Below are 57,671 nucleotides of genomic sequence, written 5' to 3'. Positions count from 1 at the left end.
GGTGGAGCTGTAGTAGCCGCACATCATCTGGTTGCCGTAGTAGCTGTTGTAGGCGCCGCGGTTGGCGTACGAGCCCGACCAGCTCGCCGCGTAGGTCTTGGTGTACGTCTTCTTCGGCGGAGTCGAGGTGCCGCCGCCGGTGTTGTACTGGCCGGTCTCCGGGATGTACGGGCCGACGTCTTCGACGTAGAAGAGCCCGTGGTAGGTGGTCCCGCCGAGGAGGTTCACCGTCTGGCCGCTCGGCCCGCCCTGGCACCGGAACGTCGTCAGAAGCCGGTGCAGTCCAGCGCCGAAGGCTGCTCCGGACCGGATCGTTTCCATGCGGACGCGCCGCAGGCCAGCGGTTGGCATGGGGTGGATGGCGGACTGGATCTGTGGCGAGCCGATCGTTGGGGCTGAAGCCCCACCGTCCTTGAGCGCAAGCACCAGTTCGCCGCCCGCGGCGGACGGGTCGGCATAGCAATCCAGGACGACGCGGTACATGCGGCTGGTGTCAGATTCGAAGGACAGCTCGACATAGCCGAAGTCAGTGGTGCTCGCCGAGACAGAAGTAGCCTGGTAGTCGATGGCGACGAGTCCACGGGCGGAGCTCGACATCAGGCCCTTGATGGGGTCGCCGCCCACGGTCAGGTCACCGGCCACGCTGAGGTCGCCGAATCCCGCGTTGCCGAACTGGTCCACGGTGGCGACGGCTTGCCCGTCGTTGGAGAACGTCAGATAGTTCGGCCTGCCCGTGACGAGAGCGACCGCCTCCTGGTCGTCGCCGTCGTAGAGCATGAGACCGAGCGGGGACAGCTCTGCGCGGCCGCCGGCGGAGCCGGAGCTGAGGACTGGACGCGCCTGGGCGTTGTCGTACGACACCGTTCCCGAGGTGGAGTCCACGGTGGATAGCGCGATGCGGACCCGCACAGTGCCGACCGGCGCCGCTTCGGGCGGCACACCCTGGATGCGCTGCCAGGATCCCCGCACCACGTTGCCGTCCCCGGTGGTGATGGTGCTGTACCCGAGCGTCGCGCCGGCGGCGTCCTCCCAGCGGGCGTAGATGCTCACCCGGACCCCGGCCCAGTCGCTGGAGGCGAAGTAGTCCATGGCCAGGAACATCTTCTGGCCGGGCACCGCGGGAGCCAGGGCGAGGGTGAGCGTACGGGTGGTGGCCGCCGCGGCGGTGGCGTTGACCTGCACAGCGCGCGGGGTGTTGTTGCCGGGGGTGACGGCCGACCACCACGTCTGTCCCACGAGCCGCTGGTCGCTGGCGGCCCCCTCGAACGAGGGGTCGGCTATGAGGTTGCCGTCCGTGCCGAGGGAGAGCTTGTCGGCGGTGATGGCACCGGCCTTGATGTGGTTGGCGTCGATCGCTCCGGCCTCGATCTTGGAGGCGGTGACGGAGTTGACGGCGAGCTTGTCCGCGGTGACGGACAGGGCGTTGAGCTTGTCCGTGGTGATGGCGAGGGAAGCGATTTTCTCGGCAGTCACCGCGAGCGCGACGAGCTTGTCGGTGGTGATGGCTCCGGCGAGGATCTTCGGCGCGGTGATCGCGCCGTCGGCGATCTGCACACCGGGGACGACCGGGCGGACAGCGGCGTTGTCGAACCAGGCATCACCAGCAGTGGTGTTGGCGTTCTGCAGGCGGATGCTCGCGCGTACAGTGCCAGCCGGGGCGGTGACGGTGCCCGTGAGGCGGGTCCAGGACTCGCGCACGGGTGTCGTGCCGGAGCCGACGACGCCGTAGCCGAGGATGGCGCCCGCCGAGTCCTCCCAGCGGGCCATGATGTTGACGGAGTTCCCAGCCCAGTCCGCCGACAGGTAGTAGTCGCACGCGAGGTAGAGCTGGTCCCCGGCGAGGGCGGGTATCAGCGTGAGGGGAACGTCGCGGTAGACGGCCGTGGCCGACCGGCCGTCCATCTTTATCGAGGATGCGGAGCCGTTGCCGCGGGTCTTGTCCTGCGTGGCGTACGACAGGTCCTTGACCAGCGTCGCGGTCAGGATGCCCTCGAAGGACGGGTCGGGCAGGATGTTGCTGCCGCCGGTGACCGTCAACTTGTCGGTGGTCACCGAGCCGGCCGCGAGCTCGATGGCGGTCACGGAGTTCGCCTGTATCTCGCGCGCGCCGATCGCGTCGGCCGCCACCTTCCCGGCAGTCACGGAGTCGGTAGCGAGCGCCGCGGTGGTCACCGAGCCGACCACCAGGTTCGTGCTGTCGACCAGGCCCGTCTTCAGCGCCTCGACGGTGACCGCGTCGACCTGCATGAGGTTCGGCGAGTTGGCGACCAACTCCGAGGCATAGTTCAGCCACAGGTACGGGACGATGAACCGCACGTTCTGGTGGACCAGGCCCGCTGTACGCGGATCGCCGTTCGGGCCGGCCGAGCCGTTCGCCCCGGCGGCCGCGCGGTCCTTGAGATAGCCGACGACGGTCACCCACCCGTCCCCGGTGGTGATCGAGCGGCCGGAGGCGGCGGCGTAGTAGTGGCTGTTCGTGGAATCGGCTCCGTTGCGGTTGACCAGGGTCGTCTCGTCCGCTCCGATGCCGAGCGCGCCCACGTAGAACGAGTCCGTGCCCGTGGGCAGGGGCGCGGTAAGGCGGATGCGGGCGCTGATCCGATACAGCGTTCCGGGCTCGTACGGGATGAGCGTCGTTCCGCGTACGCGGATGAAGCCGGACGCCTGCCCGACGGTGTGCCCGGTCGGAGCGTCGGCGATCCCCGATAGGTGCGCCCAGGCGGCCCCGGTGCCCTTGCCCACGATCTGCCAGGCGGCCGGTTCGGCCATGGCGTCGACGTAGCGCTGAGCGGCGCTGTCGGAGAGGGCGCCGCCCAGGGCGTTCATGGTGACCGCGCCCTGGGCGATCTTGTCGAGGGTGACCGCAGCCTTGGACAGCTTGTCTTCAAGGACCGCGCCGGAGGCGAGAGCTGTGGAGCCGACCGCGCCGAGCGCGATCTTCGCCGCGGTCACCGCGCTCTGGGCGAGCTTCGTCTCGGTGACGATCCCGTCGATCAAGTCCTGCGGCACGGCCTGCCGCGGGGTGCCCTCCGTCGCGAGCGACGCGGGCCCGGTGAGCGCCGCGGTGTTCGCCCCGACGAGGCGCACCCACACCGGGGCGTAGCCCTCGATGGCGATCGTGACGGTGCCGCCCAGCGGCGCAGTGATCGTGGCGACGAGGGTGGAGAGGTCGGGGGTGAAGTCGGCGGCCGGCCCGACGTGGACCTGGATGAGGGAGAAGTCGGAGGGGGTTGTGTAGGAGTCGTCCCACAGCCCGTCCCAGCCGACGAGCAGACCGGCGAGGACCGGTTCAACGGTGGGCGGGCTCGGCGTTGGCGGCGGAGCGGTGTTGACCGGGACCAGGGCCACGCCACCGTCGGGCTGGACGCCGACCGAGCCCTTCAGGGTGCCATCGGCGTCGTAGATGTCCATCGAGCCGCCCTCGATGGAGGTGTGGGCGGCCTGCGTGGTGCGCTCCAATGCCTGGAGCCTGCGGTCGTACTCCGCCAGCAGCTTCGCGAGCTGTGTGGCGTCCGACTGCGTGTCCAGGAAGTTGACCATGGCGCGGATGCTGCGAGGCCGCGGGGGCTTACGTCGCGCGCTGCCCGCGCCCGGGTCAGTAGTGGAAGCTGTCGGAGCGCTTCAAGGACAGGACGACCATGCCGTCGGCGCTGATCTCGTCGCTGACGATGCGGTGCCACACGTCCACATCACCGACCCACGGAACGTGCACCTGGACGCGGATGTCGTCGCCGAGCGCCCAAGAGCCGAGCGGGGCGTTGGGGTGGTCGATGATCTGGATGGCGGGGATCTGCAGGGCCTGCGTGCGGCCGGCCAGTTCCCGCTCGCCGCGCGTGCGCAGCGACTTGTCGGCCGAGAGAGTCTTGTCGGTGACGGTGGCGACCCTGCGCAGCCGCCCGTCGTAACGGTGGACCTGGGCTCTCTTCATCTTGCGGCCTTCGCCCTTGCCCAGGACGACGGCCTCGTTGGCGTAGTCGTCGCCCATGCCCTCGGGGCGCGCGATGGCCATGATGTTCTCGCCGTCGGCGAATCGCAGGTCGGCGCGTTTCCTGCCGAGCCGAGGCTTGCCCAGGGTCAGCCTGTGGTCGATGGCGTTGCCGCTGCCGGCCCACGCATGGGACTCGACCCAGTCGAACGGGGTCGTGCGGGTCAAGGTGTCCAGGGTTTGGCCGCAATCCGGGTTGTCCCACCAGGCCAGTTCCCACGGGTCGGAGCCGTCGGCGGCGCCCAGTTTCTCACCGAGGTCGTGGGTGTCGATCTTAAGACCGATGTTGCCGTACGGGCGGGACTGGACGTGCGCCCAGATGTTTCGGAAGGCGTCGTAGGTGTCGATGCGTGGGCCGCCGTAGGGCTTGGGCGGCGGCGGGACGCGCTGCTTGCCCTTCTTGCCGTCCACCCACCCGTCATGGTTCTTGTCCCGGCCCGCGTACGGATCTTTCGGGGTGATCAGTGCCCCGGAGATCATGTAGGACTCGTACGGGATGCCCTGCGGGTATGCCGTGAAGCCCTCGCAGTTCACGGTGGCCTTGGGACCGTCGTACGCGGTTTGGGTGACGACGCCTCCCCACCGGATGTGCCCCTCGATCTCCAGATAGAGCTTGGTGCCCCACTCCTGAAGGATCGGCTTGCCGTCGGGGCCGATCATGCGCGCGTACTCGGGCTCGATCGTCCCGTTCATCGATCCGGGCCCGGACAGATCCCTCTTGGGGTTCGAGGACAGGGCGAGAGGCACCTCCCAGTCCAAGATGGTCTCGGGGAGAGCGCGTTGGGCGATGAACCGCCAGCCGCCCGGCATCAGCCCTCTTCCGGGTCCGGGGCTTCGGAGAACTCGACGTCGGCGACGATCGACGTGGAGCCGTCCACGGACACGTCACCGGTCTCGCTCCTCGACATGTAAGTCTGCAGAGACAGGGTCTGCGTCGTACCGCGCATGGCTGCGGGAACACTGAGGCTGTCGGCGATCACGATGGTGCTGCGCCGGGTGTTGTTGCCCTGGTCGTCGTCGATGGCTGTGTTCTGGCCGAGGATGCCCCCGAAGACGTTCTGCATGGACGCGTACACATCGGCCCGGGTCATGCGGAAGCCGGCCAGAGTCGTCACGATCTTGACCTTGGTTGCCCACAGCGGCACGTCGACGTTCCAGCGGGCGGGTTCTCCAGGCCAGGCGTGCCATTTGTTGTCGGAGTAGTTGAGCGTGCTCAGCGCGCTGGGGAAGCCCGTGTAGAGACGCCGTTCTCGGCGAGGGCTGACCATGTCCCGCAGGTCCTTGATCATGGCTGGCGTGATGGTGGAGGTGTTCGCCGGGATGTCGATGCGCGCCAGGGTGATCGCGGAGTCGGCGGGCCGGACCTGCCGGATGTTCGTGGTCGTCTTGGGTACGCCGGAGATCACCCGGGTGTAGACGTAGGGGCCGACCTTCGGGTCTGAGGGGTTGGGCCACGTCTCGCCGTACGAGTAGGGGTTCTCGATCCGCGCGACGATCAGGTCGCTGCGCGCCGATACGCCGGTCGCAGCGATCGGCACCTGATCGCCGGTGGGGAGCCGCGCCGCGTACGCCTGATACGGAGCACCCGCGGCCTTGTTGATGATGGCGCACGCCCCGGTGCGGATCTGCACGGCGGCCGCCGGGGAGGACAGCGCCCTCACTGCGAGGTCGCCCACCCCGACCACACCCTCGGCGCCGCCGAACGCCGCGTACGCCAGCAGTCGGGCGACCTCCGACGAGTGCTCGGCGCCGCCCTCGGTGAACCAGGGCACGCTGTCCCACGGCATGGTGTCTACCTCCGCTGCTCGGTGTTGTGGCAGCGGACTGTCTCCTCGGTCGGGGCTTTACGTCGCGCGCTGGGCTACAGGTACGCGTAGGCGTCGCGCCAGGCGACGGTCATGTACGCCGTGCCGGTGACGTCGGTTCCGCGCAGGATGAAGTCCTGCCGCCCGACGGGCAGTCGCATGTCTTCAAGGCGGGGTGAGCCGCGGTACAAGAACCCGGCCACGGATGCGGTGCCGTTGCGCAGGACCGTGCGCGCCCATGGGCGGGGGTCAATGACGACGCGGTCGCCAACGCCGAGTGTGAGGTCGAGTGTGGACTTCCACCGGCCGACGACTTCGATCGCGGGATCGGTGATCGGTCCGTAGATGGTGACCACTGGCCACGTGCTCTTGGTGCCGCCCACTATCACCTCGCCGGGGACCTTTCCGGAGCCGGCGCCAGTCATCGTGAGCGGCGTGGTCAGCGGCCCGACGAGCCCCCGGTGCGGGGGCGGATTGATGTCGACGCGGGCGACTTGCTCACGGTCGTCGTACGAGGTGTCGTCCTGGCAGGCGAAGGTCGCCACCACCGGGGTATAGCCCTGCCGCGTGAGCTTCGACGCGGCCGGTGCCCACTTCCGGGGACGGCCGTAGAAGCGTCGGGCCCGGCCGCCCTGCACGGTCGATAGGACGGCCGGGGTGCCGAACCGCAGGCGCACCGCCTCGGCGTCCCACGCCTGCCCCATGGCCGACAGCCGGTCGAGGTTCGCGCCGTGGCGGCCCTGCTGCGTAAGCGCGTCATCGACGGCGTCGACACCGATCTCGAAGGTGATGGTGGCAGCGGCCTTGAAGTCCTGCCCGAACCGGATGCCGTCCGCCCTCGGCAACGGGATATCGCCGGTGTCGGTGTCACCGTACGCGATCTCGTACGGCTCCAGCAGGTAGTAGCCCGACCGTATGGTGCCGAACGTGAACGAGGCGGCGGGGTGCACGCCGTTCGCGCTGTACGACAGCTTCCACTCGCCCTCAGCCAGCGACATGGGCACCTCCCCGACGTATGCGGCGCAGCTCGAACATCGCGTCGTTCAGTGCCTCTCCTGGGCTCATGGGGCGGGCGGTCATGGTGAGGTTGAGGTCACCGCCAACGAGGGCCGGGCTGACGGCCTGCGGGGCAGAGGCGCGGGGGGCGGCCGCGCGTGTGCCGCGGTTGATGGCGACCGCGCCGTCGGCGTACTGGCGCAGCGCGCCGTTCGCCCAGGCGACGACGCCGCCGAACTCGCGCACGACCTGCTCGACGATGGCCTTTGACCTGGTGCGCTTGGCCGGACTGAGCGGCACGTACGCCTCGCCGCCGGTCTCCGGCTCCGCCCATAGGCGCCACTCGCCGGGCCGGGCGATCTGCGCGACGTGCCGTTCGGCACCGGCTGCGAACGCCTTGATCCGGTTGCCGGCGTGGCGGATGCCGCCGTTGGCGTACCGGACGATGCCGCCGTTCGCGTGCTCGGAGACGTACGGCTTGCCTTTGGTCGTGTACTCGACCGTGACGCGGACGGTCTTGCCTGTGAGGCTGTTGATCTTGCTCTGGATGGTCTGGACGTTGGAGGTCGCCGTCCCGGTGGGCGCGGTGATCTCGACCTTCTTGCCCTTGAGTTCTTTGACCTTGAAACCCAGGTCCTTGATCATCTGCTGCGCCGTCGCCGTCGGCGCTTCCATCTTCAGCTTCTTGCCTGGTGGCAGTGCAGCGACCTTGTCGCGGATCGCGGTCAGGTCGCCCGTCGCCTGCTTGATGATGGCGTTGACCGTGACGTTCTTCCGGTTCGGCGCATTCGCGATGTCCTGCGCGAGGGCGGCGATGTTGACGCGGGCGCCGCCCGTTGGCGCAGTGACCTTCACGTTCTTGCCGCCGGGCAGGGTCTGCACTGTGAAACCGAGGAGTTCGAGCTGCTTGCGTGCGTCGGCGGTCGGTGCCTTGACAGTGATCGACTTCCCCGCGCCGAGGCTGTCGAGCTTGCCGCGCAGCCCCAGGACCTGGGCGGTGGACTCCGGGATGCCCTTGGTCGTCATCAGCGTGGTGACGGTCTCCGGGATAAAGCCCATCTGGTCGGCGAGCGCCTTCGCCTGCGCCTTGGGGATGCCCATGTCCATCGCAAGCTGGATGGCCTTCGCGCGGGCCCTCTCCATCGCGCCCTGCCCCTTGTCCATCGCTTCGGACATGGGCATCAGGCCCTGCTCCGCGGCCTCCTGAGCGCGGGTGGCGACGCCGAGCATCGAGTCGCGCAGTTCGGTGAGTTGCCCGTTCAGGGTCTGGCCGTTACGGGAAGCGGTGTTGACCAGGCCGTCGCTGTCGACGAGGGCCTTCCCCCACCCTTCGGCACGGTCGATGTTGCCCTTCATCGTGTCGTCGATCTGCAACATCACGGAGTTGAGCTGCGCGGTCGCGTCATGGAAGGACTGGGAATTGCCGTTGAGTGCGTCGAGCGCGCGCCGCAGGTTGTCGACCCGCTCGTCGGCGCTCTTGGTCTTGTCGCTGAAGCCCTGCACGGCGCTCTGTAGGCGGTCGTAAGCGGACGTGCCGGTGCTGGCACTTCCGTTGACCGCCTCGTTGAGTTCCTTCGCCTTGGTCTTTGACTTGTCGAGTTCGCCGCTCATCCCCTTCAGGGCGTTGGCGGCGGCCTCGTATCTCTTGCCCTCGTCGGTCATCTCCAGCACGTCGACCTTGGGGCCCTTGGATACGTAGTGCTCGGTCTCCTTGGCGAGGGCACGCAGCTTCTTCTCCAGCCCGGATATCGAACCGCCCTGGTCGAGGTACGCGTTCGTGACATCCCGGAGACTGACGTCCGCCTCGCGAAGGACGTCGACGAGCTTCCCCTTGCCGTCGGAGAGCTTGACGTCCTGGAGGTACTGAGCCGCCTGGGCCCTCACGTTGGCGTCGATCTGTCCATTCGAGTCCGCGAGAGCCTGAGCCAGAGAGCTGATGCGCTCCTCATGCGCGGCGGCGGCACGAGCCGCAGCCTCTTGCTTCGCAGCCAGCAAGCCGAGCCCGATGGTGACACCGGCCATTGCGATGCCGAGCGGACCACCGAGCGCGGACGTCATACCGCCGATCGCCCGAGACGCGGTCCGGTTCGCGGCCCCGATCCCATGCAGCGTGCCGGACAGACGACCGCCCTCGGTGGACGCGGTCCGGTAAGCGCCGCCCATCCGCTGCCACAAGGTGGCCTGCGGGCCGATCACTCCGGGCCCCAGGGAGCCCCGCATCACGCTGCCCAGCGATGTCGCGGAGCGGGTGGCGGTGGCCATGGACGTGCCGAAGCCCCGCAGCGCGGTCGACACGGCGGAGACGACCTTGAGGGCGAGCATCGTGCCGAGGAGCGTCGCCAGCACGGTGTTCGCGCCGGGGATCACGCCCATCAGAGAGTTGAAGACGTGCAGCAGCCCGTTGAAGGCTGCCAGCAGTACACCGAGCCCGCTACCGGCGGCGGCGAGGTTCCCGATCGCGGTGGCCAGGTTGGAGACCAGGCTGATCAGGGCAGGGCCGATGGAATGGCCGATGCTGTTGAAAAAAGACCCGAGCGCCGGCATCAACTCGGTGCGGATCTGCCGGATGAGGTCTGTGACCCCGTTGTCCTTCGCGGCCCGGCCCATCCCACGGAAGAAGTCCGCGACCAGGCGGTTGAGCTCGTGGAACGTGGGCGCAGCGTCGCTGAAGAACTGCTTCATCGACGTCTGGCCCTTGGCCGAGTTCGCCCACCGCTTGAAGCGGCTCATCGTGCCCTCGAAACCGTCGAGCAGGGCGTTGCCGCTGTCCTGGGCGGCCTTGCCTACCCCACCGAGGCCCTTGACCAGGTCCCACGTGGAGTGGCCGAGCTGAGCGGCCTTGTCCCCGGCGTGGTCAAGGAACCGAGCCAAGGAGCCCGTCTCCCGCCCGGCCTGGACGGAAGCCCGCGCCCACTGAGTGAACCTTTCAGCGCCACGGCTGACCCGTTCTACGAAAGGGCCGGAGGCCACCAGGAAGTCGAGACTCGCGTGCCCTAGGTTCGCGAGGCCATCGGTCATGTGCCCGACGGCAGTGCTGTTCGTGGCAGCGATCTGCTTGAAGTCCCGGCGGAACGGGCCGGTCTGCATGAACTGGGCGCCCCGCTTGGCCAGGCTTCCCATCTGGCCCGCCGTGTCGCCGAGCGAGTCCTTCAGCAGTGGCAGCACGGACGACGAGAGGGGCTTGATCTCATCCGCGACCTGCGAAAAGAACCGTTCCTGCACGGACTGGCGCATCTTGCGCCATGCGCCGCTCAGGCTCGCGACCGTCGTGACGGACTTGCGTGCCGAGACGGACAGGCCAGCGAGAGACTGGGCAAGGGCCTGCTGCTGCGCCTTGGTCAACTTGGCGCCGTTGGCCGCCTGCTGCTGCGCCTTGAGGGTCTGCTTCAGCGCTTCCCCGAACCCGCTGAAAGCCAGCTTCGTGCCGATCGCCGCGGTGCCGGCCGCAACGATCAGGCCGGGTATCGCGCCCAGGACGCCGACCGCGGGCGCGGCCGCGGAGACGAGCGCGGTCAGCCCGGCCCCGTACTGGGTGAGCGCGGCCACGGCGGGCTGTGCGAGCGAGAGCAGGGAGCCGAGGCCGAGCATCCGCATCGACCTACGGCCGCGCGGCATCCGCATCTGCACCGGCACGTTGACCGGAGTGCGGTCGGCTTCGCCCTGCGCGCCGCGGATCAGGTCGCGGACGCCGGAGAGGAGGCCGCCGTTGCGGCTGTGGCTGTCCGAGTCGCCGTCCGGTCGAACGGGCACGCGGACGTCCGTCCCGGCGATGCGCCGCGCGATGCCGTCCAGCTCCGTGCGGAGCCGCTGGTCGTCGACCTTGATCTTGACCTTGGCGCTGACGCCCTTCGACGCCTCCTTGACGGCGGTTTCGAGCTTCTTGCGCAGGTTCTTGTCGTCGACCTTGACCTTGACCTTTACGGCCAGGTCCTCGGCGGCCGCCTCGACCTTCGTGCGCAGTTCGCGTGCGAACCCGGCGAGGTCGGCGACGACTGGCACGTCCAGGCGGCCAGCCTGAAGGCCCTCAGCCACTGCGGACCATTCCTCTCTGCATCGCGGCCGCGAGCATCTGCCGGTGCCCCGTGAGCTTGGGGGCGGGCTGCGGCTGCGACTGCGCGCCGGTCCGCTCGGGAGGGGCGTCGGCGGGGTTGAACGGGCGAGGGATGGACGTCGGCTCGTCACGTCGCCGGTCGGCGGCCAGGATGCTGACCTCTTCGATCAGCTGCGCCAAGAGCTCTGTCTCCTTGGTCCACCCGTTGATCTGGGCGGACTGGACGCGGGAGTCCTCGGGGAGGCCGTCGATCAGGACGATCAGACGCCTCAGTCCGAGGAAGCCGGGCTCTCCGGGCTGTCGCCAGATTCCTCGGGCGTCGAGTCCGTGGTATCGGCTGAGGTCGGACTCGACGTCTCCCCACCGTTCTCGGAGGAGTCGCCCAGTCCGAAGGACTTTCCCAGGTCAACGCCGTACACCTTGATCAGGCCAGTGGTGAGACGGACGTACGCGGGCAGGGAGGGGCGCAGGGTCTTGAACCGCTCGTACTCCTCGTTGCCCAGGAGGATCTTGTGGACCTCGTAGATCGCTTCGACGAACTGGCGCGGCAGATGCGGTCGCTTGAAGATCAGGTCGATGACGGCGGCGGCGGTGGGGTTCTCACTCGCGTTGATGACATCGCGGAGCAGGCCGACCAGATCGAGGTCGTCGGAGAGCAGCGGGTCCAGGGTCTCGGCGGGCAGCTCGGACGGGTATATGAACTGCTCGCCCCGATACTGCACCGGGATGCCGTGGGGATAGCGGACCTCGCGGCGTTCGGCGGCGTCGAGGTCGATGACGAAGGACATGCGGGCGGGCCTCTCGTGTGTGCGGGCTGAGTCGCGGAGTGCGGCAGCGCGCGGACACTGGCAAGCCGGTGAGGCTTGTGTCGCGCGCTGCCGTGGCGAGAGGTCAGCCGCCCGCCGGCGGCGTGGGCGGAGCGAAGCTCGGGTCGTTCGTGATCACGTACCAGGCGTCGGAGTCGTCGCCGCCCTGCACGGCCAGGCGCAGCGGAAGCACCGCTTCCTTCGTCTTGGCCAACTCGGTGTTGACGCCCTCCATCTGCATGGTGCGCGGCACCATGTAGCGGTAGTTCTTGCCGCCGTCGATCACCTCGATGCACGCGGCGATCTCCGAGCGCGAGCCGATCCGGGGCGGCGTGAACTTGTAGTGCTTCTTGGTGTCAGCGGCGGTGACTTCGGTGATATCGCCGCCGCCGTACACGGCTCGGAAGTTCTCGCCGGACCACTGCTGGAGGTCGACCTCGATGGTGGAGGCGTCCTGGGTCTGGAAGGTCCGGGTCGGATAGGAGGACTGGGCGGAGCGCACCTGTTCAAAGTTGGGCTCGTTGTTGAACTTCAGGCTGTCCTCGGTGGTGAGGCCGACGGCTCGCCACCCGGAGGGCATCGCGACGGTGGCGTCGGCGGGCGCGGTGGTGCCGACCTCGGCGAGCCACACGCGGGTGAGCGAGGGGATGACGATTTCGTTGTTGTTGGCGGTCTCGCCTGCCATGACGGGCTTCTCCCTGGGGGTCCGGTGATCGGGCCCCGGAACCTTGGGGAGAGCAGGGGGTTAACGTCGCGCGCTAGCCTGAGCGCTACGACGCTTCCCAGAGGGTCCGAGCGATCTGCTCGGTACCTCGTGACGTACGCGGGCGGCTCGCGCAGTGCCAGCCGCCGCGGGGCGGGCGCTTCGCGATGATCTGCCACCCGGCGCCGCGCAGGCTCGCGCCGGACTCGCCGTCCTGCGTGTACGTGATGAGACGGGAGTAGCCCAGGGCCTGGGCAGCACGCCAGCAGGCGCCATACAGCAGGCTGTTGGCGTTTCGGACGCCGTCTGTCGCCGTGCGGGTGACCTCCAACGTCTCGCCGTCGTCGAGGTGACGGGCGACGGGGCGCCCGACGATCGCGACGGCCCGCAGCACCCCCTGCTGGTCGGCGGCGCCGACGGTGAAGACGGCGCCGGGCGGCGGCTGGTGATGGCGATGCCACTGGGCGACGAACTCCTTCGCCTGCTTCTGCCGCAGGGGCACCAGGTGCAGACGCACCCCGTCGTCGACGTTCACGGCTGGTGCCCGCCTACGGGTGAAGAGCGACCAGCAGGCCGAAGAGCCAACGCGGCTGACCATCGACGAGCGGGGACCACAGGAGAGTGCCGGAGGGGCGGACGCCGCTGATGACGGGCTGGCCGGGTGCGTGCGCAGCGTCGGGCAGCTCCGTGGCCGCGGCCGCGCAGACGAGGATGATGCGCCGCAGCTCGGCTTGCCCCGGCCAGCCGCCAGGATCGCCGTACACCTCAAGCGTCACCTCGGGCTCCGTAGCCCACGTCAAGGTGCGCAGGTCCCCGCCGGTGCCGTGCGTAACGCGCAGGTGCGGCCACGGAGCCTCGGAGATCCCGGACACGCGGCCGGGGCCACCCAGGGCCTCGGCCACGCGGGGGTGCTTCTGGAGCCAGGAGAGGACCGCCGAAACCGGATCGGTGTCGGCGATGCTGTACGCCGCGCTCATCAGGTTCGGGCGACGTAGCCGGACAGGCGCAGACGACGCGCGTAGTCCGCCGGCACACGAATCGTGGCGCCCGGCAGGTGTTCGGTGCCGTTGATGCGAAGGTGGTTGGACAGTGTGATGGTCTCCAGCCCGGCGGCGGCACTGCTGGCGCGAGCGATCTTGGCTTCATCGGCTGGAGCGTCCGGGGCGGCGGTCTTGGTGAGGTTCTTCGTCGTCATGCCGCGCACTGTGAACTCTGGCCCCGGTTTACGTCGTGCCCTGCCCGGTGGTTTTGCCCGATAGCCCTGTGGCGACTACTCGGTGGCGAGGCACGCGGCACTGCGTTGAACTGCCCTGTCGTGGGCTCTGGGATCGCAGCAGTGCCGGCAGCGTCAGCGTCGGGCGGCTACGATCGCCGCGGCGCGGGCCATGAAGTGCGCCCCGTGGGCGATGAGGTTGCCGGGGTAGACGGTGCCGACTTCGGCTTCGACGACCATGGGGCCGCGGGCGGTGACGGTCACCGTGACCTTCTTGCCGGTGATGATCGGCTGGCCGGTGCTGATGTTCCGGGCGATGCCGTCGGGGTCGATCGCCGTGGTGCAACGGCAGTTCTTGAGGTTCGCGACGGCGCGGGAAGACTCGTCGCGCGGCTGGAGCATGTACGTGTTCGGGCCGACGCCGCGGTGCTTACGGTCCCAGTCCATGCTGTTGATCGTGAAGCGCAGGTTGCCCGGCACGACCTTGCCCTGGGCTTGGATGTGAGTGGGGCGGACCTTGTCGTCGGCCGTCGTGACCCACCGCTTCGTGGGCGGGGCGAGGCGCTTGGCTTCGACCTCGACCTGATGGGCGATGCGCTGGATGTGTGGGGCGATCATCCGCGCGAGCATCGTCTCCAGCGCGGGGTTCGGGGTGAACTTCGCCAACTCAGGGCACCTCCGGCGGGTTTCGGGTGGCGGTGACCTGGACGTAGTCGACGGCCGGGCAGCCGGGCACCTGGTGAAGACGAGCGGTGGTGACAGTCCAGGTCATGCCCGTCTCGTCACCGACGATGTCGCCCGGCTCCACGGGCCAGGCGGCGGGGTCCAGGCGCAGGGACCAAGTGTCGTCCGGCTGTTCCAGTGCGGAGCCGGGCCAGGTGCCGCCCGGCTTGGGGCGCTGGTTCGGGTCCGGCGGCACCGGGACGCCGTTCGCGTCTCGGGCCCACGGGTGCTCGAGTGCGTACAGCGTCAGTTGCCGGTTCGCCAGGACGACCGCCACGGTGCTCAGCCCTTCCCGGGGATGACGAGGGCCTGCCGGATGCCAGTGGTCACGGCGGTGATGTACATCGTGAAGGCGGGGTTGGTGTTCTTCCGGTTCGCGCGGCTCATGTCACCGCCCTCGAAGAACTGCGTGCGCTGCGCGTTGGTGAGTTCGAGCTGCACACCCATTTGGCGGGTGCCGCGGTTGGCGATGTTCGCTGGGTGGTTCCCGTTGAGGTCTTCGGCGGCGACGCTGACGGCGAAGCCCGCATTGGCCAGGGCCTCGCCGATCTGGTCGCGCAGGTTGTAGTCGAGGCCGCCGAGGTAGGTCATTGCTGTGGTGCCGGCCGCGCCGTGCCACGACACGATGTGGCTCGCGGCCTTTGCCATGGCCAGGCCCTGCGGCTCGTCGAAGCGGGTCGACGTGATGTGCAGCTCCGCGTTGGTGCCGGCCTCTTTGAACCCATCGAGGGTGTAGAAGTCGTGGACGTCGCCCGCGGCTGCGTCGGCGAGTTCGGTCGTGCCCTGCTCGATTCCGCCCCCGTGGATCGCGAGGTGGCACAGGGTCGAGAATGCGCTGGTACGCCACGTCCGCTGGTAGTGGATGCCTTCGATCTGGCCGCTCGCCAGCTCCGCGTACGACTGGTACAGGTCGCCCATGGGCCCCGTCCCTCCTTATGGTCAGCGCCAGCGCCGCGGGCGACTGGACGAGTACGGCCACGGGGCACGCGGCGGGCGGGACAGCGGCTGGAAGACGAGGCGGCGCAGCCGGTTGAGGCTGTTGATCGTGGGGAGGGCGCCTGCCTGACCGGTAGTGGGTGCGGAGTCGTACGAGATCGACTGTCCTTCCGCGCTCACTGAGGAGACCCGCCTGCCCGATCCGGCGCTCTGGTCCGGGCGTTGACGGGCGGACTCGGCGGCGTGCGCGACCACGTAACGTACGACGGTTTCCTCCTGGGCGCCGTTCAGGCCGACGAGGAGGTCCACGTCGTACGTGCCGTCCGTGTTGGCCCGGTAGGTGATCACTTCGGCGATGTCGTCGAGGTGGACCGGCCAGGCTTCTATGTCGTCGAGTGCGTCGGTCCAGTGGGGGGTGACACCGCGCAGCGTGGTCGCGGTCGGTACGAGGGGCCGGTCGAGGTACGCGACGACGTCCGCCTGTGCGTTGCGGATCTCCTCCTCGTAGGCGCTGCGCTGGGCAGAGATAAGCGGAAGGGGGACGCCGAGGGCGTCGGCGACCGCTTCGGGTGATCCGACCAGCCCCTGCCCCAGGGGGAGGTCGAGGCGCACGGAGGTGTCCGTGACGGGCTGTGCCGCCGAGTTGGGGGTGAAGGTAATCGTGCCCCAGTAGCGGCCCGGTGGGACCGTGGGCAGGGCGAACCGGTACACCCCGGCTCGGAGTCGGGACGCGGGGGCGGCCGAGGCGACCACCGGCCCGTCACGCTCGGGCGTGGCGTACAGGTCGAGGCGCGTTACCTCGCCACCGGCCGGGGCCGGGTCGCAGTGCGCCCCGGCCCACATGGGCTTGTGGTCGTAGACCGACACCCGTCGTCTCCCTTACTGGTTGGTGCGCGCGGCCTGCGCGTCGAGGCGTTCACGGATGCGGGCGGCGATGCCCTCGGAGACCACGGCGCCCTTCGGTTGGAGCAGGCGGGTGACGGGGTTGCGGTGCGGCCCGAGGAAGGTGCGCTCGACCAGGCGGACGGTGCACTGGAGGGTCGAGCCGAACGGGGTGAGCGGCACGAACACGGAGTCGACGTCCGCGGGCGGCTGGCCGGTGGCGTCGTCGAGGATGACGTCGGACAGGTTCTCCTCGTCGGGGATGACCTCGGTCGGGGTGGCGTACGGACTCGGGGCCGGGGGCTCCGGGGCCTCGTCGACGCGCGGCGGCTCCAGCGGGGCGGCGTCCGGTGCGGCGGGGGTGGAGTCGACTTCGGGGGTGGTTGCCTCGGCTGGCGCCTTCGCGGTGGTCTTGCGGGTGCGGGGGGTGCTGGCCATGGATGGCTCCTCAAGGGGTGTCGGTCCGATCGCGCGCACCCTGCACAAGGGGTTCGGCTTGTGTCGCGCGGTGCGAGGCACGACGCAGGGCCGCACGCGCAGTGGGGCCCTGTCGTCTCGGTCAGCCGCCGGCGGGGGCCTCGTAGGTGAAGCCGTTGGCCTTGGAGACGGCGCCGCTGTCGTCGGCGAGTTCGACGGCGACGGCACCGGCCTCGCCCGGAGGCGCCGTCACTGTCAGCTCACCGGCCGAGCGGATGTGGAGATCGGTGCCAGCGGTCGCGCCGAAGCTGACCGCGGAGACCCCGTCCAGGTTGCTGCCCTTGATGGTGACCGTGGTGCCGCCTGCCGCCGGACCCTTGGTCGGGTTGATGCTGGTGATGGCCGCTGCGGTGAACATGCGGTCGACGGCGGAGCGCAGGACGATCGTCCCGGCCGGGTAGAGCATGAAGCGTTTGGAGCCCTCCGGCTGCCCGTCCCCGCGCCCGTACGGCTCGGAGACGTAGACGTCTTCGGTTACCTGCACGGGCGGATCGTCGAGCGCGGCGGCGGGGAACGTCGCCTTGGTGATGCGGGAGCCGTCCTGGCGATACAGGCCCATGATGTCCTTCCTCACGATGCGGTGGTCGAGGAAGGATGGCCGTGGCGAGGTTTTGTGTCCTGTGCCAACGCATCTTGAGCGAGTGTCATCGGAGTCTGGCGCCACGGATTACCGGTCCTGCATCAAGAGATGCAGCAGCGTCATCACACCGACTCCGACCAACAGGGCGGTGCCGAGTGACGGGTGCTCGAAAGCTGCGTACACGGCACCGCAGCCAACAAGCATGAGCAGAACCGTTCGCTGATCTGTCTGACCATTCATCGGCGAGACCTCCGTGTCGATGCCACCTTCGGCTCCCTCTACTGGCGCAGTGCCCTGCACCCGAAGGAAACAACGACTGGAAATCGGACAGAGATCCCATGCCTAGGTTGAAATGACGTGATCTTGCAGTACACTACGGCGCTCCGAGTGCCCACTCGGGCAAACGAAGCCTCGCGGGCGTTGAAATGGCGAGTCAGAGGGCAGTGTCCCCGTAGAGATTGGGCAGTTGCGAAGCCGCAGGCTTAGATCGATCAACTCGCAGCAGCTACAGCCTGCTTGCTCCCTGGAAGCACTGGACGGCGCTGAAGAGGGCTAGAGCACTCGAAGGTGGTCCCAGCCGTCCGGGCCCAAGCTGAACACGAGCAGTCCAGCAGATGAGACCTCGCCGGACCGAGCCGTGTACCAGTCCGATCCATTGTCAAGGGTGGGCGCCTGGATGTGCAGGCGGCCGTTGCCGAGCTGCTGGGTCCGGAAATGGTGGTAGTGGCCGGTGATCAAGATTGCGGCGTCTGCGACGGCCTGACGGCCGAAGGACTGCGCTCTCCACCAGTCCCCGGCCTTCTCCGGGCGCGGGTACTGGTGGCCGTGCGCGAGCCCCACCGTGGTCCCGGCGATGTCCAGGCTCACGGTCTCCCGCCACTTCTCCGGCAACACGAAGCTGACGTGCCCGAACGCGTCGGTGTTCCGGGAGTAGGCGTCGGCGACCTGGCTCATCACCTCGATGCCCCAGTCGTCGCTGGGCGGGCCGACGGCTTCACGACCACGGCGGACCCGACCGTGATTGGAGCCGCACGTCGCTGCGACGACACGGCCGAACCGCCCGGCGAGACGGTCCAGTCCCTCGAAGGTGATCCGGCGGTGCACACGGATCATCTCGGTCATGCTCAGGTCGTTGGTGTACGCCTGCTGTGCGGTGTTCTCGTAGTTCTCGACGCAGTCTCCGGCGTCCATCCAGTACGCGGCCGTGGGTCCTTGGCCGATCGCCTTCAAGTCCCGTATGTGGTCGTCGAGCCGGTCAAACCGCTCCGCCACGCGCCCGATCAGTTCCGGGGTGCCGCCGTCTCTGCCGACCTTGCCGGCCTGTGCGTCGGCGTACACCACGACCAGTGCGCGCTCCGCAGTGTCGACAGCCGCGCGGGGCTTGCGACGGCGGCGCATCGCGTCGCGGACCAGGGCATCGACGTCGCCTGCGGACAGCCATGCAGGGGCCGCGGGTTCGACGACGTACCGGCAGCGCCAGACCGGCCGGGTGACAGCGTCCTCGCCTTGAGCATCGCGATGCCACGCGGCCGGATCGTGGCGAGCCTCGACCAGGCGCACTCGCCAGCCCTCGGGGATGGGGAGCCCCAGTTCCTCGACCCGGGCGCGCCAGTCGGCTTCACTGTTGGGCGGTTGTTCGGCGGCCGGGGCGGTGACGACCATCGTGCCGCCCGGCTCGTAGCGGACGCCGGACTCCCAGCCTCGCGGAGCCGGGGCAGGCGCGCGCAGGACCTCACTGGGCTGCGACTGAGTGCCGGAGGTCGGCTGGAGCAGCGCGTTCAGGTCGTTCGTCAAGCTCATCCTGCGCACCGGCATCCGTTGGGCTCGCCGCGGCGGCGGTGGCGCGCCACGGTGTACGCAGTGACCTTCCGGCCGTGCTGGTTCAGCACCTCGGCGATGGCGGTGGAGGAGACCGTTCGGGAGTCGAGGATGCGGCGCAGCGTGGCCGCGGTCTCCTCGTCGACCGATGCCAGCACGCTCCCGACGCTGCACGGCGGGCCCTTGCGCGCGGTCGGCGCTTCCAACAGCGCTTCCAACTCCGCGACCAGTCCGACGGACTGACTCTCCGGCATCGGGGACCTCACTCTCATCGACGACAACGGGGCGGACCGTACGGACCGCCCCGCTTTGCGTCCCCTGCTTGCGTCAGTCGTCCGCTGCGGTTTCCTGTCCGGCGTCCTCCATCACATGCGTGGCGAACTCGGCATACCGGGCCCTCTCCTCAGCGGTCCCGTACAGCGCCAGGAGGCCGCGTGCGTAATCGAGCTTGGGGCCGATCTCCTGCCCGCGCGGGTGCGCGTGCGACCACAGTTCGAGGTTCCCCGAGCGCAACCGGCCCCGGTCGTCCATGAGTAGCGGGCCTTCGGTGCGATTGTCGTGCCGTATCCCGTTGACGTGATGCACAGTCTCGGTGGGCAGCAACATGCGGCTGAGGATGTCTTCGATCTTCAGCCGGTGCTCCCCCTTACCCGCGCGGCCTCCGCCCTGGGAGATGATCCGGTAACCGTCTGAATTGATGTACCCCTTGCCGTTCCCGGCGCGGTAAGCCACCTCGCAGGACTTCGCGCAGAATCGCCCGGCGGCAGAGGCGGACCGGGTGTACGGCTCACCGCATGCGTCGCAGTTTCGCGTGACCTGACGGCTTCGAGCCGCCGCATTCTTGCACGGTACGGAGCAGTACTTGCGTGCCTCGGCGAGCGCCTTGATCACATAGAAGTCGTTGCCGCACTGCTCGCATGCCTTCGTCGTGCCGGTCTGGGACTTGGGTGCACGGGAACGGCACTCGACGTTGCAGACGACCCTTCCGGTGCGAGCGTCTGACTTTCTCCGCACAACGCTGCTGCCGCAGGCGGCGCACGGGAGGGTGACGAGATTTGCCGCCTTCTGACAGTCGCGGGAGCAGTAGACGGCGCGACCATCCTGGTGGGCGGTGACCTGGCTTCCTGATGCCTTGAAGGAGAGGTTGCACCGCACGCAGTTCAGCATGGGGTGCTTAGGTTTCGGGCCTCTCTTGCGGAGTTCAAGGTTTCCGTGGCGCCTCATGCGCTGGTAGTGGCGGTTGCACCAGTCAAGTCGCCCGATGCGCCGATCGGTGCAGTCGGTCGCCTTGCACTTCTCGGATGCTTGCGTAGGCCCGCTCACGCGGTGACCTCCGTTTCACGGTGTCGCCATGCCCCGGGGACGGTGCCGCCGACCGGCCTCTAGCAAGATCAACAGTAGTCGGCGACCCCGCCCGAGTGCAAACACAACTCGGATAACTTTGATTCGTGAGTGGTGAATGCGTGAAGGGTCATCCCCAATGAGGATGCCCCTTCGACGGCGGATGCCCTGCCAAATTACTGTGTGGGGGTGGTCCAGGTGCCTATGACGAACGATTCCGGGCGGGGGATTTCCAAGGCGACTCGCTCGTCCGCTCGGAATGTAATGAGACCCTTCTCGAAGTTATCCGCATTCTCCGAGCTGACGGTGACGGAGACGGACTCCCTGTCGTGGAGTTGGGCGCCGAGCCCGAAGGCGCCGACCAGGAAGTTGTCGTCGGCCATGGCGGTCGTCTCGACGACGTCCAGGCGCCAGACGCGCTTGGTCGCGCCGACGGCGATCTGCAGGGCGACGCGGAAGGCTCCGGTCTTGTCTTCCTCGACCTCGACGTGTTCCCACATCGTCGGCGACAGGACGATGCCGGTCGGGTCGTACTCGGCGAGCAGGGCCTTGGTGATCGAGCGCCGGATCTGCACGCTGTACTGGTCGGTGTTGAGCCCCTGGTACTGCTGGACACCGGGGGTGTTGAAGATGCCGGTGAGCGACTGGCCGTCGCCGACCGAGTGCAGGAGGTCCCAGTCCTCCTGGTACTTCACGCCTTCGATCATCCTGCTGTTGATGAAGGTCTTGAGCCTGGGCTCGTCCGACAGGATGTTCTTGTGCGCGTCGAGCAGGTGGGCGATCTCGCTGACCGGGTACATCACCGGGACCAGGCTCAGCTTCGAGCGCGGAGCCCGGCCCCAGGTGTCGGTGTCTGCCCCGGTCGCCGGGCTGGTGCCGTCGGCGCCGTAACGTTCCTTCACCTGCTTGGCGTTGTTGGTCCAGCCGGTCTCGCGCGCACCGTAGAGCACGGCCTGCTTGGTGCTGCTCTTGGGGAAGAGGTCGCGGATGTGGAACTTGCGGTACTCGCGCTCGGCGATCCCGAGGTTCTGCGCGGAGCCGAGGGTCTGGTGGGTGACGGTGCCGGCGGACAGGCTGAAGATGCTCTTGCCCTCCATCTCCGCGCGGACGTACGGGCGGTCGCGGAAGCCGGCCTGGGCGGCGTTCTTGTAGGCGTCGGACTCGACGAACAGGTCACCGAGGCTCTTGCCCTCCATGGGGCCCTGCGGCTTCTGCCCGTAGTGCTGGCCCGCGGCGGGCACGGAGTCAGGCTCGGCGAGGTACTGCTTGACCTCGCCCATGCCCTCGGCGTCGGCGATGAGCTGCTTGAGCTCCATCGCCTCCGCCGAGACCTTCTTAAAGGCGTTGGCCTGCTCGGTGGACACGACGAAGCCGCCGTTGTCCTCGACCTTGAAGGTCTGGCTGATCCGCTCGGCTTCTGCGGACTTCTCGGCGAGCTGGGTCTTGAGGCTGTTGATCAGGCTCTTGTTCTCAGCCATTGCGGGGTGCTCTCTCCCTGATGCTGGGTGCGGTTGACGTGCTGCGTCGCTCGCCCGGCCAGCACCGGGACGACCCGACAACGCGGGGCATTTGAGAGAGCGGGGGTGGTTAACGTCGCGTGCTGCCGTTCCCCACCAGTCGGGGGACGGCAGCACATGGGCTCTGACCTGCTGTTTTGTTGTGTTCGACGCGGTAGCGGCTGAGGGTGGGCTGTAGGGCGGTGGGAGCTGAGTCGCAGGGGCTACCCCTGGATCGCGGCGAGTTGGGCCTTCACCTCGTCGGCGTCGAGTCGGACGGCGTCCCCGTCCTCCTCGTCGGTCTCCGGTTCGTCGATCGCGGCGTCGACGGGCGCGCGGTCGTGGGGTTCGTCGTACGGGTCGTCGTCCCACAGGTCGATGCCGCTGCCTGCCATCGGGGAGGACACGGTCGCCCGCTGCTTCTGGCCCTCTTCGTCGTCGGGGTCGATGTCGAGGCCCTTGGAGGAGAGCGCGGCGAGGAGTTCGCCGACATTGGCGCGCACGGGCTCAAGCTGTTCGGCGTTGGAAGCCGACTGGATGCGGGCGGTGGCGTCGGTGAGGGCGCGCATGGTCGGCCGGACGACGAGGCTGTCCGTGGTCTCGCTGCTGTCGGCGGCTCGTGCCGGCCCCTGGTCGGGGATGACCACTGTGGTCAGCTCGACAGGCTCGGGGGTGCCCAGGGATATCTCGGGGCCAGTGCTGTCGTACGGCACGGCGTACGTGGCGGGTTCGTCTCCGTCTTGGTGGACGGACACGATGACGCGGTCGGGGTAGGTGGCTTCGACGCACGTCCAATTGCCGTCTTCGGCGGCGAGCAGGCGGCGGACGGCGGCGCCGACTCGGTCTCGGATCTCCTCGTACGACGCGGGCAGCAGCTGGATCGGCGACACGGTGGCTCCTGGGATGATGCGGGACTTGGCTTCGAGGACGGCGGCGCGAGCGCTCTTGCTCTCGGCGGCATGGGTGGCGGGGTAGACGCCGGTGGCGTCGCGGTGCCGAAGGTTGCAGTAGCCCTTGGCCTTGCTGGGGCTCATGTGGCGCCCGGCGGTCGACACGCAGCGGTCGAAGTCTCCGGGGCTGCCCCAGGCGATCTGGGCGGCTCCTTCGCCGCGGACGTACCAGTGGCGGAGTTGCTCGGCGTCGCCGCGGTTCTTGTCCAGGCCGCCCGTGGCCTTCGCTTCGAGGACGGCCGCGCGGGCGGTCTTCGCCTCGATGCTGGCGCGCATTCCATGATTGGCCGTTTCTGAAGGGCGGAGGTCGGTTGCGGGGGCCGGACTGTCATCAGCGGCCGGGCCGGTGAGACGGATGGGGGTGGCGTCCGTGCCACGCACGACATGCACAGTGTCGAAGCCGACGGGGATGGGCGGCACGGCCGGGAGATCGGCGGGCAGGGCATAGCCGAGGGTGACGTGCGGGGTGAACCCGTGGTCGGTGCGCAACGCTTCGGCAAGTGGGGACACGGCAAGCGCGCCCACGATCCGTTCGCGGAGTTCGCTCAAGCCGGGCACGTCGACGGGCACGAAAACCGGTTCGCCATCTCCGCTGTTGGGGAACCGTCCGATGCCGCCGATCTTTCCTGCGAGCGGTTCAGCGCCGTCGAGCGCGGTGGCCACGATCCCGGCGAGATCGTCAGGGTGGCCGGGAAGTTGTTCGGCGTCGCCGAGGTAGGCCAGGGTGATATGCAGGTCACGCGGATCGGTGCCTTCGCGGTGGGCGATCTTCGTGGCGATGTCGGCGGGTAGGCAGAGCGCGACCATGGCGCCCCGGCCCACCTGCTGCTCGGCGGCCTTGACGTCGATGTGGCCGCTGGATGCGGTGGTCTTGTGCTCCAGCTCGACCGATCCGGGGTCGGCCTTGACCTCCAACGAGCGGGTCATGGGGTGCGCGCCGTGCAGGACCGGGGAGACCTCGTACAGGTCGAGCTTGTGGATCACGCGGACGCCGTCGGATCGCTTCGTTGCGCCGCTCGGCGGGACGCGGTAGCCGATGGAGAATTGGGCTTCGTCGTGGATGTGCCACTGCCGCACCTGCTCGTACACGTCGCGGCCCTTCGACGTGCGCAAGTTGAACTGGATGGTTGCGACGAGCGCCCCGGCTTCGGCGGGCCAGTTCGGGATGTCGGCGAGCCGCGGGTCGCCGGGCTGCCATTCGGCGATCTCCAGGACGACGCCGATGGGCTCTTTCCATTCGTGGTGCCAGACCGTTTTCACGGGTCTAGTTGCCAGGGTGTGGGCGAACGCGCCGGGGACGATCAGGTCCGCGACTTCATCGACTACGCCTGTGACGGCGAAGATCGCCCTGCAGATGCCTTTTCGGGGCGCAGGGGCTCGGGACGTGGGGGCGGTCGGCACGGCGAGGAACCTCCGGCGGGTGGATAGTTGGCCGCCGGAGACCGTGCCGTGCTCGCCCTCTTACTGTCCTGCGCTGATCTCCGCTTCGGAGTCCTTCGACTCCGCGGCCGTGCGTGCGGCGGTCCAGCCCTGAGTCCAGTAGCGGGCGCCGAACTGCTGCTCCTGGTCGGCGCTGTACTGGTCGTAGGGGCAGGCGTCGGCGGGGTCTCCTGCCGTGAACGCGGCCTTCCCCTCGTTGAGCAGCGCCAGATACGTCTGGCGGTTCAGCTCCACCGTTGCGGCTCCTAACTCTTCGGCGGGAACAGCGGGTCTTGCCCACCGTGGTCGGGGGCCGCGGTGCCGCTGCTCTCGCCGCCGGCCTGGCTGTGGGTCCGGGTCATCTGTGCGTCGTCGACGTCGATGGCCCACACGTCCGGGTCGGTGTAGCGCCAGACCTGGCCGGTGGCGTCACGGACCCACCCGGTCAGTGTGCCGTCCGGAGCCTGGTCGAGCCATGCCTCTTCGCCGTTGGTGCCCTTGTATGCGGCGAATGCAGCCGAAGGGTCTGTCTCGTCGCCCTCGTCGTACATATCGCCCGACCACGGCCGTGAGTCGTCGTCCGGCGCGGGCGCCGATCCAGGGGCGGCTTCTCCCTCCGCAGGCTCGGCGCCGTCGGCCGGAGACGCCTCGTCCTCCGGGCTCGACTCCTCCTCTGATGTCTCCTCGGTGGCCGGGTCCGGGTCGTCCTCGCCGGGGCCGTCCCCAGAATCCGCGTCCTGCTCGACCCTGTTCGGCGGCGTGCCGGCGTCGGCGTCGTCATCGGCGGGAACGTCCTGCTCCTGGTCCTGGTCTTCGTCGTCCCCGAAGGGCTTGTTGCCCTTGGGAAGCGCCTTGATGGCGAATCCGTATCTGGTCACGCCGCGCAGGGTGGGGGAGCCGAGCGTCTAGTGTCCCGCGCTGCCGCTCAGTGGTTCTCGAGTACGTCGGTGTACCGCCGGAGCACAGCGCGTACGGCCTCCGTATCGTCTCCGGCCACCGTGCGCAGCGGGCCCACGGGCGTCAGCGGGATTGACTCGCCCCTGTGTAGGTCGACGAGCGCCGCGGCTCGGGCAGAGCCGACCACCGGCCGGTCCGCATCCCCGGTGATCTGCACCTGGTAGGCGGAGCCGTCGTTGAACCGGCCAGTGACGGTGTGCGGCATCGTCTTCTCCTTCATCGGGTGGCGAGCAGGCCGAGGAGGAACGACCTCAAGTCGTCGTCCAGGTACCAGTCACCGGTGAACATGGCTTGCAGGGAACGGGCGAGGCTGTCACCCGTGCCCGTCTGCGTCTGCTGCTGGGCCAGCAGGCGCCCCAGAGCGGTGCGGTCGAGCGTGCGCGCGCCGGGTCGGCCGGTGTGTGTCCGTGTGAACCAGAACGCCGTCTGCGCTGCGTCCAGGTCCGGCAGCTGCCCGGCCAGGTGCTGCGCCAGGACGTGCGCGGCCGTGCCTACCCCTGCGTCGCCGAGGTCGGCAACTGTGGCACGTCGCGCGTCGGGTTCGTAGCGGCCGGTGTCGCCGTCGACGACGGTGAGGCGGCGTCCTTCCGGGGCGGCCAGCCAGTCCCTGGGTATGAGGCGCTGCACGTCGCGGATGGCGCGCTCGGCATCAGGGGTGCTGTCCGAGCCGAACACGATGCCTGCGTTGCCCTGGGGACCGAGGTCGCGGATGTCAGCCAGGGCCGCGGCAACGGCGTCGGGCACCGCGGCGGCGTACCGGCTGCGCAGCTCCTCCCACTCGCGGCGGGCGGTCGCTGCCTCCATGCGGGCGGCGGCGATCTCCACGTCGACGTCCGGGTCCTGGATGGTGCTGCCGGTCCGGGCGGCCTGGAGGTTGAGCAGGCGGCGCTCCGTGGCGGCCACGTAGTCGTCTGCGTGCTGGAGAGCACCGTGCGGGTCGCCGCCGAAGTCGTCGCCGAGCGCGGCGGCAAGACGCCGGGTCACGTCCTGGTCGACGTCGGCGCCGACGGCACGCAGGGCGGCCATGTGCCGCAGCGCCGTGAGGCCCGGCCCGCCGTCGGAGGCACGGTCCGGCACCCAACGGGTACCGGTGGAGCGGCCGGGGAGCCTGCCCGCGGCGAGCTGCGCCCACGTCGTGGGAGCCCACCAGGAGACGCGGCGGGAAGCCTGACCGAAGCGCCCCCGTTCGGGCAGGAGGCCCGCCCACTGGGACACCCGCACGTCCAGCGACTCGCCTTCAACGTCCGGGAGGTCCAGCGCGGCGTTCAGCCGTGCCAAGCGGCGGGACTCCGGCCAGTCACGCACCCGACGTACCAGGCGCCGCAGGAACGACCGCAGCCGGGAGAGCCGGTCACGGCTGTTGCGCCACAGCTCGGCGATCTTCCGCGCGGCGGCCTTCACCAGCTCGATGAGGCGACGGCCCATCCGCCCAAGCAGGGCGATCACGCGGGCGAGGAGACCGGGCTGCCCACCGTTGTCCGGTGTGGCTGGGGCGAGGCGGCGGACGATCCGCTGGGCGGTGGCCTGCCTCGTCCCGTCAAGCTGCCTGGTCAGGAGCCGGGTGACCGCGTCGAGGTCGGCCGGGTCGACCCCGGCCTCTTCGAGCTGCCGCAGGAGCGCGGTCACCGCGTCGTCAACGTGTCCGGTGGCGTCCGCAGTCCCGTCGCCGTCCGACGCGGTGCGGTTGCTTGGCACGGACGCTGCGGTATGGCGCCGGGACGGGGATGGGGCGCTGATCTGGGCGGGGATGAGTCGCAGGAGACCGGCCGCGCGCTGAGCCAGGTCCTCATCGGGCTCGCCGGGCAGAGGTTCGAGGTCGTTGATTGTGCGCAATGCGGCCCGGACGGTCCGCTCGTGGGCCTTCTCGCGGGCCCGGCGCAGGGCTTGCTGGACGGCGACGCGGTCACGACCGGTGATGCCCGCGGCATTCAGGGCCGCGTTCGCGTCCTGCCGTGCAGCGTTGCGGGCGTCTTGCAGAGCCTCGGGAGTCAGGTGCTGGGCGATCTGTTCGCGCAGCGCGTGGATGTCGCCCGGCGGCTCGGTCCCCGCCACTGCCTCGTCGATGATGCGCAGGGCCACCGTACGGCTGTGGTCGGAGAGGATCTGGCGCCGCGCCGAGGTGAGCGGCGGGTTGGGGTCGCGCGGGGCGGGGGCGGCCGCCGTAGGCGCGACATTGTTGGAGTCCGGGGCGGGCTCGGGGAGCTGCCACACCGGCATGGCGGAGTGGACAAGGCGCCGCCGCCACTGCCGGTTCTCGTCCTCCAGGAGCAGGCTGCGCACGCCGCCGGGCCCTTCCTCCACGTCGATGACGCGGTAGACGTGCACCTCGTCGCCCCTGCGCTCGTCGGGCATGGCGATGACGTCGCCCTCGCTGATCTGGGCGGCGTTGGACGGGCGGGGCCGGTCGAGCCTTTCCGGTGCGGGACGGCCGGCGGCGTGGTCGAGGTGGCTGGCGGCGCGCGTCGCGGCCCGCCCCTCGGAGGTGCTCGGGTCGGCGTTCGCCCGGAGCTGGGCGGCGAGCGCGGCGGCCTGTTCCGGTGTGATGGGGAGGTCGGCTCCGATCCGGGAAGCGGCCTGCTGAGCCTCGGGGTCGTCCTCGGGGCTGCTGCCGTTGTCGGCGATGGCATCGCGGTCAGCCGGGGTGAGGTCCGGGTCGACCGTCGGGCCAGTGACCGGGTCGAGGGCAGGCAGCGGCTCGTGCACCGTCAGGTCGTCATCGGCCGCCGGCGCGTTGTCCGGGCCAAGGTCCGGTGCAGCGCCACCCGGCCCGTCGGCCTTGTGGACGATGGCAGTGGCGTCCATGTCGATGGAGCCCAACTCGCCCGTGGTGGTGTCGACATAGTCGAGGGTGACGCGGTCGCCGTCGCGGTTCTTGTCCTGGATCTCCACGGTGGCCGGGGTGCTGTCGAGGTCGAGGACGATGATGTCGCCCTTGGCGATTTCGTCGGCGGTCGACTCGCTGATACCGGTGATGGGAGCGGTCTCTGGAGCGTCGTCGCGGACTTCCCCGACGACGCGGAGGTTAGCGGCGTCGCGGGTGATCTTGCCCTCGGAGGTGGTGACCGTGATGCGGTCGCCGTCAGCCTCGTCGACCGGGCCGAGGAGCGCACCGTTCTCGTCGGCGACGACGTGGCCGGGCCGGACCCGCTGGCCGCTGGAGGTCCAGCCCGCAGCGCGATGGTCGGTGGTGTCGTCCGCTGCGAGGGAGGTGGGTGCGACGCCGTTGTCGGTGTCTCCGTTCGTCCACCGCACGGAGACGGTGGTGTCGGTGACCCCGGTGACCGTTCCTTCGCGGTCGCCGCTGCCGGTGACGTGGCTGCCGGGGAACAGGCCACGGCCGCGGGTATCGGTGGCGATGGTGTCCGGCAGGTCGCCGCTGAGGACGTCGCCCTGGGCGCCGCTCGCCGGGGAGCCGGGGGCTGCGATCTCTGGGGCTTCGGCGCGTGCGGCGCTGGAGTTGAGCGGGGTGTAGACGGTGCCGCGGCTGCCGGTGCGGCCGTCGGGGTTCTCGCCGATCGTCGTACGCCACATGTCCTCCGTCCGGCCCCGCCGTGTGACGGTCACCCGCTCCGGGGCGTCGAGGACGTACCCGGCGCGCGTCACAGCCCGGCCCCTGCGGGTCGTACCGTCGATACGCGCCATGTCGCCGGGCTGGAGCTGGTCCACGCTCGCCCAGTGTGCGGGCTGACCTCCGATGGGCTCGGGCTCCGGGCGGGGCTCGGGCTCGGCCGTGGGCTCGTCGGTGTTCTCCGGCGTCGGCGTCGGCTCCGGCTGCGGTTGGGGCTCTGGGGCCGGGCCAGCATCCGGGACGGGGGCCTCGTTGCCGCTGGTGTGCGCGGGCTCCGAGTCGTTGCGGCTCGGCTCGGGGACGGTCCCGGCGTCGGGGGCGGCGTCGCCGAGGCGGGCGTCCGGGGTGTCCTGGGCGCCGTCGGCTGCCTGGTCTCCCGCCGTGCGCGGCTCCGGCGCGTTGCCGGGGGCATTCGGCGCCGCGTTGGCGGCGGATGGCTCCCGTACGCCGCTGGGGGCCGCGTTGGGCGCGGTCGGGGCCGCGCCGTCCGGCTCGTCACCGGCCGTCTCCGGGGCCCGGTGCGCGTCGTCCTGGCCGAATCCGGCGCGCAGCCGCTCAGCCCAGAAGGATCGTCGCTCAAGGTCGTTCAGCGCGTCGCGGTCCTGCCGCTTGTCCCGGGCCGCGGACAGGGCGCCGCGCAGCCACTGGAACTCGTTGCGGGCGTGCGCGAGGTCCTGCGCCAGGTTCCCGCTCGGCGACTGTTGCGAACGGATCGCCTCGACGACGTGAACGAGCCGGTCGTAGCGCTCCTTGACCGTCGGGTCGTTGTTGAAGCTGTCAGGGAGTTCGGGCAGCTCCGGGTTGCGGCCCGCGAGGTGCACTTTGATCGCGTCCCAAGTGTCCTGGTTGGGGTTCGCGGTGTCGGCGGGGTTGCGCTCGGCCCGCACGACCAGATTGGCAACGGCCAAGTCCCGGTTGGCGGAACGGCTGTTGTGGTCGTGGTTGACCGTGAGCAGCGGCGTCGCGTCCCACATCGGGGCACGGTCGTCCGCATGGCGGTTCACGTTGCGGACGGTGCCGATGCGGCGGCCGTCCATCCACACATCGAACGTGCCGTCGTCTGCAGCCGGGCGGAGGTCGGCGCGCTCGGCGAGGGCGCGCACCTGGGCGGCTCCGCCGAAGCGACGGTTGGCGTCGCCCTCGGACTCCGGGGCCAGGGTGAACGACGGCAGGTCGATGCCGTCGATGCCGGGCGCCGGGGTGATGGTGTCCGTGCCGGGCGCAGCGGGGGCGGCCGCGGAGCGCCGCTGCTCCTCCTCGTACTCCTGGCGATCAATGCGGTCCTGCGTACGGCGCTGCTGCTTGAACTGGTTGTACGTGATGCGGCCGCCGTTGTTGTCGAACCATTCGAGCAGTTCCTCGCTGGCGTAGTCCCGCCACCGGCCGAACCGGGACAGGGAGCCGCCAGAGAATAGGTCGCGCTCGCTGACGGGTGGACGGCCACGGCTCGCACGGCTGAAGAAGTAGCCGTTGGTGGCGTCGATCGCGGCAGAGTAGCGGGCCTCGTCGAAGTCCTGGAACTCGCGCTGCAGGCGCTCCTCGCGGGTCTGCGGGCGCCGGGTGACGTCCGTGGTGCCGAAGCCGAGAGCAGCGTCCATCGCCTCGCCGCGGCGCCGGACTTCGTCGGCGTCGGTGGCCGGCGTGGTCGGGATGGCATCCCGCACACGCTGGTCGGCATTGTCGCGCCGGTCCATCTCCTGGGCGACGCGCGTCTGGTCGGTCTCGGAGAGTCCCTGTCCCCACGCGGCGGCGAGGTCGTCGTCGGTCAGGTCGGTCAGGTCCTCCGGGAGCGTGGCGGCCGGCTTGGGCTGCGGGGTGTCACTGTCGTGCTTGTCGCCGTCCTGGAACAGGTCCCGCATCGCACGCAGGGCCCCGGGCAGCGTGCGCCCTTGGCGGTCGCGCCACTGGGCGATGACGTCCGGGGTGAGCGGCTGGTGCCAGTCGATCGGCTGCCCGTTCGTGTCGGTGGTGATCTCGAACAGGTCGGCGAGGTCTCGGGCGTCGTCAGCGGTGCGTGCGGTCAGGGTGATCTTGCCGAAGCGGCCACCGTTGCGGGCCTGCGCGAACTGCCAGCGCCGCATCCCGTCCGGGGCGGTGTCGTCGGTCCAGGAGACCAGGCCGCCGCCGGAGGACAGGGTGAGCGTCGGGTTGTCGCCGAGCTGCGCGAGGAACGCGCGTCGATCTGGGGTGTTCTCCTCTGCAGTCAGCCGGTCGCCGCGGCGCCACGCGTCGCGGAGGTCGGCGACGGTGCGAGGCGGCGTACGGTCGGGCGCGCCGCCGTCGCGCTTCGCGCTGCCGCTGTCAGTGCCGCTGCTGTCGGTCGCCGACAGGTCGGGGAGGTTGGGCAGGTCGAGCCGGGGCAGGCCAGGGCTGCCCGTTTCGCCGGGGCCGCCCGCGCCGTTGCCGCCACGGTCACTGCGGCGACGGCGACTGCGCCGACGACGCTCAGGGTCGTCTTCGTCGCCTTGGGCGTCCGGCTCCTCGGCTTGGACGTCGTCCTGGTCCCGGTTGGCGTCCGGGGCCTGGGGTCCGCCACCGGGGCCTTCGGGGGCTTCGTCCGGAGCGGCGCCGTCCGCGCTTGTGTCCCGGTCTTGGTGGCGCCGCTGGTCGTCGCCCTGGTCCTCCGGCTGCTCGTCCTCGTCCTGTGGCTCCTCGCCGGGCTGGTTGAGTTCCGGGTTGGGTTCGGTGTCGTCGTCGTGCCGCGCGGGGGTGTTGCTGTCGCGCTCGTCAGCCGACCCGTCGTCGCCGAGGTCGGACGCCGTCTGCCCGTCGTGGCCGTTGATCTCCTCGTCCGGGTACCGAAGCCGGAGCTCGGCGTCGCGGTTGTAGAACCGCTCCTCCCCGTCGTCGGTGACGATCCTGACGCGGCCTCGGCCGGTGTGTCGCGGCGGATCGGCGACCCTGTGCGTGCGGCCGTCAGCGTCGGTGTAACGGTCGCCCTGCGCCAGGTCCTCGGGGCTGCGCATCTGGACGGGGCGCAGGCCGCTGGTGTCGCGGCCCTCGTGGTCGGCGAACATGTCCGGCGTGCCAAAGGCGTCGTCGGGCTGGTCGAGGGGGTTGTTCGGGTCGGCGACGGCGGGGGCCTGCGGCTCCGGTTCGTCGACGTCGAAGAGGCCGCCTTCCGGCTCGGTTGCGGGCTTCTTCGGCTCTGGCTTCGGAGTACGGCCGGCGCGGCGGTCCTTCTCCGCTTCCAGGACGGACATCCGGGTGCGGCCGGCGCCGGTCAGTTCGCCGTCGGCCATCTCCCGCTCCATCAGGGCCACGATCTCGTCGGCGATCTCCTGGTTGGTCATGACGGACGGCGCCTTGGTGCCCTCGGGGCGGATAGCGTCGAGCTGCTGGGCGACTTCATCGCGGTCGAGGGTGACCGCGTCTTCCTGCTCCGGCATGTCCGACACCTCGGTCGTCTCCGGGGTGGTGTCGGCCTCTCGGTCGGCTGGCGGGCGCTCGTCGTTGGTGCCCGCGGTGTCCTGGCCGCTGCCAGAACTAGCGGGCGTCTGCGGCACGTTGCGGTCGCCGTCGTCGCCGGGGGCGCTGCCACGGAGCGAGTCCAGGGTCTGGGAGACCTCCTCGGCGGAGAGGCGGGCGTGATCCTGCTCCGGGGCGTCCTGCTTCCCCGGCAGCTCCGGCTTCTCGGCCCGCTCAGGTTCGGGAAACTTCTCGTCGAAGGTCTCCAGAGTCAGTACGGCGGCGCCGACGGCTGCCTGGAGCGGGATACGGGCCTGGTGTCGATCCTCGACGATCTGACGGCGCTGGGCCTTGGTCAGCTTCTTGTCGAGTTCGCTCTCGTCGATCTCGGGCAACTTGTCGAGGTCGGCGATCCGCCCGACGACGTCGTCCAGCAGGTTGGCGCGGGCCCGCGCATGCTCGATCTGCGGAGTGAGGTCGGCGGCGGCCTGGGCGGACTGCAGAAGGGCTATCTGCTCGTCGAGTTCGGGCAGTCGCGCACGGTCGGCCTGCTGGAGGGCGGGCGCCTTCTCCAGGGCATTGGTGAGCCGGGTGATCATGCCCGAGCCGGCGCCCCGCTTCTTCAGCTCGTCCGGGCCGCGCTCGAAGTCGGAGCGGGCCAGGTCGGGGAAGCCCAGGTGTGCGACGAGCTTGCCGTCCGCGCGCCGCTCGGTACGTACACCAACGTCGAGGCCGCCGAACTGACCCAGGACCTTCCAGGGGCCCATGCCGTCGCGGTCGTGCTCCAGGAGCTGGGTGGTGACCTGCCGATGAAGGGCGGCTGCTGCGTCGCCGCGCTCCGCGTACGACAGCCCGCCGAGGTTCATGGCGAAGGCGTCGCGGACGTCGCGGATGCGGGGAAGGGCTTCTTCGCGGCGGATGATGCTGGCGCGGGTGTCTGCGAGTTCCTTATCCAGATCGGCCAGGGTCTCTTGGCGGCGCACGCGCTCAGCGGCCTCGTTGTGCTGGTCGATCTCCAGGTCACGCAGGAGGCGGCGGGCCTTCATGAGCTGACTCATGTAGGGGTTGCCGCCGATCTCGGCTTCCATCGTCTCGTAGTCGGGGTAGTCGACGTCGAGTTCGGTGACGGTGTCGCGGGTGTCGCTGTCGGCCATCTCCGGGCGCTGGATGTCGACCAGCCCCTCCGCCTTGGACGCGACGAACCCGGCCTTCCAGCCGTCGAGGGAGCCCTTGGTCGCGAAGATGTCGATCTCGACTTCCGCGTTCTGGTTGCCGTAGCGCAGGATGCGGCCGTTGCGCTGCTCCATCTGCGCGGCGCCCCAGTCGAGGTCGACGTGGGTCAGGCTGACCATGCGGTTCTGGGCGTTCATGCCGGTACCGGCGACGCTGCTGGAGCCGATGAGCACGGCTATCTCGCCGTCGCGCGCCTTGCGGAACAGTTCGGCCAGTTCCTCGGGCTTGCCCGTCTTCTTGTGGTCCTGGACGAACGCGATCTTCTCTGCCGGGATGCCGCCTGCGACCATGAGCCGCTTCAGCTCGGCGTACGCGTCGAAGCTGCCGCGGTTGTTGCCGCCCGGCACACCCTCGTTGAGAAAGATCATCTGGAGGGCGCCGGGAACCGGGTGGTCCTCGGTGCTGCCGTAGTACGTCTTGTAGACGCGGCCTTTGTGCTGGTGGTAGCGCTCGACGTGCTTGGTCGCGACGGCGGCGAGCTTGTTGCCCGCCGGGGCCTTGGCGTCGACGAGCCGCGGGTCCAGTGCGACGGACGTGCCCTCGTTGGACACGGCGAGCATGTTGTCCTGCGAGCGGTCGACGTCGCCGTTGTGGATCGCGCGGCCGCGGGCGACGAGCCCCTTCAGCCGGGCCGTCTGGTCCTTGGTCGGGTCGACCATGACCAGGTTGGGGCCACCGTTCGCGACCTTCGGGCGCGGGATACCGACGTCGTCAGCACGCTTGGTGTCCGCGACCAGGCCCCACATCGTCTTCATCGCACGGCGGTTGTGGAACTCGGCGAACCGCTCGACGATCCGCAGGCCCGAGCCGTCGGGGGCGTTCTCTACGCGGAGGGTCTTGCGGCCGAACGTCGCGGCCCACAGGTCCGGGGCCCCGGCCTTGTAGGAGTCCAGAACCCACGGGGCCGCAAGGGCGAGCATGGTGAACTGCTCGGTGATCGAGTTGGACAGCGGCGTGCCGGTGGCCAGGGTGACGGTGGCGCGGCCGGCGCGGCGACGGTGCAGGTCGGTGAGCTTCTGATGCAGGTCGATGCCGCGGATCGATGCGGGGTCGCCGCCGCCTTCACGGGAGCGGAAGCCGACGCCTTTGTACCGGTGGGCCTCGTCGATGACGGCGTAGTCGAATCCGAGGTCGTCCCAGTACGTCTGGCCCGGCGTGCGCATCGGCGCCGCGTTCTTGCTGATCTTGTTCTGGACCGTCGCGATCCGCTGCTCGATCTTGGCGACGATGAACGGGTGATCCGGGTTGGTCGCGTCCTCGTACTGCCGGTCGAGCTGTTCCCGCAGAGCCTCCAGCTCGCGGAACTCGTACTCTTCCTGTGCCTCTGGCGACATCTTGATCGAGCCGAACGCGGGCTCCGTGAAGATCACCAGGTCCGGCTTGTTGGCGCGAAGCCACTCGAGTGTGCTGTCGCGGCGCCCGTCGGCGAGGTCCCCGCTTGTGATCAGGTAGATCTCGGCGTTGGGGTACAGGAACCGGGCCTCGTCGTACCACTGCTGCGCGAGGTGGTCGGGGACGACGGCGTACGGCTTCTCGATCTGCCCGGACGCCTTGAGCGCCTGGGTGCCCATGACGAGCGTGGACGTCTTGCCCAGCCCGACTTCGTGAGCGAGGACCACCGACCGCTCGAACTGCATTCGGGCTGCGCCGGAGAGCTGCCAGGCGTGCGGGGTGCGTTCCGGTGTGAAGCCGTCCAGGGACGGGCTCATGCCGTCGTATGAACGGACGACGTGCCCGTTCATGATCTTGTTGTAGGAGTCGGTCAGCCGCGTGAGCCGGTCGGCGTTGGCCGTGGCGTACTTCGCGAATTCCGACCGCATCTGGTCGGCCTTCTGCCGGACCAGGCGTGACGTTTCTTCATCGACGTCTCGACGCTTGTCGTCGCGGTAGATCGTGAGCGAGCCGTGGCCGAGGATCGCGCGGGCGATCTCGACCGCGTTCTTGCCGCGGGTGCCCTTCTTCTCGTCGGCCGCGACGCCGTACATGACGTTGTTGGCCTGCGGGACCTTGCCCGTGTAGAGCATCCAGCCGTAGCGGTCGTCGTGCGCGACGCGCAGCGTCTTGTCGCCCAGGTACTCGCGCAGGAACCCTTGCAGCAGCTCAGGCGGCGTCCAGTGCGCGCCCATCTCCGGAGTGAACTCACCGATCGTGCGGTCGGCGGGCTGCACCGCTTCGAGCGCGGAGACGTTGACGGCGAACGCCGGGTCCATCTCGGCGGCGCGGCGGGCGGCGGCCAGCTTGTCGCGGACAGGACCGGACAGGTAGGCGCCGGCCAGCTCCAGGCGCCCGGTGGACGGGTCGGTGAAGACCTCGCTGCCCAACGCCCGGACCGCATCCTGCGGGTCCATGCTCAGCAGGCGGGCGATCTCGCCGAGGTCCACCTCGCCGGTCGCGGCGACGACCGCGGACAGGGCCGTCTTCGGGTCATCGGTCCGGTCGAGCGGCTGCCGTCGGGCGGCAGCGCGTTCGGTGAAGACGCGGCTCAGGATCGGTTCCTGCTTGTCGGCGTCCCACCGCTCCAAAGCGAGGACCGATCCGGCGTCCGGGTCGGAGCGGAAGTAGCCCCACGCGGTCGGCGTGCGCTCCTCCGACCCGTCCGGACGGGTGCCCGTCTTCATGCTGCGGAACTGGCCCGGCTTGGACAGCGGCCCGTACTGCTCGACGTACGCGGTGTGCAGGTCGCGGAGCTGGGCGCGCAGCTTCTCGGCGCGCTCGTCCTCGTCGTTCTTGCGATCCAGCGCCCGCAGTTCGGCCGCTACGTCACGAAGCTGCATCAGGGCGCGGAGCTGGTCACCGCGGCCGTCGGACGGCTCGACGGCGACGGGGTTGCCGCCGTTGACGTGCTGGTAGAGCTTGCCGTCGTCGCCTTCGTAGAGGCGGCCGGTCCAGTCGTTGGCGTGCTTCTCCCGCGCGGTCTGGAGGAACACGGGCGTCCGGTTGTCCCCATCAGGGTGCGGCTCGTAGCTGCGGCCGTCGGCCTTCGCCTTGTGGGCGATGCCCTTCAACGCGTCCCGGAGCTGGTCCGCGGCCTTGGCTGGGTTGCCCTTGACGGTCCGGCGTGGCCCGTACGGGGACGACTCGGTTGTCAGGTCGCCGAGAACGTGCTCGGGGTGCGCGGTGAAGTAGGCGTTGACGTGCTCGCGAACGTTCCCGATCTTCCGTTCGGGCGCATTCAGCCACGAGGTGTCGCCCGGCTCGTCACCGTCGGCGCGGCGACGGAGTACGAGGACGTCGGTGACGACGCTGGTGCCGGCGTCGTTGAAGACGCCGGACGGCAGGCGGACAGCGCCGATGAGGTCGCCGTACTTGGCGATCTGCTGGCGGGCCTTGTCGCTCTTGGAGTCGAGGGTGTGCCGGGAGGTGATGAGCAGGGTGATGCCGCCCGGTCGCGTCAGCGCGAGTTCCTTGGTGATGAACCCGTTGTGCAGGGACTCGGCGGGGTACCGCTTGTCGCCGAACGGCACCGAGGCGAAGGGGACGTTTCCGATGCTGGCGTCGAATGTTCCGGGCTGGGCGTCGGTCTCGGCGAAGTTCTCGTTCAGGACGTTGGTGTCCGGGTAGATCGCCTTCGCGATCCGTGCGGTCGTCGGGTCCAGTTCGATGCCAGTGAGGCGGGCGCCCTCCGGGGAGACGCCGAAGAAGGTGCCGGAGCCGGACCCCGCCTCGAGGACGTCTCCGTGCTCAAACCCGAGCGCCTTCAGGCCGTCCCACATCGCCTCGGCGATGGGCTGCGGCGTGTAGTGCATCGACAGCGTGCCGCGCCGGGCCTGCTGCCACTCCAGCGGCGTCAGCTCGTTGGAGAGCATGGTGCGCAGCTCGCGATACTCCGCCCAACGAGCATGGTCCTGCGCGAACTTGCCGTACCGGGCGCCGCCCTGCTGGTAGCGCGGCTCCTTCTCGTTCGGCTCCGACGCGAACATGATCGGAACCGAGCCCCACCCGGTCCAGCGGGCGAGGGTGACCTTCTCCTTCTCGGTGGCTGGGCGGTTCTCCGCCTCCAGCCGCTTCAGGACGCGGATTGCCTCGACGTTCGCCGCGGCGCGCTGGATCGGCCCCTTGGTGGCGGCGTCGGCCGGGTTCGGCCGGAAGCGCGGTGCTACATGTCGTACACCGCGTCCTTCAGCGCCTGCAGATCCCGCATCTCCGGACTGAGCTCCGGCGTCTCCTCGGCCTCCGGCTCCGGCTCCGGCAACAGCTCCCGCAACACCATCGCGGTCGCGTCCGCCCTGATCTGCTTGATCTGACCCGCCCGAGCCTCGTACTCCGTCGCCGCCGGCACGGTCTGCTCCAGCGCCTCCTCGGCCGCCAGAATCGCCGTCTCGATCTCCCTGCCCTTGTTCAGGAAGAACGTCTCCGGATCGGTCATCTCCGCCAGCTCCCGCGGCCGGTGCCGCGTCCAGTGATCCCTGGCCACTTGGCTGTAGATGCTCACCATCAGCCCCTTCATCCGTTCCCAATGCCGCGCGCAGGGCTGCCTGCTGCGCCTCGATCTCTTCGCGGGAGATGACCTTGCGGTCGTCGTCCCCGCCATCCCTACTTACTGCGGTGCGCTGCGCGTCGATCCCGTGCAGCGCAGCGTTGATGGAGGCCAGCCGGGAGCGGGCCTTCGACCTGTCCGACGAGTCCAGTTCGCGATCGGAGGCCCGCAGCATCATCTCGCGGGACAGTTCCTCGGTGACGCGGTGGAACTCGGCGAGCAGTCCCTCGGGCACGTCCAGGTTCGCGCCCTTGCCGATCTTCCCTGTGATCGGGTTGGTGCTGTCCGACCAGCCGTAGCCGTGGCCCTTAAACAGGCCGTAGAGGGTCTGGCGTTCCTTGCTCGCCGACGAGAAGGAGTCGGCGCGGCGGGAGGACTGGTACAGCTCGAAGAACATCTTCGGCACCCACACGCGGCGCACCGATCCGTACAGGCGCACGGGCTCCGTGTCCGGGTCGCTGTCGTAGTTGTCGACGAGCGCGGCCAGGGCCTCGGTCATGCTCGGGAACGCGCCGAGGTGGCCGCCGTGGCGCTGGCGCTGCGCGTTCCACCCGGCCTTGTGGCCGCCCGCGTAGGGCGAGTTGTGCTCGTGGTACGAGACCTGGCCGTAGCTGTTTCCGTCGACCTGGACGGAGATGCCGTAGGAGCTGGTGAGCGGGTTCTCGCGGGTGTCTGCCCGGTTGACCTTCTGCTCCCGGCCCTCGGCGCCGCGGCGGTTCTGCTCGTCGAAGAGGGCCTTCAGCCGCTCCTCCAGAGCTTCCCTCTCTCGTCCGCTGGCGAGGTTCCGGTTCTTGTGGAGGTCGCGGAACGCGTTGTCCAGGTCGCCGTTGCTGAGCCCGGCCGGGTCGGGGCCGTTGCGGTAGACGTTCGCCTTGCGGTTCTGCCGCTCCTCATACACGGCGCCCCGGCGGGCGGACAGGATCTCGTTCTGCTCCGGGCTCAGGCGCCGCAGGCGGTGGGGCAGGCGCAGGAACTCCTTCTCCAACGCGTCGTCGTCGAGGTCCTGGACTGCGGGGCGCTGCTGGATGGCACGGAGCTTGCGGGTCTGCTGCTCAGTCTCGGCGTCGGCCAGGCGCTCGGTCACCTGGTTCCACAGATCCCGCTCCGGGGCAAGGTCTTCTTCCCCGTGGATCGTGCCCGACGGCTTGTGTGTGCGCTCCCGCGACTCCAAGTCCTTGATGTGCGCGGCGAGTTCTTCATCGGTCAGGTTCTGCGGGTTCCCGGCCTGGTCGACGCGTTCGGTGGTACGGCGGCGACGGTCGGCGTACAGAGCCCGTTCGTCCTCAGTGAGGCGCTCGCCTCGGCGGGAGCCGTACGTGCCGCGGTCGCGCTCGGAGCGGCTGATGGCCTGGGCAAGGTCGTCGTCGCTCATCGCGGCCGCGCGGTCCTGCGGGCTCGGCTTCGGAGCCTGGGGCTCGTCGCGGCTCGTCTCGTCGCTCTGTGCGATGCGGCGTCGGTCGAGTTCGGCTTCAACCTTCTGCAGGGCGGCGCGCGCCCGCTGCTTGCGAGCCGGGGTCGTCGCGACCTGGGCGTGGATCTTGAGGTTGTCGCGGTGTTGGCGCAGGTCCGCCTCGGGCATCGCTCGGAGCTTCTTGGTGTCCTCGTCGAGCTGCTCCGCCTCTCGGGCGCCCGCGTTGTTGCGATCTTCGTCGGTGACGCGCACGTTGCGGCCCTGCCGGACGAACGCGGCGAGGATGTCGGAGGCCTTGCGGTCGCGGGTCTCCGGCTTCCACTGGGTGCCCGTGACTCGGGCCTTCTGCATCGGCGACCAGGCCAGCTTTCCGGCGGCGCCGACGGCGCGGTCATCGCGGACGTCGTTCTTGATGGTGCCGCGCACCGCGAGGATGCGCTTGCCCTTGTGGGTGGTCCACGCCAAGTGCACGTGGTCGGCCTGGTCCGGCTGGCTGGTGGCCAGGTGGTGGCGGGCGATGATCTGGTCAGCGATGTTCGCGTTGCCGCCGATGGGCACGTAGACGCCGTCGACCGTGGCGTGCCGATCGCTGTAGCCACCGACGACGGAGGCAATGCGCGCGCCGTCCGGGCCGTACACGGTAACCGGCCCCGGATTCCAGGAGGTCGCCCAGTAGCCGGGCACGCCGTCGACGGGTTCGGCGTCCTCCGGCACGCCTGCCGGCCGTTCGTCGGCCGCAGCCTCCGGGGTCTCCTCCGACTGCGGCGCGGCCTCGGGCTCGGAGGAGGTCTCCGGCTCGTCTTCCGGCGCGCCCTGGTCCTGATCGCCTGCCTGCGCGTGCTCCGGGATGTCGGGTGCGGAGGTCGGCTCCGCAGGAGTGTCCGCCTTCGGGGCCTGGTCCTCTTCATCGCCGAAGGGGCGGCGGCGCAGGGTCTCGGCGAGCCGGTCGGTGGCGATGCTGTGCTTGGGCGGGTGCTCCTGGTCCCACAGGGCGCGGGCGGCCGTCCACTCCTGGATGTAGTCGCGGCCCTTGACGGAGCGCCACGTGCGGCGGCTCTCGGCGAACTCGGGCGCGGAGAAGTCGAGGACGTTGCCGTTCTTGTCCTGGAGGGCGCCGACGATGTGCTCGGCGAAGCCCTTGGCGTCCGCCTGGCGGTCGAACCACCACGGCATCCGCTGTCCGGTGGCCGTCGCGTACAAGTACCAGTCGCCCTCCTCACGGCGGGCGACGAACTGGCCGGCACCGACGAGCTTGAGGCGCTGCTCCTTGACGAGGCTGTCCAGGTCGCGGGCACTGCTTCGGTTCTGCTCACTGCCAGAAGCGCGCAGAGCCTCGGCTCGCTGGGTCCAGTTGTCGCGGACCTGCTGGAGCGTGGTGAACCGTCCACGGCTCTGAGTGCGCTGCCGCTTGGGCGCCGGAGCCTGCACGTCGTTCGTGCGGGAGGCGTGGAAGTCTCGGACGGCGCGGCGGATCGCCTGCTCGGCGTCCTCGCCCTTGGTGGAGCGCCAGGTCCGGAACCAGGTGCCGATATTGGGATCAGAAAAGTCGATCGGCTCGTTGAACTCGCCCGGCATGATGTGCCCGTTGCGGACGTGCTCGTTGATGTACTCGGCCGCGCCTTCGGCTTCCTGGCGGGTGGCGAAGTCACCGACGTCGAGGTAGCCGCCGGTGCCGGTCGAGGTCAGGTACCAGCGGCCGTTGGCGTCGTCGCGGGTGGTGACGAGTCCGCCGGACGGGGTGATCTGCAGGTCCTCGTCGCCCGCGAGGCGGCGCAGGGCCGGAGCGTTGGCGCCGGGCTGCTGAGCCAGGTCGAGGAAGTGCCGGCGCACCGCGGCGGTGTCCTCGTAACGGGCTCCGGCGCGGGCCTTGCGGTTCGGCAGGGCGTCGGTGTCGACGTCGTGGTGCCCGTCCTCGGGCTCGTCCTGGTCGTCGCCCTCGGGGCCGTCACCTTCGTCGTCGCCGATGTCGTTGCCTTCGTCATCAGCATCGTGCGGCTTGTCGGGGGTGTCCGGGTCGCCCTGGTCGTCGCGGGACAGACCCAGGCCGCGCCTCTCGTCCTGCTCGCGGCGGGCGTCCTCGGCCTCGACCTTCGTCTGGTTGGAGGTGGGGGCGCTGCCATCGGGCCGGGCCACCATCGTGATCCAGCGGGCGCTGGTGCTGTGTCGCCGCCCGGTGTAGGTGCCATCGGCCGCACGGTCCTGCACGAGGACGCGGTCGCGTGGAAGGGCTCGGACGACGCGGGCGAGCTTCCCCGACCACAACCGAGCGACACCGCCGGTCTCGATGAACCTGCCCTTCGAGTCCCGAGGGTGCAGGGCGGGGTTCCATGGCCGTCGCGCGGACTTGGTCTCACGGGCGCGACTCAGCCGGTTCGAGATGGCGGTGCGATTCAGCATGGCGCGGACCATGCACACCGCAGGTAGTTAGGGTCGCGTGCTAACCCGAGAAATCGCATGGCTGCGGGCGGGGCGCCACACCTAAAGTCGACAGACGTGACCTACAAGTTTGGCCCCAACAAGCAGTGCATCAAGCGGGTGCGGGCGATCACGCCGGCCCTCATCACGGCGGCCGCCGACACGGTGGCCGACGGCGTCGAGATTCCCGTGGAGCACGCCGACATCTTCCCCACCATGCTTGGGTGGTGGCGCTTCGCGAATCGTACGGCCGAGGGCACGCTTCTGCTCTTTGACAAGGGGTTCTCGGCCGAGGCCATGCCCATGATGCGAAACCTCATCGGGCACGCCTACGCAATGAACTGGCTCCTGGACAATGGGGCCGCCGGTATGCGGGCACTCCGCGCGTACACGGAGGACGGCCAGCAGAAGCTGGCGGACGACGTGAACACCTTCTGGAAGTTGGCGGAACCGGTCAAGGTGGACGTGACGCCGGTGGAGTTCGCCGACGCAGCTGACGAGAGGCTGCACAAGAAGCTCGTGGGCGAGCTGAAGAACTTCCGCGACCTGCTGATCGCGTACGGCACCCCCGCGATGTACCCGATCTACCGGCATCACTCCACGTACGCGCACACGACGGCGCAGACGGCCTCCGCGTACGTCTCCGAGCGGGACGGGCGTCTCGGCTATCACTCCACCGCCCAGCATGAGACGGCCTCTGACGTGGTGTGGGTGCCGGTGGCACTGATTCAGGCAGCGAAGGCCGTCAGTCCTTTGATCAAGGGTGATCCGATGCGGAAGGTGGTGGAGCATGCCATCGGTGATCTCGGTATCCCAGATGATGTGTTTGACTTCCAGCGCGTCGTCAAGAAGGGGCGCGTCACATCGTCTCCGTGAGGATGTGGGTGGCGAACCAGCCTGAGAAGCCGAACCAGCCCACCGCGAAGAGGGCTCGTCCCGCCTTGCTCGTGCGAGTCCGGAACAGACGGCGGACGTTCTCGGAGAGGGTGTCGCCATCACGCTTGTTGGCCAGGGCGATGCCCTCAGCGACGGCGAACACGGCGGTCCAGGTGATCCATACATAGGCCCACATGGTGGGTCACTCCTTGGGGTCGGTGGCGTAGTGGAGGCGGCATCGGCAGTTGACCGTGAGGGCGATCGGGGCGAAGGGGTCGCCGGGGTAGCGCAGGGTGGAACCGTCGACCCTGTATGAGACGCCGACGGGCAGGGTCGTGCCGCTCACCTCTCGATGGGCGGGCCGTACGTGGGGGTCGTTGCGCGTGACCCAGGTCCGAAGAACGGCGGGGCTGGCGCTCTCCGCTGCGGCGTCAGCCGCGCCGTTGACGGTGGCGATAGCGCAGGACTCGGCGAGCAGAGCGATGAACTTCGCGGAGCGGGTTCGGTAGAACTCGCTAACTGTGGCGGCGAGTTCGTTGAGCGTGGCGTCCCCGGCCTGGGCCACGTCTAGGGCGACGGCGAGGTCTGCGAGCAGTGCGGCGACGGCACGTCCGGCCATGGCCGTGGCGGCGAGTGCTGCAGCGGTGGCGCCCGGCGGCACGGAGGACACGCCAGTCAGATTCGTGCTGAGGGCCACCGCGGTTGTGGTCGCGGTCTGCTGGAGGATCGGCGTCAGGGTATTGGTGGTCTCCTCCTCCCAACGCGCCGCACCAACGACACGCGCCCCGTCGATCGGGGCGTCACCGCGGCGAGTATCGGTGTCGCCGTCCGGCTCCCAGTAGCGTGTGCCTTTTCTGGTCTTGGGCGCGTGAAGACGGGCGGTGATCACGCCTTCCTGCCTCGCGAGGAGTGCGGCGAGCGCGGCCGTGATGGCGGCTGTGGCCGTGTCGAAGTCCTTCTCCCTGACCTCGAACCCAGTGTCGCGCGGCAGTTCCTTGCGCTCCATACCGGAGCGAGCGGCGTCGACATCCGTCGCAGCTTCTCCGGCGCTCGGCTGTACGACGGAGGCGCGTGCGGACGCGACATCCTCGGCGGCGTCACCGGGCAAGGTGAGGGGCACGTTGTCGCGAGCCTGCTCGACGGCGGTCGCGGCGGAGTCTCCTACCGTGCCAGTGCCTGATGCGACACGAGCAGCGTCGACGTCATCAGCAGCGGTTCTCTGCTCCTGCCCTCGGGCGTCGGCTACTGCGTCCGCTGCGGACCCGCCCTCGGCGCCGGACGGCGCGATGGCAGAGGGCGGCCCACCTGTTCCCGGCATCCCCAGCCCGCCTCCGGCCGCTGGGTCCTGAGCGACACCAAGCGCGGCTGCGTCCTCCTCACTCGCTGGAACGGGCGCCTTCTGCGGGCTGATCCACAGAGCACGGGTGTGAGGCACGTTGAACGGACGGCGCCCCGCGATCTCCCGGTACTCGTCGACCGTGATGAGTCCCGCGTTCCACTCGGCGCGGGCTTCTTCCCGGCGTTGGCGGCGGGGGAACTCGAGGGCTTCGACGGTGCTCGTGTTGAAGCGGAGCGACCAGCCGTCGTCCAGGTCGAGGTCGAACGCGGAGGCGAGCAGAGCCAAGTGCGGCAGTTCGGTGTGCTGCCAGAAATTCCACTCTTCTCGGTCGGCATTCGCATACGTCCGCTCGCTCGCGTTGCCGACCACGGACTCGGGCACGCCGAACGCCGACAGGATCTCGTCCTTCGCCGTCTGCGCCAGCGTCTCGTAGTTCATGTCGCGCGGACGGGTGCTGGTGTCCACGTAGTTGAGGCCACCGGGGCCGCTGCCGACCACGACGGTTTCGCCGGCATGCTGCGCGCCGGGAGCGAGCCGTTGTTGAATCCGGTCGATCTCGCGCTGGTCCAAGCCGTCGACGTCGATGCCCACGATCCCCGAGGGGCGCGCGTCGTTATCAATGAAGTTGATGTTGTAGGTCCGGGCCTTCACGTCCAGGTCGACGGACAGGCCAGCAGCTTCCAAGGGGGTGACGCCGCAGAACGGATCGGTCGGGTGCGGATCTCTCAGCCACACGACACGGCTGGGGTCCAGCTCCCGGACCCGACCGTCGTACGTCGTGAACTCAAAGTGTGAGACGTAATCGCCATGAGGATCGGGAATCGGCTCGACTCGGTTCGGCGGCAGCAGATCGAGCCGGGTGATGGTTCCGCCGCGGGACCGCGTGATCTCGACGAACGCGCCCTTCTTGGACAAGAGGAGCTGAGCGCTCAGCCGCTTCTTGAAGACGGTGGCCCGCTCCAGCGGGTTGGCCTGGACGTTCAGGACATGCAGCAGCGGGTGGTCGGTGAGGGTTTCGGCGAACTGGCGCTCGTCGCCGCCCCGTCCGATCTCCACGGCGAGCGATCCAGGGTGCTTGGAGATCGCCTCGACCGACTTGAAGGTCCAGATACTGCGCTCGTAGCCTTCCTGGATCACACGGTCCAAGTCCCAGCCCGCGGCCCGGCTCTCGGTGCCCCACACCGTGGTGGTGCCCGCGTACGTCATGGAGACGTAGGAGTTACCGATGGGCCCGGCGGACTTCTCTTCGAGCGGTGCGGCGGTGCGTGGGACGAGGAGTCGGCGGAGGCCGGGCAGGAACTGGCGCGGCATCAGGTTCCCTCACTGGCCAGCCATACGCCCGTGGCGCAGAGGGCCGCGCCGACTTCGATCCAGCCAAGGGCGGGGAAGTACGCGAAGGCGCAGCCGACCGTGGCCGCGGAGATGGCGGCGATGATGAAGAGGGCGACGGTGCGAGAGCGCTTCGTCTTGGGCGGCGCCACGAAGTGGAAGGCCGCAAGGGTGCCCGCGGCGGCCACGGTGGTGCTCAGAACAGGGTGTACGGCACCCAGAGCGACGAGTATGACGAGGACGCCGGCAGCGGTGAGGAGGAGTCCGGCGGCTTCGCGGGCAAGGCTCCGTGGCGAGGGTGACTCAGGCGGTGTACTCACAGCGCGCACGATGGGCGCGGGGTGCGATTAGTGTCGCGTCCTCGCTCATGGGCCGGTCACCGAGGACGGCTGACCCCGGCCATGTAGGCACTGATGCCGCGCCGCTGGACCATCTCGCCAGGGATGATCTTGGCGCCCCTCGGGGGCGGAGGCAGCTTGCGCTTCTTCCTCGTCGACTGATCACCGCCAATGAGGTGGCGATTGTCTACCTTCTCCTCGCAGTCCCGTCCCTTCACCTCGTCGTACGGGCGGCGGCAGCCCTTGCAGTACACCTCCAGGGCGTCCACGCGCTGACCTGCGGCGGTCTTGAAAGAGCCGCGGAAGTCTGCGATGGACGCCGTGCGCGGCTCCACCTGGATCTCGGCAGCGACGACCCAGGTGTGCGAAAGGTCCGCAGGCGCCTCAGCGGGCTCGGGCGGAGGCTCGGGAAGTGCCGCTTTGGCCTCCGCCTTTACCACAAGCGTCGGCGCAGGCGTCGGCCTCGACGGGAACAGAGGTTCCTGCCAGAAGGCCCGGCCTGTCGCCGATGAGAGGGGAGCGGTAGCAGTCGTCACCCATTCCTCCGCGTCTCTGGGGTGATGGGGTTGACACAAGGGCCAACCCCTTTCTCTACAGCGCGGAACGTCGAACAGGCTTGATCTGTTACAGCTCCCCTCTCTTGGCGACCTACCAGGCTTGCAACTCGGTTTGGACCAGGGCATGGGCCTCGTCCCCGTACACCGCACCCTGCGCCAGCAGCTCGAAGGCCCTGCTGTAGGTGGTGACCTGCTCGGGGTCGGTGTGGGTCGGGGTGTCCGCGAAATTCTCGATCTCGACGCGTGCGCCGTCGAAGATCGAGAAGCTGTTGCCGGGGTAGATGTCGAGCTGCGCGCGGTCGGGGATCACACCGAGCGTGAGTCCCGTGAGGTCGAACGATTCGAGTAGGCGCCCAAGTTGGCCGCGCATGACGGAGGCTCCGCCGATGTTACGCCGGAGGGCGGATTGACCGAGGAGCACCTGATAGGTGCGGTCACCCGTGCCAATGAGTTCCGCGCGGGCGGTCCGGGCAGCAACGCCGGCCTCGATGTCGTCGGGGAAGCCGTGGAAGTTGACCACGAGTCGCAGGATGGCCCGTACGTAGTCCGGAGTCTGGAGATTGCCCCAGACGATGTTCTGGCAGTAGTGCCGCGAGTCCTTGGTCTGCCGAACGAGATCGAGGAATGCCTCTTGCGTCGGACCCATGCCCTCCTGGTGCAGTTCCGACCAGGACTTCGACGGGTCGGTGGACGTCGTCATAGTTCAGAGCCCTTCACGAGGTGCGATTGGCTGGCTCTCTGGCGCGGAGGCGTTCGGTGGGGCGTAGGGGGTGAAGTGGGCGGGGGGACAGTCGATCGGGAGGTCGGACCGCCAGGCAGACAGAATCTGGGCGCTGCACTCGAACAAGTCCTGCTGAGGAAGGCTGTCGAGGGGCCACCACTGCCAGTCACCGACGCTCTCGTCTCGTTGCGTGGAGGGTTCGCCCTGCCAAGCGGTCACGATCGCGCTTACGGTGATGCGTACGACGTCGCCGACGTGATCGAGGAGCGTGCCGAGTAGGACCACATCCTCGGGTCGGGCAATCAGTCCGGTCTCTTCGAAGAGTTCGCGGACCACGGTGTCCTGCAGAGTGCAGTCGATTGACTCCACGCTTCCACCGGGCAACTCGATCGTTCCACGACGGTGTCGCCCCAAGAGGAGACCCTGCTCGCCGAGGACGATGGCACCGACCCCCACGGCTGCGTGCGGGGCCGGTGGGCGAGTTGTGCGTGGGCGGCTCGGGATGCGTCGCCGGGCCCGAATGAGCTGGTGGACAACGGGGTTGTTGTCGTCGGGTGCGGCAAGGAGCTGGATGTTGGTGACGGCGAATCCAGCATCCGTGAGCAGGTCTTCCCAGAGCTGCGGGGTCAGTACCCAGCACTGCACAGGAAGAGGTGGGTCCTTGCGCAGCAGCACCTCCTGATGGCGCGGTGCCACGGTGTTGACGGGGCCTTGTTCGTTCATGTCCGTGTGCAGAACGGAGAACACGAGCGGGGCGCCAGCGCGTAGGCCGTCGCGCAGGGCAGGCAAGGAGACGTGCGGGTCGATGTACGCGAGGGTGCCGATGGCGTACGCCGCGTCGTACGGCTCGGCGTTCTTCAGGTGATCCAGGACGTCGCCGTGCAAGAAGCGGACTCTGGGCTCGGCGGTGAACCGGTCGGCAGCGCGGCGGTGTTGGGTCGGCGACTGCTCGATTGCGGTGACGCGGGCGCCGTGGACACGTGCGAGGTGAACGGCATGGTGGCCTGCGCCGGAGCCGATGTCGAGCACGTGCTTGCCCGCGATGTCGCCAAGGGCTTCGGCTCCCGGGCCTACGCCTGCCCACGGTCCCCAGGTGAGCTGTTCCGGAACTGGTGGCTCGTAGGCGCGGTCGAGCTGGCGCTGACCGTAGATGGTCCAGCTCTCGGCGTTGACCGAGTGGGCGCTCAATGTGTTGCCCCTTTCGAAGGGCTGGGGTTTCGGGGTCATGGGCGCAGGGCGAAGCAGCTGAAGGAATCGTCGATCTGCGTCACGTCTGCACGCGACCAGCCGCTGGTGAGAAGTTTCTCCGCCGGCGCGGTGATCGCCCAAGGCTCGGGAGTGCCACCCCGATTCCGGTGCACGGATGTGGCCACCCAGAAGATGCCGCCGGGGGCGAGGAGCTGCCGCACCTGGGACAGGAAGGCGGGCTTGTCCGAAACCCAGCGGTAGACCAGACGGCAGGTGATCAAGGAAAATGCAGGTTCGGGCAGGCCACTAGGGTCGTCTTGGGCAAAGTCGAATGGCCGGAAGTCCAATGTGGGGTGCGCGTCACGGGCGAGGGCGACGGCGCTGGGTGCGCAGTCGATCCCGGTGGGACGGTAGGCAAGCTCGGCGAGGCAGCGCGTCAGGGCACCCGTCCCGCAGCCGATATCGAGTGCGGGCCGACCGCGCCCGTGTCCTACTTGCCGAAGCAGTGCTTCACGTTCAGGCCGGTTGATGCCTCGGTAGTGGCGGCCCGCCTGCCACAACTGCTCCCAGTACGCAGCCGCGTTGTGTGTCTCGGTCTCCGTATCGGTCATCAGCTTGCCCTCGCAGTGCCCGTAGGGGTGGTGCTGCCAGCCTCGTGTGCAGGCTCAGCCTGGGGCAGGTCTCGGGCGGCGATGCGCTCCATGTGCCGTTCGAACACCGCCTGGGCATTGGGGTTCATGCGGATCAGGGCGACCATGCCGGTCGTGATCACGTCGCAGACCTCGGACTCGACGTCGTCCCAGGTGTGGGAGTGACCCTTGCGGGGGTTCTGCCCCATCGCCCCGATCACGGCTTCCGCGACTTCGCCCGCTTCTTCCTGGATCTTGAGGAGCTGGAGCAGGATGCGTTGCTCGCGAGGCAGGTCGGAATGGTCTTCCAGACGGCCGGCAAGGCGGGCGATTGTCTTCCAGGTATCAGTCATGCGCGTCTCGCTTCCGAGTACGTGGGAGGAGGGGAACGATTCCATGCCGGTATGGGTCATCGGTCCTGGGCCAGAGCCACGAGCTCGGCGAACAAGCCACCGGAGCTGACCAGGTCCTCGTACTCGCCGTGCTCGATAACTCGGCCTTTGTCCATGACAAGGATGCGGTCGGCGAGGCGGGTGTTTTCCAACTGGTGCGTGACCACGATCGTGATGCGGTCGGCGGCGCCGCGTTTGATCTTCTCGAAGATCTGATGCTCACCCCGGGCGTCCATTTGAGAGGTGGGTTCGTCCAGGATGAGCAGGTCAGGGCGCCTGTAGATCGCGCGAGAACAGGCCAGGCGCTGCCACTGCCCACCGGAAAGTTCGGCGCCCCCGAAGACTTCCCGGGCAAGCAGCGTCTCGATGCCGTCCGGCAGCGCCTCAACCGCCTCTCGCATGCCTACGGCGTCGATCGCGTCCCATACAGGCAGGTCGTCGCGGGTACGGGGCTGCCCGAGGGTGACGTTCTCGCGCACGCGCAGCGGCCATTGGGCGAAGAGCTGCGGCACGAGCCCGGTACGGGCCCAGACGCTGTTCTGGTCAAGGGTGGCGAGGTCTGCGCCGTTCCACAGAACACGACCCTTGTCAGCCAGGTAGATGCCAGTGATCAATCGCAGGAGGGTGGACTTGCCGCTGCCGTTCTCGCCGACGATGGCCAGGATCTCGCCGCGGTGCAGAGAGAGGGATACGCCGTCGACGGCCGGGCTGTTCTTGCCGGGGTATTGGTAGACCACGTCGTCGATCCGGATTTCCTCCACGGTCGCGGGGGCAGGCAACTCGCCGCGCTGCGGGGCACGTTGAGCGGCATCGTCGAGGAACGTCTGCATGTCGGTCAGATAGAGGCTGGTGTGGAACAGCGCCGCCCCGTTGATGATCACCTGGGAGAGCGCTGCGAGGGTGGTTTGAACGGCGACGACCGCGGTCGCGGCAATGGCGAGTTCGATGCGTCCCGTGGTGGCCAACCAGGCGAGGGCGGCCCAGGCCAGAAGCAGGAAGGCGCCGCCGACCATCGAGGACAGCAGGGTGATGCGCAAGGTGCGTGGAGCGGCGCTCAGCAGACGGCGGTCGATGCGCTGCGACAGCGACCGATACCAGAACAGCAGATAGCCGGTCATGCCGTTGGCGCGGACTTCGTCACCGTGCTTCGGCGTGGTGGCCCACCAGCGCATCATGTGGCGCACGTTGCGGTCCGACACGTTCGCGTAATGCATCTCGTAGTCGACGCGAGCGGTGAGAACTGCCCCGACGCCGGCGGGCAGGACGGTGAGGAGAAGCAGAGGCAACATCGCCCAGTGCAGCACGGACAAGACTCCGCTCGCGGCCACCATCCTGATGAGAGCGGCCATGAATCGCTGGGCGTCTGTCACCATCACGTGTGTTCGCGTAACGCCCATCTCGGCGGCTTCCTGCCGGTCAGCGAAGCCGTCCTGGGCGTAGGCCGCGGCTTCGACTCGGCACACGGCCTCGACCAGTGAGGTGTCTGCAGAGGTCGTGAGCGGCGGGGTGAGCCTGCGACCTGCGTACGAGGCGAGCGCGCTGGAGAGCCGCCCGAGTGCTGCTGCGCCAGCCACGACGAGCAGCGCGGGAAGCGCCTGATTAAGACGGTGGGCCACGGCTCCAGGGCCAAGGATCGGCTGCATGGCGCGAGCGGTCGCGGCCAGGCCCGCCGCGGCGGCGACGCCTGTGACCAGTTGGCAGGCGGCGAGGAGGAGAACGGCCGTGCGGTCGAGCTGCCAGGCCATTCGGCAGATACGGCGCAGCACGGACGGCAGGCGTGCGCACATGTGCGTGAAGGACACGTCGCCGAGCGGGTTGACGGAGTATTCGCCGCTGTAGCGGATCTCCGCAGGTGGCGGAGGGGGTGGCGTCTCAGCGTTTGCAGTCGAGGCGTCAGTCACAGTCACCTGTGTCCCTCCTAGGGGGTCGGGGGCCGCACCTGGATGATTCGGCGGTGCACGGCATAACGACGCGGCGCCGGAATCGAACGCGCTCGATTCCGGACGTGATTGGGTCCTTGAGGCGCAAGGGGTCGAACGTGCGGACACGGTGTTGGGGCCGCTCCCGAGCGGAGAGAATTGGCCGAATCGCCGACGCCTGAAACGCCTGTGACGATTGAGGTTCTCAGTGGCTGATCGACTCCTGGGGAAGACGGGATGCAGTCAGTGGCCAACTTCACGCGATCGAGGGGCAGTTGCGTTGTGATGTCGCGTGCACGGGTGTGTCACAGGAGACTGCGGAGTGCGACTTCGCCCTTGTCGACAGCCTCCGTGAGCGCGTGCATGTGGTGTTCGGGCAGGCACCCCGCCCCCAGACCTGACGCGGCGACCGCGGTGTCCAGCTCCCGACGCTGCGCGACGGTCAGGGATGGGCACGCGGCAGCGTGAGTCAGGACGTCCCGGGCGGCGTACGCGTCAAGAGCAGCCGCGTTGGCGACGGCGTCGCTCAACGAGCCCACGCTGGGGCTCGTTCGGTCGCGGGCCAGGTCGAGCGCGGCTAGACCGGCTCGGGTCTGGAAGACGGCGGTTGAGGGGTCAGGTTCGGCGATCAGTGTGGCTACCTCGCTCAGCACGAGGTCCAGGTCTGGTTGCGGCACGGGCGCGGACGGGGGTCGGCAGTAGACACGCAGGAGAGCCGCGATGGTGTTCTCCCACGGCTCAGTCGGGGCGGTGGCGTCGATCGTGTCGCGGGCCTGCTGATCGAGGCCGCGTTCCATCAGGGCCATGATCTCAATTTGGCGGCCGTCGAGGAGGCGGTTGCCGATGCCGCGGTACGAGGTCATGGCGTCGGCGGCCTCGGTCCATCGGCCGATCCGTGCCAGGGCTCTGGCACCGTCGACGAGCACGGTGATCCACAGCTCCTCGCAGACCTTGCGGTGGTCGGCGTCTGTGCCGATCAAGACAGCGAGGTCCACGGTGTGGCCGTGGATTTCGGCGGTATCGCGTTTCTGGGCGGCGCGGTACAGCCGAGTGAGGACGTGGTAGGCGGCCTTGCCGTCGCCCTCGCGGGTCAGTAGCCGGGAGATGTTGATGAGGGGCATCAGCGACATCACGGCGATGCCGCCAGTGAGGCGCCCGGCGTCAGCGAAGACCCGGTGCTGCCTCCAGCACAGGTCAGCGGCCAGGTCGGGTAATCCGACGTCGGAGGCGATCAGAGCGGCGTAGTTGAGGACGCCACTGGCGCGGGCCACCAGATCATGGTGACCCGCGTCAGCGGGTGCGATAGTCAGCCCGGTGAGGTGGGTGATTCGCTCGTCCAGCGGGAGCGCCGGCGCCTTGGGACGACGGACTAGCGGGATGCGGCTGGCTATCGCGGGGATCACGGGCTCAGCCCTTGCGCGGCCAGTCGACGACAAGGCGGCTGTACGCCTTGTCGATGATGAAGCGCGGGTCGGCGGCCGTGATCTTGTCGCGAGCGTCGCCGACGGCCATGCGGAAGGTGGGTTCCGGCGCGGTGTTGCCCCAGCCCTCATCCCAGTCGCGGATCTCGCCCGCGACCTGATCGGCGAGTCCGGCGGCACGGGAGCCGTGGCCGATGACGCCGATCTCCCAGAAGCGGCCCTTGTCATCCTCGCCCTCGCGGATGGTCAGGTAGGCCAGGCTATCGCCGTCGAGCGCGGCCATGGAGCCCCAGCCGAAGTGCGGGGTGAAACCGGGGCGCTGGCCGGGCATGCGGGACAGACCGTTGGGCAGCACGGAGGCCAGGTACAGGTACAGCCACTCCCAAGGGTCGCCCTGCCGGAACTTCACGCCGGTGTAGACCTTGGCCTGCTTCTGGTCGAGGACGGTGCGGATCGCGTCGCGGTCGACGCCCTGCTCGCTGAAGGTCTCCAGGCGGACGTTGCCTTCACCCTCCATACGCACAAGGGTGTAGACGTCGTCGCAGACGCCCTTACGCAGGGGTACGAAGGTCGCCATCTCGCAGGAGACGGTCTTCCAGGTGTCGCCGTCGCGCTCGAAGGCGAAGCTGCGGGAGATACTGCCGCGAATCCGCATCGGGAGGACCAGGCGTCCGCCGGGGGCGAGCTGGTCGAGGATCTTCACAGGCACATCGCCCGCGCCGACCGTGAACTGGATGCGGTTGAAGGGGGCGTGCTCGGGAAGGCCGGCGGCGCCGTCGCCGAGTACCGCGGTCACGTTCGTCGCCCCAGCCTCGGCGAGGTTCTTGTTCGCGCCGTCGACGATGTCCTGATCGACGTCCACGGTCCACACGTGGCCGCCGGGGGCGACGAGCCTGCCGAGCAGGCGGGCGTTGTAGCCGGTGGCCGCCCCGGCCTCCAGGACCTTGTCGCCGGGCTGCGCACCGAGCTGTTCGAGCTGGGTGGCGACGATCGAGGGGGCGGAGATACAGGAGATCATCTCGCCGTGCTCGTCATGCTTGGTGGGCACCGCGTCCTCCTTGTACGCCGACTCAAGGTCGACGCCGGGAAGGAATTGCTGGCGCTCGGTGGCGCGGAAGGCATCGATGACGGCGGGGGTGTGCAGGTGGCCGCTGTCGACAAGGCGGTTCACCAGGGCTTCACGCATGTTGGCAGCGTCGTTGACGGATGTCACGGTGGTCTCCATTCGAGCGAGATTAGGGTCCGGGGAAGCGGACCGGCGAGTAGACACGTCAGCTCCTTCCCCTGCGGCAAAGGCGACCTCGCGGCCCAGCCATGCGGTGGCGGCCTGCTCGGCGGCAGGTACTCCCGCACGGTTGAAAGCGAAGATCGCGTGATGGGCGAGAACGGCGCGCAGGCCGCGTATCAGGCGCCCATCGGCGGCGAGTTGGCGCAGGCGACGGCCGGCGTCCTCGAACGCGGCGAGGCGTTCGTCCCAGCCGGGTTCGGTATCCGGCCGTTGCGCCGAGTCGGCGTTCATCAGGCGCCGCATGGCGCTCACCGCCTGGTCGCTGGCGGGGCCGGTGGGCGGGGTGACGGGCTGCCGTAGGGCACCGAGTTTCGCCCAGACGTCCCCGGCCTCGAACGGGTCGAGTCCCGCCGAGCGGATCATGGCGGAGAGCAGCAGCACACAGCGCTCTCGGCCGCCGGGCAGGTCGACCTCGCGCAGGGCGCTGCGGCTGTCGGCGCAGAACACGTTATGCGCCACGTCCATACCCTCCCGGCCGCCGAATGCCTCGGTCTCCGGCTCGTAGATGCCGCCGACCCATCCCGTGACCTGCTGGTCGGCGACGAGGCGGTCCAGCAGGGTGCCGACGGGACGCTCGGTGCGCAGCCGCAGACCTGCGTCCTTGCGCAGGAAGTGGAAGCGCTGGTCATCGAGTGCGGACGCGAGTGCCTGAGCGGCCTCGGGGCTTACCGCTCGCCCGGGAAACGCGACGCTGGCATGCCACCAGGTCGTTTCGGTGGTGATCGGAAGGTTCTCGTCGGCGAAGTCCATGCGTGTGGGCACTCCTTGTCGCTGGGCGGCGGTTCGGTTGAAGGCGGGTCAGGTGATCAGCAGGACGCTGGTCCAGTCCGTGGTGTTCGTGCCGTCGAGGGCAAGATGCGCTCCGGCGCGGCCTTCCATGAAGCCGGGCTTGGGCAGCCGGTCCAGGTCCGCAGCCAGACGCCTGCTCAGGTCGTGGATCGCCGGAGAGAACTGCTCTGGCGTGGGGCTGTCGGTGGCGACGGCACGAGCGATCGTCACGAGTCCGGCCCATCCGTGGCACAACGTGGCGTCGACGATCCGGCCGAGATGAGACAGGTCTGTCAGCGTGCTCAGGGCGGTGGCCTCCGCTGCCTGCCGGCGGTTTGGGTCGTCGAGCGCGAGCGCAGCAAGCTGCTGGGCGCGGGCGATGCCGGGTTGGCCGTAGCACCAGGACTGACGTGTGAGCTGCGGTTCGGACAGCTCGTTGCCCGACAGTTCGTCGTACGTGGTCCAGTAGAGGGCGCCGTACGTGTCGAGCCAGCGTGCGAACACTGCGATGGCGTCGAGTTGCCCCGGCACGTGGACGTTGTGCCGGACGGCGAGCGAGAGCACCGCCAAGGGGCCAGCCACGCCGTGCGCGACACCGTTGTTGCCGTGCCCGCCGGGCATGTCCTCCCCGCCGGGCCCGACCGCGGACCACCAGCCTGGCCACTCCCGGCCCTCGATACGGATCGGCTGCGCCAGGGACACCAGGTAGGTCAGCACCTCCCTGAGCCGCGGCGAGTCCGCGCCGCGGGTCAGCAGCAGCGCGCCCAGCCCGGTCAACCCGCGGATGAGGTCGAACTCCGCCAGGTGCGGCAGCGCACCTGACGCCCTCCGCCGGTGGGCGGCGGCCAGCCGGGCATCCACAACGCGGTCGACGACGTCGCGGACAACGCGGCCGGCATGTCCGGCGCGGGAGAGCACGAACTCCAAGGCGGGGGCACCGTGGAACAGCGACGCGTTGCCTCCGGCGCTGACGCCGCCCGTCACGGCCTGAGCGAGGAGGCGCCGCGCGGCGGAGTGATCACCGCGCTCTATGTGCAGCAGGGCCATCCCGAGGGTGCCCTCGGAGAGATCCTGCGTGCGGGCCGGGATCGCCATTGTCGTCATGAGCGGGCCTTCAGCGGGACGACGAGGTTGTGGGCCCTGCCGCCGATCCAGCCGTCGGCGTCTGGCGGTGGCGCCTCGTGCAGGGTCACGACTCCGATGGGGCTGGCATCCAGGTGGGCACGCAGCAGGTCCAGGTGCATGTCCTGACGCAGGTCGAGCGGAAGCTGCTGGTCGTCTTCGGCCAGGAGCACGCGGTCCGGCACGCGGAAGCGGGCCATCCAGGCGTGCAGCCGTTCGGTCCACTCATCCAGCGTCGCGGTGCGGTCGGGCAGATCCCGGGCGCGCACCTTCCATCGCGCGGCCACCAGGATCGAGCGGCGGTAGTGCACCGCCGGGGTGAACGGCAATGTCCATGCCGCGCCCCAGTCGAACCAGGTCACCTGTGGCGTGGTGGCACGGCTGATCTCGACCAGGAACCGCGCCAGTGGCGGGGTGTAGTTGTTCCACAGGAAGTTCAGCGCGGTCGGCGCGAGCAGTTCCAGGTGCGTGCCGGTGGCAGCCTCGGCGAGATACGGGCGGCCGTCGCCGATACCGACGGCCAGGTCGGAGGGGAACAGCACGCCCTTCTCCGGGTGCCGGAACTCGCCGACGCTCACCAGCCGGGGCATGACGCGCGGGGCGCGGGTGAGCAGGTCGGCCGGGACGCGTCCGGCGTGGAAGGAGAGCTGGGCCAGCTCCGCGCCGGCCTCGGCGGTGGGCAGGTCGGTGTACGTCGCTCCGGTATCCGGGAAGAGGTGCCAGAACCGGCCCGTCATCGAGCCGGCCGAGCGGGAGACGGTGGAGACGTGGAGCCGGAAGTTCCCGCGCTCCAAGGCGTGGGGCGAGCGCGCGTTGAGGCGCATGCCGAGTTCGAGGTGGGGCGTGGTGGCGGTGGGCTTACCCGCGGCGGTCTCCAGTTCTTCGATCATCGCGCCGGTCAGAGGGACGGAGCGGGAGCCTTCGATCGCGGCGGTTCCGGCCAGTTCCAGCAGGATCCGGTCTCGCCGGGCCATGGGGCGGGGAGGTTCGGACACTTGGCCGAACCCGTCGGGAAAGCCCAAGCCCTGCTCGGGGTCCAGCACCAGGCCCAGCGGAATCTCTGCGGAATCGCCATAGCGCTCGGTGAACTGCTCGATCCAGCGGCGCCAGGCCGGGATGCCGTTGGGGTGCGTAGCGATCCGGGTGAGGACAGTCGCCGCGGTCGCCGCTTCCGTCAGGACGGTGTTCGGAAGCCGCACTGTGGCGTCAAGCCGCAAGTCGGGGGCGACTGTCTTCTCGCGGACCTCCACCTGCAGAGCGGGCGGCAACGTGTCGGTGGGGTCGACGATCGTGGCGGGTGCGCGCAGCGACGACCGGAGCAACCGCACGCGTAGAAGCTGTCCGAGTAACGCGGTTCGGTGCTGCGCGGTCGTGGTCGGGAACTCGGCGGCGAGCTTGTCGGCCAGGACCGAGTACCGGATCGGGCTGCGTGCGGCGTCGAGGATCAGCTTGAGCGCGGGCGTCAGCGCAAGGGAGAACTCCGAGGCGCCTTCGGACGGGACGTAGACGCGCCCGCCACGCTGCTGGACGAGGTTGTTGACGCACACGTCGACGTCGCCCATCCGCTCGCCGTCTGCTTCCCAGCCGCTGATCGCCGCATCGAGCGCCACCGGGTCGGGCCGGGCGACGGCCTGGTGCTCGTCGCCGACGCGGGCCTCGGCCGTGTCGGCGAACTCGACCAGCGCGACGCCCGCGAAGAGACCGTATGGGGTAGGGCGACGTGCGTACCGGATTGCGTAGCGGGCGATGGCCAGTGCTGCTCGTCGGACCCGGCGAAGTCCCGGGGACCGTCCGTCGAGGACTGTTTGCACCTGGCGAGCCAGATCCGGGCTGGCGCTGGTTACGGCGTGCCGGAAGGTGTCGTCGTCCCACACCGCACGCAGCCACGCACGCCACTGTCCGAGCGAGGCTGAGGGGCCTGGCCAGGGAGGCATGCTCGGCTCGGTGAGGTTCACTGCGGCACGCAGCATCGGTTCTCCGGCGGCTCGGTACAGGCTGTGCCGTACGCGCGTCATCCCCTCACTCCGTTCTTGGTAGGCGGGGCGGGGGGGGGGGGGGGGGGGGGGGGGGGGGGGGGGGGGGGGGGGGGGGGGGGGGAGGGGGGGGGGGGGGGGGGGGGGGGGGGGGGGGGGGG

The 57,671-nt window shown here is 69.3% G+C and carries 40 protein-coding genes (1 of these 40 running past the window's edge); 1 reads left to right on the top strand and 39 read right to left on the bottom strand.

Annotation, left to right across the window (positions count from 1 at the left end):
- From AC0699_RS20010 to AC0699_RS19885, 26 genes are all read right to left on the bottom strand, one after another.
- A protein-coding gene (locus tag AC0699_RS20010; RefSeq protein WP_478661890.1) for a hypothetical protein crosses the window boundary here: on the bottom strand, positions 1-3,540 show its 5' portion. 369 nt of this gene lie to the left of the window's left edge; the window shows 3,540 of its 3,909 coding nt (coding positions 1-3,540); its start codon is at positions 3,538-3,540; the stop codon falls past the left edge of the window.
- Between the two features lie 55 nt (positions 3,541-3,595).
- Positions 3,596-4,795, bottom strand: coding sequence for a hypothetical protein (locus tag AC0699_RS20005; protein ID WP_478661887.1), 1,200 nt, complete (start codon positions 4,793-4,795; stop codon positions 3,596-3,598).
- Entirely contained in the window at positions 4,795-5,772 is a 978-nt protein-coding gene (locus AC0699_RS20000; protein WP_478661884.1) for a hypothetical protein, read from the bottom strand. Before AC0699_RS20000 ends, AC0699_RS20005 begins: the two co-directional genes overlap by 1 nt.
- A gap of 74 nt (positions 5,773-5,846) precedes the next feature.
- Positions 5,847-6,788, bottom strand: coding sequence for a hypothetical protein (locus tag AC0699_RS19995; RefSeq protein ID WP_478661883.1), 942 nt, complete (start codon positions 6,786-6,788; stop codon positions 5,847-5,849).
- The gene (locus AC0699_RS19990) at positions 6,775-10,818 is read right to left on the bottom strand and encodes a hypothetical protein (RefSeq protein WP_478661880.1); all 4,044 of its coding nucleotides are present in this window, start codon (positions 10,816-10,818) and stop codon (positions 6,775-6,777) included. The genes AC0699_RS19995 and AC0699_RS19990 overlap by 14 nt, the downstream gene beginning before the upstream one ends.
- Positions 10,811-11,017, bottom strand: coding sequence for a hypothetical protein (locus AC0699_RS19985; protein ID WP_478661879.1), 207 nt, complete (start codon positions 11,015-11,017; stop codon positions 10,811-10,813). The genes AC0699_RS19990 and AC0699_RS19985 overlap by 8 nt, the downstream gene beginning before the upstream one ends.
- Positions 11,018-11,106: 89 nt before the next feature.
- The gene (locus AC0699_RS19980) at positions 11,107-11,625 is read right to left on the bottom strand and encodes a hypothetical protein (RefSeq protein WP_478661877.1); all 519 of its coding nucleotides are present in this window, start codon (positions 11,623-11,625) and stop codon (positions 11,107-11,109) included.
- A gap of 103 nt (positions 11,626-11,728) precedes the next feature.
- On the bottom strand, positions 11,729-12,328 hold the full coding sequence (locus AC0699_RS19975) for a phage tail tube protein (RefSeq protein ID WP_478661875.1): 600 nt from the start codon (positions 12,326-12,328) through the stop codon (positions 11,729-11,731).
- 85 nt (positions 12,329-12,413) lie between these two features.
- Entirely contained in the window at positions 12,414-12,881 is a 468-nt protein-coding gene (locus AC0699_RS19970; protein ID WP_478661873.1) for an XF1762 family protein, read from the bottom strand.
- Positions 12,882-12,894: 13 nt separating this feature from the next.
- On the bottom strand, positions 12,895-13,323 hold the full coding sequence (locus tag AC0699_RS19965; protein WP_478661871.1) for a hypothetical protein: 429 nt from the start codon (positions 13,321-13,323) through the stop codon (positions 12,895-12,897).
- Entirely contained in the window at positions 13,323-13,541 is a 219-nt protein-coding gene (locus AC0699_RS19960; protein WP_478661869.1) for a hypothetical protein, read from the bottom strand. Before AC0699_RS19960 ends, AC0699_RS19965 begins: the two co-directional genes overlap by 1 nt.
- A gap of 153 nt (positions 13,542-13,694) precedes the next feature.
- Complete coding sequence (locus AC0699_RS19955; RefSeq protein ID WP_478661867.1) at positions 13,695-14,225, bottom strand: hypothetical protein; 531 nt, start codon at positions 14,223-14,225, stop codon at positions 13,695-13,697.
- A gap of 1 nt (position 14,226) precedes the next feature.
- Complete coding sequence (locus tag AC0699_RS19950; RefSeq protein WP_478661865.1) at positions 14,227-14,559, bottom strand: hypothetical protein; 333 nt, start codon at positions 14,557-14,559, stop codon at positions 14,227-14,229.
- A 5-nt stretch (positions 14,560-14,564) separates the two neighbouring features.
- Complete coding sequence (locus AC0699_RS19945; protein ID WP_478661862.1) at positions 14,565-15,200, bottom strand: poly-gamma-glutamate hydrolase family protein; 636 nt, start codon at positions 15,198-15,200, stop codon at positions 14,565-14,567.
- A 21-nt stretch (positions 15,201-15,221) separates the two neighbouring features.
- Positions 15,222-16,085, bottom strand: coding sequence for a hypothetical protein (locus AC0699_RS19940; RefSeq protein WP_478661860.1), 864 nt, complete (start codon positions 16,083-16,085; stop codon positions 15,222-15,224).
- A 12-nt stretch (positions 16,086-16,097) separates the two neighbouring features.
- Complete coding sequence (locus AC0699_RS19935) at positions 16,098-16,538, bottom strand: hypothetical protein (protein ID WP_478661857.1); 441 nt, start codon at positions 16,536-16,538, stop codon at positions 16,098-16,100.
- A gap of 121 nt (positions 16,539-16,659) precedes the next feature.
- A complete protein-coding gene (locus AC0699_RS19930; RefSeq protein ID WP_478661855.1) occupies positions 16,660-17,136 on the bottom strand; it encodes an IPT/TIG domain-containing protein in 477 nt (158 codons plus the stop codon).
- Positions 17,137-17,709: 573 nt separating this feature from the next.
- Entirely contained in the window at positions 17,710-18,957 is a 1,248-nt protein-coding gene (locus tag AC0699_RS19925; protein WP_478661852.1) for a hypothetical protein, read from the bottom strand.
- A complete protein-coding gene (locus tag AC0699_RS19920) occupies positions 18,954-19,229 on the bottom strand; it encodes a hypothetical protein (protein ID WP_478661851.1) in 276 nt (91 codons plus the stop codon). Before AC0699_RS19920 ends, AC0699_RS19925 begins: the two co-directional genes overlap by 4 nt.
- 73 nt (positions 19,230-19,302) lie before the next feature.
- On the bottom strand, positions 19,303-20,298 hold the full coding sequence (locus tag AC0699_RS19915) for a hypothetical protein (RefSeq protein WP_478661849.1): 996 nt from the start codon (positions 20,296-20,298) through the stop codon (positions 19,303-19,305).
- Positions 20,299-20,492: 194 nt separating this feature from the next.
- Entirely contained in the window at positions 20,493-21,794 is a 1,302-nt protein-coding gene (locus AC0699_RS19910) for a phage major capsid protein (RefSeq protein WP_478661847.1), read from the bottom strand.
- Positions 21,795-22,036: 242 nt separating this feature from the next.
- The gene (locus AC0699_RS19905) at positions 22,037-24,163 is read right to left on the bottom strand and encodes an HK97 family phage prohead protease (RefSeq protein WP_478661844.1); all 2,127 of its coding nucleotides are present in this window, start codon (positions 24,161-24,163) and stop codon (positions 22,037-22,039) included.
- 60 nt (positions 24,164-24,223) lie between these two features.
- Entirely contained in the window at positions 24,224-24,436 is a 213-nt protein-coding gene (locus AC0699_RS19900; RefSeq protein WP_478661842.1) for a hypothetical protein, read from the bottom strand.
- Between the two features lie 11 nt (positions 24,437-24,447).
- Positions 24,448-25,059 (bottom strand): hypothetical protein, encoded by a 612-nt coding sequence (locus tag AC0699_RS19895; protein ID WP_478661839.1) that lies wholly within the window; start codon positions 25,057-25,059, stop codon positions 24,448-24,450.
- Between the two features lie 47 nt (positions 25,060-25,106).
- On the bottom strand, positions 25,107-25,343 hold the full coding sequence (locus AC0699_RS19890) for a hypothetical protein (RefSeq protein ID WP_478661836.1): 237 nt from the start codon (positions 25,341-25,343) through the stop codon (positions 25,107-25,109).
- A gap of 11 nt (positions 25,344-25,354) precedes the next feature.
- Complete coding sequence (locus tag AC0699_RS19885) at positions 25,355-41,632, bottom strand: hypothetical protein (protein ID WP_478661833.1); 16,278 nt, start codon at positions 41,630-41,632, stop codon at positions 25,355-25,357.
- A 57-nt stretch (positions 41,633-41,689) separates the two neighbouring features.
- Here AC0699_RS19885 and AC0699_RS19880 point away from each other — a divergent pair, with 57 nt between their 5' ends.
- Positions 41,690-42,526: a DUF5677 domain-containing protein gene (locus AC0699_RS19880; protein WP_478661830.1), complete on the top strand. Its 837-nt coding sequence runs from the start codon at positions 41,690-41,692 to the stop codon at positions 42,524-42,526.
- Here the strand turns inward: AC0699_RS19880 and AC0699_RS19875 are convergent.
- From AC0699_RS19875 to AC0699_RS19815, 13 genes are all read right to left on the bottom strand, one after another.
- On the bottom strand, positions 42,510-42,722 hold the full coding sequence (locus AC0699_RS19875) for a hypothetical protein (RefSeq protein ID WP_478661828.1): 213 nt from the start codon (positions 42,720-42,722) through the stop codon (positions 42,510-42,512). The two genes, AC0699_RS19880 and AC0699_RS19875, sit on opposite strands and share 17 nt — an antisense overlap.
- Positions 42,723-42,728: 6 nt before the next feature.
- Entirely contained in the window at positions 42,729-45,176 is a 2,448-nt protein-coding gene (locus tag AC0699_RS19870; RefSeq protein WP_478661826.1) for a phage portal protein, read from the bottom strand.
- Positions 45,176-45,514 carry a hypothetical protein gene (locus tag AC0699_RS19865; protein ID WP_478661825.1) on the bottom strand — a complete coding sequence of 113 codons (339 nt, stop codon included), beginning with the start codon at positions 45,512-45,514 and terminating at the stop codon, positions 45,176-45,178. The genes AC0699_RS19870 and AC0699_RS19865 overlap by 1 nt, the downstream gene beginning before the upstream one ends.
- Positions 45,515-45,570: 56 nt before the next feature.
- Complete coding sequence (locus AC0699_RS19860; protein WP_478661823.1) at positions 45,571-45,972, bottom strand: hypothetical protein; 402 nt, start codon at positions 45,970-45,972, stop codon at positions 45,571-45,573.
- Between the two features lie 208 nt (positions 45,973-46,180).
- Positions 46,181-46,789, bottom strand: a complete 609-nt coding sequence (locus tag AC0699_RS19855) for a DUF5753 domain-containing protein (RefSeq protein WP_478661821.1) — start codon at positions 46,787-46,789, stop codon at positions 46,181-46,183.
- A 3-nt stretch (positions 46,790-46,792) separates the two neighbouring features.
- Positions 46,793-48,037, bottom strand: a complete 1,245-nt coding sequence (locus AC0699_RS19850) for a bifunctional class I SAM-dependent methyltransferase/NUDIX hydrolase (RefSeq protein ID WP_478661820.1) — start codon at positions 48,035-48,037, stop codon at positions 46,793-46,795.
- Positions 48,034-48,609 carry a class I SAM-dependent DNA methyltransferase gene (locus AC0699_RS19845; protein ID WP_478661817.1) on the bottom strand — a complete coding sequence of 192 codons (576 nt, stop codon included), beginning with the start codon at positions 48,607-48,609 and terminating at the stop codon, positions 48,034-48,036. The genes AC0699_RS19850 and AC0699_RS19845 overlap by 4 nt, the downstream gene beginning before the upstream one ends.
- Positions 48,609-48,980, bottom strand: coding sequence for a MazG-like family protein (locus tag AC0699_RS19840; protein ID WP_478661813.1), 372 nt, complete (start codon positions 48,978-48,980; stop codon positions 48,609-48,611). Before AC0699_RS19840 ends, AC0699_RS19845 begins: the two co-directional genes overlap by 1 nt.
- Positions 48,981-49,036: 56 nt before the next feature.
- Positions 49,037-50,926, bottom strand: coding sequence for an ATP-binding cassette domain-containing protein (locus AC0699_RS19835; RefSeq protein WP_478661811.1), 1,890 nt, complete (start codon positions 50,924-50,926; stop codon positions 49,037-49,039).
- A gap of 317 nt (positions 50,927-51,243) precedes the next feature.
- A complete protein-coding gene (locus tag AC0699_RS19830) occupies positions 51,244-52,209 on the bottom strand; it encodes a hypothetical protein (RefSeq protein ID WP_478661809.1) in 966 nt (321 codons plus the stop codon).
- A gap of 136 nt (positions 52,210-52,345) precedes the next feature.
- Positions 52,346-54,397: a methyltransferase, FxLD system gene (fxlM, locus tag AC0699_RS19825; protein ID WP_478661808.1), complete on the bottom strand. Its 2,052-nt coding sequence runs from the start codon at positions 54,395-54,397 to the stop codon at positions 52,346-52,348.
- Between the two features lie 48 nt (positions 54,398-54,445).
- The gene (locus AC0699_RS19820; RefSeq protein WP_478661805.1) at positions 54,446-55,519 is read right to left on the bottom strand and encodes a lanthionine synthetase C family protein; all 1,074 of its coding nucleotides are present in this window, start codon (positions 55,517-55,519) and stop codon (positions 54,446-54,448) included.
- Positions 55,516-57,552, bottom strand: a complete 2,037-nt coding sequence (locus tag AC0699_RS19815) for a lantibiotic dehydratase family protein (RefSeq protein ID WP_478661804.1) — start codon at positions 57,550-57,552, stop codon at positions 55,516-55,518. The genes AC0699_RS19820 and AC0699_RS19815 overlap by 4 nt, the downstream gene beginning before the upstream one ends.
- Positions 57,553-57,671: the final 119 nt, after the last annotated feature.

Source organism: Streptomyces sp. NPDC043870 (assembly GCF_056435785.1).
This window is presented reverse-complemented; position numbering and strand designations above follow the sequence as displayed.

Bases quoted from the DNA above. Each gene is read 5' to 3' on its own strand.
- AC0699_RS19965 (WP_478661871.1), bottom strand. From the start codon at position 13,323: ATGAGCGCGGCGTACAGCATCGCCGACACCGATCCGGTTTCGGCGGTC.
- AC0699_RS19885 (WP_478661833.1), bottom strand. From the start codon at position 41,632: ATGCTGAATCGCACCGCCATCTCGAACCGGCTGAGTCGCGCCCGTGAG.
- AC0699_RS19980 (WP_478661877.1), bottom strand. From the start codon at position 11,625: ATGTCCTTCGTCATCGACCTCGACGCCGCCGAACGCCGCGAGGTCCGC.
- AC0699_RS19930 (WP_478661855.1), bottom strand. From the start codon at position 17,136: ATGGGCCTGTATCGCCAGGACGGCTCCCGCATCACCAAGGCGACGTTC.
- AC0699_RS19935 (WP_478661857.1), bottom strand. From the start codon at position 16,538: ATGGCCAGCACCCCCCGCACCCGCAAGACCACCGCGAAGGCGCCAGCC.
- AC0699_RS19820 (WP_478661805.1), bottom strand. From the start codon at position 55,519: ATGACGACAATGGCGATCCCGGCCCGCACGCAGGATCTCTCCGAGGGC.
- fxlM (WP_478661808.1), bottom strand. From the start codon at position 54,397: ATGGACTTCGCCGACGAGAACCTTCCGATCACCACCGAAACGACCTGG.
- AC0699_RS19845 (WP_478661817.1), bottom strand. From the start codon at position 48,609: ATGACCGATACGGAGACCGAGACACACAACGCGGCTGCGTACTGGGAG.
- AC0699_RS19880 (WP_478661830.1), top strand. From the start codon at position 41,690: ATGGCTGCGGGCGGGGCGCCACACCTAAAGTCGACAGACGTGACCTAC.
- AC0699_RS20005 (WP_478661887.1), bottom strand. From the start codon at position 4,795: ATGCCGGGCGGCTGGCGGTTCATCGCCCAACGCGCTCTCCCCGAGACC.
- AC0699_RS19925 (WP_478661852.1), bottom strand. From the start codon at position 18,957: ATGAGCTTGACGAACGACCTGAACGCGCTGCTCCAGCCGACCTCCGGC.
- AC0699_RS19945 (WP_478661862.1), bottom strand. From the start codon at position 15,200: ATGGGCGACCTGTACCAGTCGTACGCGGAGCTGGCGAGCGGCCAGATC.
- AC0699_RS19920 (WP_478661851.1), bottom strand. From the start codon at position 19,229: ATGCCGGAGAGTCAGTCCGTCGGACTGGTCGCGGAGTTGGAAGCGCTG.
- AC0699_RS19875 (WP_478661828.1), bottom strand. From the start codon at position 42,722: ATGTGGGCCTATGTATGGATCACCTGGACCGCCGTGTTCGCCGTCGCT.
- AC0699_RS19840 (WP_478661813.1), bottom strand. From the start codon at position 48,980: ATGACTGATACCTGGAAGACAATCGCCCGCCTTGCCGGCCGTCTGGAA.
- AC0699_RS19815 (WP_478661804.1), bottom strand. From the start codon at position 57,552: ATGACGCGCGTACGGCACAGCCTGTACCGAGCCGCCGGAGAACCGATG.
- AC0699_RS20000 (WP_478661884.1), bottom strand. From the start codon at position 5,772: ATGCCGTGGGACAGCGTGCCCTGGTTCACCGAGGGCGGCGCCGAGCAC.
- AC0699_RS19910 (WP_478661847.1), bottom strand. From the start codon at position 21,794: ATGGCTGAGAACAAGAGCCTGATCAACAGCCTCAAGACCCAGCTCGCC.
- AC0699_RS19870 (WP_478661826.1), bottom strand. From the start codon at position 45,176: ATGCCGCGCCAGTTCCTGCCCGGCCTCCGCCGACTCCTCGTCCCACGC.
- AC0699_RS19855 (WP_478661821.1), bottom strand. From the start codon at position 46,789: ATGACGACGTCCACCGACCCGTCGAAGTCCTGGTCGGAACTGCACCAG.
- AC0699_RS19850 (WP_478661820.1), bottom strand. From the start codon at position 48,037: ATGACCCCGAAACCCCAGCCCTTCGAAAGGGGCAACACATTGAGCGCC.
- AC0699_RS19995 (WP_478661883.1), bottom strand. From the start codon at position 6,788: ATGTCGCTGGCTGAGGGCGAGTGGAAGCTGTCGTACAGCGCGAACGGC.
- AC0699_RS19975 (WP_478661875.1), bottom strand. From the start codon at position 12,328: ATGGCAGGCGAGACCGCCAACAACAACGAAATCGTCATCCCCTCGCTC.
- AC0699_RS19960 (WP_478661869.1), bottom strand. From the start codon at position 13,541: ATGACGACGAAGAACCTCACCAAGACCGCCGCCCCGGACGCTCCAGCC.
- AC0699_RS19890 (WP_478661836.1), bottom strand. From the start codon at position 25,343: ATGCCGCACACCGTCACTGGCCGGTTCAACGACGGCTCCGCCTACCAG.